Source organism: Pseudoalteromonas sp. DL-6, assembly GCF_004328665.1.
Taxonomy (GTDB): Bacteria; Pseudomonadota; Gammaproteobacteria; order Enterobacterales; family Alteromonadaceae; genus Pseudoalteromonas.
In genome coordinates this window covers 519,042-576,712 of the sequence record NZ_CP019771.1, presented here as the reverse complement: position 1 = coordinate 576,712, position 57,671 = coordinate 519,042, and the positions used below count along the sequence as shown (strand labels likewise).

Here is a 57,671-nt window from a genome sequence, read left to right as displayed (position 1 = left end):
AGCACCCATGATTTCACGGTTTTTAAGAACAGCGTTTTCGCCTTCAAGAACGGTAACCATTACTGGGCCAGATGTCATGAAAGATACTAAAGCGCCAAAGAAAGGACGTTCGCTGTGTTCAGCGTAGAAACCTTCAGCTTTCTCTTGTGAAAGGTGAACCATTTTAGCTGCAACGATTTTAAGACCCGCAGTTTCGAAACGGTTGTAGATTGCGCCGATGTGGTTTTTAGCAACTGCATCAGGTTTTACGATTGAAAAAGTACGCTCTAAAGCCATCTTTGTGCTCCAATAATTTAAATAAAAGGTTGAATATTAACGGGCGCGAATTATACGCGTTTTAGTCGAAAAAACCTAATTTATTCTACTTTGCTAGTTTTTTTAATTTGCTAACCCAGGTTTATGAACTAAAAACAATGTTATTACGTTGATTATATGTTTATAAACTTAAGCTATACTTTTGCTTGAGTGGTGTGACTATATACTTGTAATACACTTATCCATAGGCTCAATATGCATACAGATACATGCAAACACTAAGGTAACAATATGTTTTTTAACCAATCTTTAAAAAATCAAATAGCTGATTTACAAAGTAAGCTTTCTGTAAGGGAGCAGGTTAAACAAAGTTTAGACAGTGAAATGCTGGTATTAGAGCTTGATAAGCAAGGTGCTATTTTAAGACAAAATAAAAACTTTGAACGAGAGTTTAACTACTCGAATAACCAAATAATTAATAAAAATATTTTAGACTTTATTGCTGAAAATGCTAGAAATAACGCGGATTTCCATGCTTTTAAAAAAGCGATAAGCAAAGCCCAGCATTATGCGGGCGCTATTCAAGTATCCCACCAAAACGGCCAACGAGATTGGTTACGCTGCATTTTACATCCGATAAAAAATGAGCAAGGGCAGTTAGAGTATTTAACCCTGCACTGTACTGTGCTGACACAAATAATTGAAAGCTCAAGAGAGAATGAAGATTTAATAAAAGCATTACACCGCTCTACAGCGGTGATTGAATTTGACACCCAAGGTATGGTGCTGCGTGTTAACGACAACTTCTTAAAAAGTATGGGTTATTCAAAGCAAGAAGTAATTGGTAAGCACCATGGAATGTTTTGTGATGAGCAAGAAGCCAGCAGTAAAGAATATCAAGCATTTTGGCAACGATTGCGTAATGGTGAGTTTATTGCGAGCAGATTTAAGCGAATTGATAAACACGGTCATTCAGTATGGTTAGAAGCGTCGTATAATCCGATTTTTAATGAAGCTAATGAGCTTTACAAAGTAGTTAAATTTGCCACAGTGATCACAGACCAAGTAGAAAGAGAGCTGGCTATAGAGCAAGCGGCGAGTATTGCCCATGGAACCTCTATCGAAACCGATAATAACGCGGATAAAGGCGCAGAGGTGGTACAAAAAACAGTTCAAGTTATGAATGAGTTGTCGGTGCAAATGGAGCAAGCGGGTAAAGAAATTTCAGCATTAGATAAACAATCGCAACTTATTGCCAGTATAGTGCAAAGTATCAGCAGCATTGCTGATCAAACTAATCTGCTAGCACTCAATGCAGCCATTGAAGCTGCAAGAGCAGGTGAGCAAGGCCGTGGTTTTGCTGTAGTTGCTGATGAGGTGCGTTTACTTGCTTCAAGAACCAGTAAAGCAACCGAAGAGATTGTGGATGTTGTACAGCAAAACCAAAATTTAACCCAATCAACGGTGGCTGTGATAGAGCAAGGCAAACACAAAGCTCAGCAAGGATTAGAGCTTTCTAATGAGTCGGGTCATGTGATGAATGATATTAAAAAAGGCGCACAACAAGTTGTTGATGCGGTTAGCCAATTTTCTAATCAATTAAGTAGTAAAAAATAACTTAAATTTGCTGCTCTTCATTTTTAGCACAGAAGAGAAATTTTGATGATCTTGATCAAAGTTTCTTTTATTACCCCTCATTATACTTGCGCGCTTTATTTCCCTTAATTATTCATGCAACCGGCTTGAACCCGGTTCGATGTATGGAGCGCACATGTCAGCTGTTACTTCCTCAACCCCGTTTATTCCAGAACTACTTTGCCCTGCTGGTAGCTTAAAAAATATGCGTTATGCCTTTGCTTATGGTGCCGACGCTGTGTATGCCGGCCAACCTCGTTACAGTTTAAGGGTTCGCAATAACGAATTTGATTTAGATACATTACAAATAGGGATTAACGAAGCACATGCGCTGAATAAAAAGTTTTATGTAGTGTCGAATATTGCCCCACACAATGCGAAAGTAAAGTCGTATTTACGTGATATAGAGCCAGTAATTGCTATGAAGCCGGATGCATTGATCATGTCCGATCCGGGTTTAATAATGCTAGTACGTGAAAAGTGGCCCGATATGCCAATTCATTTGTCGGTTCAAGCCAATGCAGTAAACTACGCAAGCGTATTGTTTTGGGCAAAGCAGGGGATTGAACGGGTAATTTTATCTCGTGAGTTATCGCTTGAAGAAATAAGTGAAATACGCTCTTTATGCCCAGAAACAGAACTAGAAGTATTTGTCCATGGTGCTCTGTGTATGGCCTATTCAGGGCGCTGTTTACTCTCAGGCTATATTAATAAGCGCGATCCTAACCAAGGCACGTGCACTAATGCGTGTCGTTGGGAATACGATGTTAAACCTGGCACTGAGAACGAAACCGGTGAAATGGTACATAAAATTGACCCTAAAACGGTCATACCCACTTTAGGTGAAGGCGCACCAAGCAACGATGTTTTTATGCTAGAAGAGCAAGGTCGCCCGGGTGAATATATGCCTGCATTTGAAGACGAGCATGGTACTTATATCATGAACTCAAAAGACTTACGCGCCGTGCAATATGTAGAACAGTTAACAAAAATGGGTGTGCATAGCCTTAAAATAGAAGGGCGCACTAAGTCATTTTATTATGTAGCCCGTACCGCACAGGTATACCGTAAAGCGATTGACGATGCCGTTGCAGGTAAACCATTTGATGCAGACTTATTCAAAACCCTTGAGAACCTAGCACACCGTGGTTACACCGAAGGTTTTTTAAAACGCCATGCTCATCAAGATTATCAAAATTACGAATACGGCCATTCAGTTTCTACCAAGCAGCAATTTGTAGGTGAGGTATTAGGGCGTAATGCTAATGGTTTGGTTGAAATAGATGTAAAAAATAAGTTTTGTGTCGGCCATTCATTAGAGCTAATGACGCCGAAAGGCAATATTAGCTTTACCCTTGAGAGCATGGAAAACAAAAAAGGCGAAAGCATTACCGATGCCAAAGGTTCAGGCCACATTGTAAAAATTCCCGTACCTGACAGCATCGATTTAGAGCACGCCATACTGATGCGCAATTTGGATGAAAACCAAGATACCCGCAATCCGTTTAAAAAAGCCGTGGTTAGTGGTTAAATCATGGCTTTACTCATAAACAGCAAATGCATTAACTGTGATATGTGTGACCCAGAGTGCCCAAATGAAGCAATTTATATGGGCGCTAAAATCTATCAAATAGACCCTGAAAAATGCACCGAATGTGTAGGCCACTACGACAAGCCGACCTGCGTCAGTGTATGCCCCATTGACTGCATAAAGCCCGATCCTAATCATCGAGAAAGTGTGGACGAATTAGCTGAAAAGTATGTGAGATTGATGGGGGAGTTACTTAATAAGTAGATTACCCATATTTTTTTAGAAAGCTAAATACATTGTAACAAATTAGTTTTTGTTGATTGTTGCTATAGTTCCCAACGTATCAGTAATTAAAAAGGCTGTAGCGTAATTGAATTAAATTAACAATGTAAAGAGCTTCTTTGTTATCTGTCTTTTATTTTCAGCGAAATGTTCATGGCTTAATAGTTAAAGAGTAAAAGTCTTAAATATTCAGTTTTATAAAGTATTATAGGTTTATAAAACTGAATATAAGGGATGGCTTTATGAATACGTTATACATTACTGGGGCGGGTGTGAGTGCTGCTAGCGGTATTCCTACTTTTCGTGGTGAGGATGGCTTTTGGACCATTGGTAGTAAAAATTATACGCCGATGGAAATGGCCACTCGCGCAATGTATGAAAATAACCCGAGTGAGTTTTTAGCTTGGTATTATCATCGCTTTGCAACTTACCGTAATCATGGCCCTAATGAAGTGCATCATTGGCTTAGTGATAAAAACCTAATAACTCAAAATATTGATGGGCTAGATGGTAAGGCGGGTAATAAAAATTACATTGCAATTCATGGTCGGCTTGATCAAATGACGCAGTTTCATCATCAGGGCGATGATGTCACACCACAAGCTACGCTATGGAATAATGTTGATGAGAGCAACTTACATCGCTCTCTACTTGAGTTATTCAATATTGAAAACCATCAGCCTAAGCTTAATTATTCTTTAAAGCCCTTTGTGCTGTTATTTGATGAATATTACACCGAGCTATACCGCATTACTGAGGCGCAGCAGCGAATGATGAATGCCGATCAAATGGTATTTATGGGTACCTCATTTAGTGTAAACATTACCCAAATGGCACTAGAGATTGCACGTAACTTCGCTATTCCTATTGAAGTTGTTGACCCCGAGCCTGCTCATATACTGCACTCAAATGTAAGTTACCAAAAAATGACAGCATTGGAGTACATACAGCAGAAGGGTTAAACGTACTTATGTACTATGTTAAACAGATTACGTATTACTGATATACAGCATCAATTATTTGTTATTAATAATCTGTAAAGTTTAGGCTATGTTATTGTTGGCGTTTAATTCATGCTGGTACTCGTTATTTTAGGTACTTAAATACATTATAAGAAGTCGGTAGCAATGTTAAGTATTTCTCTTGGGCCTTTAGTTATTTCCATTTCTCAGTTAATTATTTTTTTAGGGTTAGGCATTTTTTGGGGGCTTACCTATTTATTAACGCGCCAACATCCATTACAAAAAGCGATTTTAGATACGGTTTTTAAAGCAGTTGTAGTGGGCTTTTTAGTCTCGCGTTTAGCGTTTGTGTTTACTATGTGGGATGCTTATCAAGGTAATTGGTGGCAGCTTTTTAATATTAGCGACGGTGGTTTTATTGGTTATTATGGTTGGCTCAGCGGTATAGTGGTTTTAGCGTTTTATGCACGTGGTAAAAAAGCGGTAATGAAAAACTACGCTATTGCTGGGTTTGTTGGTTTTTGTTCAATGATTATTCCTAATTTTGCGCTGTCTATCTACCAAACGGGTGTGCAGTTACCGCAGTCTGTTGTGCATAATATTCAAGGGCAGCAAGTTAACTTACAAAACTTCAAAGGTAAGCCAGTGGTGATTAACTTTTGGGCGTCGTGGTGTCCGCCGTGTCGAAAAGAAATGCCGGTGTTACAAGCGGCTCAAAAAAATAATCCAAACATTACAGTGGCGTTTGTCAATCAAGGTGAGGACTTACACACGGTAAAAGCGTTCCTTGATGAACAGCAACTCGATCTTAATCATGTATTTTTTGATCAAAGCAGTAATGTGAGTCGCGAATCAGGTGCTGCAGGCTTACCAACCACCTTGTTTTATAATAGCCAAGGAGAGTTAGTTACCAGCCATATGGGTGAGCTTTCTCATGCGAGTTTAGGCTATTATATTCAGGCTATTAGCGCTAAAAAATAACGGCGTATTGCTGTTTCATCGCGTCATTCCTTTTTTATGCCCCTTTATAAGCAGCTAAATAGCCATTTTGCTGCTTAACTCCCTACTTTTATTAGAGTAGGTTACTTATTGATACAGCATTCATTTATTCGTCAGTTTACATTAACAAGCTATTAAGTTTGGTTGTGTAGAATACAGCTACTTTTTTCGTATCAGCTTTCCTTGGTACGTTCATCTTTAAGTATTAACTGTATTTTAAATGGAACTGTTAAAACTATGACCGCTCATCGGATAGCTCAAACCTCTGCTCACTCACTTCCACGTTTTGTTAAATCAACGCTGTGCATCTCAATTTTATCTGTGTTTAATCACGCATATGCGGATGAAGCTGAAAATAAAGCAATAGAAAGCAAGGATATGGAAGTAATAGAGGTGCGTGGTATTCGTTCCAGTATGGCGGCTAATTTAGATATAAAGCGTTTGTCGAGCTCTGTGGTTGATGCGATTACAGCGGAAGATATTGGTAAGTTCCCTGATAAAAATGTCGCAGACTCATTACAACGCGTACCTGGCGTGGTGATTGATCGTGACGGAGGCGAGGGCTCATCGGTAAGTATTAGGGGGTTATCATCTGAACTCACCTTTTCTCAGCTAAATGGTAATTTTATTGCGTCATCACCTGGCGAGCCATCTCGTTCGTTTGATTATGCATTACTGCCCTCAGCCATGATTGAAAGCGTGGAAGTGTATAAATCGCCAGAAGCACGTTTAGATGAAGGTGGTGTGGGCGGCACGGTATTAATGCATAGTCGTAAACCGCTAAGTATGGATGCAAACTCAGGGGTGATTAATATTGAAAGCACTTATGCCGATGTGACTGAAGAATCAGAGCCGCAAGTAACGGCACTTTACTCTTGGAAGAACGAGGCTGATACCTTTGGCATGTTGTTTGGTTATACCTCACAAAAACGCACTAACCGCACTCTTTCAGGTGGCACCGATGCAAATGTGTGGCGCTTTATTGGTGAAAAACCGGTCGATATAAATGGCGCGCCGGTTGATAACAATAATCAGTGGGGCTCAGTAACCGATGCTCAGGGCAATAATTATAACAATGTTTGGTTTCCTCAAGTGGTTCGTGGCTCAATTGTAAACGAATTACGTGAGCGAGAAGGGGTACAATTTAGTACGCAGTGGCGCCCAACTAGCCGCGTTGAAATTGGTTTTAACTACTTTGGTTTTTCACTTGATAAAAATAGAACTGAGTCGGTGATTGATATACCTGAGTGGTCTTTAAATCCTGATTTTTTAACCGATGTAAGCTTAGATGAATCGGGTACTATTGTTAATGGGATGCAATTTGATGCAGCTGCAAGTGGTATAGAAAATGATATGCAATTGCCGTGGATGCGAGGCAGCTATGTACGTGAAGAGTCAACCTCTGATACTTTTGATCTCAACCTAACCTACGAAGGCGATTATTTTAAAGCCCGTTTTGTGGCAGGCAATACACGCTCTGAAGGTGGGCCGAAAGAGAGTTGGGAGGCAGCCTATAAAAGCTCAAACGCCGGTGAAAATGAAAGCCGTATAGAAAATGCTGCGCAAACAGCGGGTTGGCAAATTAATGAAAACGACATTAGTTTAAATATAGACCCAAATACGCTAGCAAACCTACTTAATGGCGTGGGAGGCGGTCGCGATCCGGGCTCGTCAAATTCAAGTTTTGTACGCAGTGAACTCGAAGAAGATTACTACCAAGCTGACTTTGATATTTATACTGATTGGGGCATTTTAAGAACAATTAAAACTGGAGTAAAGTACCGAGAAGCCACACTGCATCGTGAAACCGGTAATACCTTCTTTTTAGATCCTAATTTTGATATTGCCGCAGCAGAAGCCAGTGAGGGGGGGATCACTCGTTTTGACAGTTATCAGTGGAACAACGGCATGCCACTAGCACAAGATGTGTTTATCAACGAAGCTAACATTGCTGGTGGTTTTAATATAAACCAAATGCCAGGCATTGATTGGGATAAATACCGTGATATTGTGACCAGTAATTATGTGCCGTATACACGCAAAGAAGATAACTTCATTTATGATATAGAAGAACAAATAGCGGCGTTTTATCTGCAAGGTGATTTTGAATTTGAGAGCGTGCGCGGTAATTTAGGCGTACGGGTTGTACGCACGAAAACCATGACATCATCAACCGACCTATATACTTATTTATTGGATCATACCAATGATGACACCGGCGAGCCGGTAACGGGAGATGATAGATTTGTTGAAGATTATCAACTCATTACTCAAGAGAATACCGATACCCAAATTTTACCTAGCTTTAATATTGCATGGGATGCCAGCGACGATATTGTTGTGCGCGGCGCGATTGCTAAAGTAATGTCTCGCCCTGATTATGCCGATTTAGGCGCACAACAACGCATTACGTTTGTCTCAGATGAGTGGGCGGAAGATAGAGCTGAATTTAATGAAATTCCGGGTTTTAGTGGTAGCGGCGGTAATAAAAACTTAAAGCCGTTTGAGTCGGTGCAAGCTGATTTATCTATTGAATATTATTACAGCGAAGGCTCTGCCATTGGTTTAGCACTATTTCATAAAACTGTTGATAACTTCGTCGTGCCTTTGGTGATTGATTCACAGCAAAACTTTGCTGGTAAAGAGGGCATAGTTGATACGGGAAATATTATTGTGTCGCCATATAGCACCGTAGGCAATGGCACCGATGCTGTATCTAAAGGGGCAGAAGTATTTATACAGCATGCCTTTGATAGTGGCTTTGGCTTTTATGCAAATTACACCTATAACAAAACCAATAAGGCCGATGTAGAAGTAGATGGTAAAGAGTTTGGTAAATCGCCTTTAATTGGCAGTGCTAAATATCAATACAACACTTCGATATATTATGAAGGCGACGCCTTTAATGTGCGGGCTTCTTATAATAAACGTGGTGAAACTGTGTTGGGTTTAAATAGTGGTTTAAACGTTTACCAAGACCCATATGAGCAAGTTGATGTAAATGCATCAATTACTTTATTAGAGGACTTGAGCCTGACAGCCGCGGTGATTAATTTAACTAAATCTGAGTCGGTAAAGCGCCTAGGTAATGACACAGAGTCTCGGCTATTAAACTCAAGCTATTCAGGCAGACGTTATTATGCGGGGATAAACTATCGTTTTTAAGCTGAGTTTGTTGAGTTTGGGTAAACAAGTTGTTTTGTTGCTGTTTTAGCTTTTTCTTATAAGTTATTGCTTTATAATGAAGGTTATAAAAAATTATATAAAGACTAATAACAGGATTGAAATGAGTGATTTAACGGCAATAGCTAACTTATCTATTTTATTAGTTGAGCCTTCTGAAGTGCAACAAAAGCTAATAAAAAAATCACTGGCTCAGTGTGGGGTTACACAAATTGAAACGGCCAGTACTCAAGAAAGCGCGCTGGCTGCTTTATCAAATTTCCACCCAGATTTAGTGATCAGTAGTATGTATTTTAGTGACGGTACTGCAGATTCTTTATTGCAGGCAATACGCAGTAACAGCAACACTGAGCAGCAGGCGTTTATGCTGGTGTCGAGCGAGCGTAATAAGCGCCATTTAGAGCAACTTAGGCAGTCGGGTGTATTAGCTATTTTACCAAAACCGTTTAGTGCCGACGAGATCACCCGTGCGCTAAAAGCGACTTTGGATATTATTAGCGAGCAAGAGGTGGAGCTAGAGCACTTTGATGTCACTTTACTTCGCGTATTGGTGGTTGATGACAGTCGTTTTGCGCGAAAACATATAATACGAGTGCTAGCGGGGATGGGTATTCCTGAACCTGTAGAGGCAGAAGACGGTAAACAAGCGATTGAAATACTTAATAATCAATCATTTGATTTAATTGTTACAGATTACAATATGCCAGAAATGGATGGTAAAGAACTAACCGAAACGGTAAGGCAGTCGAATGCGTACTCACATATTCCAATACTTATGGTGAGTTCAGAGGCCAACGATACCCATTTAGCAAACATTGCTCAAGCGGGTGTGGATGCTATTTGTGATAAACCATTTGAGCCTGCAACGGTGCGCGATTTACTCTTTAAAATCATGAGTTAAGTTGTAACTGTAAAAGCACTTTTTAACTAAAGTGCTTTTAAGTCGCTTTTGAGTAACGCAATGAAAAAGTAAGTAACTTGGTGCCAGGTAAAGGCTTACTTAAATAAAATCCCTGAGCAATATCGCAGTTTAGTTCGTTAAGTAAATCTAGCTGCTCTTTGGTTTCTACCCCCTCTGCAACTACTTTTATTTCTAGGCTGTGTGACATAGCTATGGCCGCTTTTACTAAATTACAGTCGGCCTTGTTATCTGTTATGCCACTAATAAAGCTGCGGTCAATTTTTAGCACATCAAAGGGGTACTCTCGTAAGTAACTTAATGATGAATAGCCGGTGCCAAAGTCGTCCATTGACAGTTTTATGCCCAGTTCATCAATTTGCAATAAGGCCTCACGAATTGAAGTTTGTCCATCCATTAATACCCCTTCGGTGATTTCTAATTCTAAACATTCGTTACTAATGGTGTTTTCATTAAGAGCATGAATAATTATATTCACCAGCTCTGGATCTCTAAACTGACGCGGCGATAAGTTAACAGCCATGGTGTATTGCTGGTTGTTGACAGTTTGCCATTCATTTAAGAAACGTAAAGCTTGATTAATAACAAACACACCAATGGGTGCAATTAAGCCAGTTTGTTCAGCAATAGGAATAAATTCATCAGGGGTAATTTCCCCTAACACAATATTATGCCAACGTAGCAAAGCTTCAGCGCCAATGATGGTGTTTGTTTTTACATCTACTTGAGGCTGGTAATAAAGCTCAAATTCGTTTCGCTCCAGTGCACCATGCATTTGCTCTTCTATTTCAAAACGGCGGCGCATTGCAACGTTCATTTGCGGGGTGAAAAAAGAAGAGGTATTGCGACCCAAAGCTTTAGCTTGATACATAGCCGTATCCGCATTTCGTAATAATACCGACGCAGAGGTGCCATCTTTAGGGGAAATTGCAATACCAATACTTAATGTGAGTATTAAGTCTCTGCCTTCGAGTTTAAAGGGCTTTCTAAATGCTTTAAGTAACCGATCAGCAATTACTAAGGCATCGCTTTCATCATCTAAACTGGATATTAAAACAATAAATTCATCCCCACCCAAACGCCCAACCGTGTCATTTTTTTTCAGTGCTTGTTGTAATCTATGTGCAGCTTCAATTAACAATTTGTCGCCGACTTCGTGGCCTAAAGAGTCATTTACCTTTTTAAAATCATCAAGGTCTAAAAAGAATACAGCGGCTTTTACATGATTTTTTTGTACTTCCATTAATATCTGCGATAATCGATCAAGCGATAAAAAGCGATTAGGTAGAGCCGTTAAGCTATCAAAATGTGCCTGACGGCGAATTAGTTCAGCGGAGCGGTGTGGCTCACTAATATCACGAATTATCACCATCATTTGGCTTTTCTTAGCTAATAAACGTACCCTCGCCTCATAATAATTTATGCCCTCAGGCATGTTTAATTCGTATTCAAAGCTGACCATCTTTCCTTGCGTTGTTGCTTTTTCAATATGAAGTTGAAACTTATGAGCTACTTTTTCAGGTAGTACATCAATCATTTTCTTACCAATGAACTGCTCAGGTGAGACATATAGATCGTTGTTATTGTTTGCGTGATAGTCAGCAATGGTGCCATCTTGCTCTAGTACAAAAAATAGGTCAGGAATGGCTTCAAAGATAGTCTTCAACATACTGGCATTAAATGTGGCTTCAGCTTGCGCTTTATGCACCTCAGACAGGTCAACATCAATACAATACATTTGTTTTGTTTCGTATTGATTGGTAAACATAACATGGCTTGAAAATACAGCTACATCATTACCCGCTTTATGTTTAAGAGTGAGTTCTGAGGCGGGAATTTCAATATTATGCTTAATCCAATTACTATGCGCCTCAACAACGGGCTCTCGCATTGGTGCGGGTATAATTAAATCTTCGAGTTTTTTACCAATGGCTTCTTGCTGTGAATACCCATAAAGCAATTCACTGCCTTTGTTCCAATAAATAACACGTCGTTGCTCATCGTAACCTTGTACTGAAATAGAATCGACAGCATCAAAAAGCTGGTGCAACGGGTCATTAGTAACATATTGATGAGTCGGCATATTATTAGTTTTATTGGGAGCCATTAAATGGGTTCCAGTTATTGAATTACTTTATTTATATAGTAGACATAAAGTTATGATTTAGCATGGTAAGTGGCGATTCAATAAGTGATTTTTTATTGATTGAATAGATAATGATTTGAATAAAGCACAGGTAAGCACTTTTAAAGCAAAGGCCAATAAATATTGGCCTTTATATTTTATTATTAGTTGGTGGGCATTAAATAGATTTCGCGCACGCTATTACGCTGATTAGCTTCAATGGCAAATAATACCGCATCGGCCACGTCTTGAGGGTCGAGCTTATCTGGTTTTGCTTCATCAAAAAATGGTGTATTCACCATGCCTGGGGCTATGGTTGTACAACGGCCATGCCAAGGTTTCATTTCCTCTGCAAGGTTTTGACCAAAGCCATGGGCAAACCATTTAGTGGCACCATAAATAGAGCCATCAATGGGTCTTCGCCCTGCTGCTGAGCTGGTTAAAATAAAATGCCCTTGGTTTTCACGTAAGTGAGGCAAAGTGAGTTTTGCGGTCCACAACAATGCTTTGATGTTAAGGTCAACCATGGCTGACCACTCATCGGGGTCGCCATTTTCGGTGCCAGGTGATGATACGCCCATGCCCGCGTTAGCGAATGCAACGTCTAATCGGCCAAATTTTTCAATGCCTTTACTTACTACACTCTCAAGCTCGCTAAACTGAGTGGCATCGGCTGAAACGCTAAATGCATTTTCATGGCCTAATTCGTCAACTAGTTTATTGAGTTTATCTTCACTGCGCGCAGTTAATATTACTTTGTGACCATTTTTAACTAATGTTTTAGCGGTCGCCTCGCCAATACCACTAGAGGCACCGGTAATTAAAATTACTTTATGTGTCATAGTTCCTCCAAACAAAAAGCCCGCAAGTGCGGGCTAAAATTTATAATAGTTGATTGCTTATTGGGCAATGTCAAATGTCACTTCAGTATCTTCACCGGTTACAACCGTTACTGGTTGAACCTGATAAAGAGTAAATTCTTCATCCTGAAGTTCAGCATCATCAATATGTGCGTTACAGGTATAACCTAGCTGGTAATCGCCAGGCGTAATAAATGCTAATTCAAATTCATATTGGCTAGTTTCATTGTTTAGTACAACATTTGCAGTAGCCAATGGTGCGTCTACAGGGGTTTCACCCTCAGTGACTTCGTAATTATCAAGTGGTTGCTCTACATCACTGTTATACAAGTAAACAGCATGGCCAAATGAACCATCTTCAGCGGCAACCTCAATGTTATCGGTTTCACAATTTGCATAAAGTGATTCGCTTACTGTACCTTCAATATCTTGTGACTCAGCAAGGTTTTCAAGACGAACTCCACGTGGTTTTAATACTATTTCGTTACCGCTTTGTGGCGCAACTAACGATTTTTTAAGATCAAACTCAAGTACAAAAGTGTTGTCCGTTTGATTCAGAGTAAAACCATCAAGTTGAATTTCACCGATCCCGTCATTGCCTTTTCGTTTTACGATTAACGGTGCAGTGCTGTCATCTTCATAAACAACATGCGAGGTTTCGGTTAGGTTGTTTATATCACCATTGATTACATCAGCACGTATCCACGAGTATTCACCTGCAGGTACGTCTTCGCCTTCTAGTAAGGAAAAAATATCATCGCCAGTGTAATCCAATAAGTTAACCATTTCAGCTTTGGTTGAATCGCTGGCTTCACGGGTTTCGAAGCTAAAATCTTCGCCACCTTGTGAACGCAAGGTAATAGAGTCAAAAACCACATTAACCGCTTTTAGACCAGTGACTGGTGCATCTGAAACCCCTAAACTAAACGTTGATTTTTGCGGATCGGTAGGCGTGATAGGAGAGTCATCGTTTGACGAGCCACAAGCCGTTAATGCTAATAAGACGGCGCTACTAAGTAATGTTGATTTTAAGTTCATGTTAGGTTTCCAAATACTTTAAAGTATCACTCAGTATAGATACAAAAACTTAACCTAAATTGAATTAAAGTTATTAATTACAGGAAGAAGATTTAAATACTGTGTATCTTCCCCCTATAAAAATAAAGCTTAGGCTTCTAATTGGAAGGGATAAACTGACCCCAAGCTCAGTAATTGTGATAACTCATCAAGGGCTTGGTAGCTTTCGGTAAGTAAAGCAGGGTCTGCAAAGTCGTTGGCACCAAGCTTATCGCGGTAATGGCGCGTAGCCCAATCACATAATTGGGTGTACTTTTGCTCATTTAAAATAATCTCTGGATTTACCGCTGCTAATTCTTGGCTATTAAGCGCCACACGTAAACGCAAACAAGCAGGTCCGCCGCCATTTTGCATACTTTGGCGCAAATCAAAAAATTGCACTTGATTTATGGGGTTATCGGCAATAATTAGCTCTTCAATATACGCTTTTACAGCAGGATTACGCTGGCATTCTTGTGGGGCAACGAGCAACATTGCATCGTCACTAAGGCTAACCAGTTGGCTATTAAATAAATAACTACTGACAGCATCTTGAATACTCACTTTGCTGGTTGGCACTTCAATAATATAAAGCTGTTTGTTACCTACATAGGCTTCGCGGATATCGTCTAATGCTTGCGTTTGATTTAAAAACGCCTGCTGATGGCATAATAAAACATTGGCGTTACCCACCGCGATTACATCATTATGGAATACCCCTTGGTCAATCACATCAGGGTTTTGTTGTAATAGTATTTGGCTGGTATCTTTTATATTGTGCAATCGACAAATGGCTTCAGACGCTTCCAAAGTTTGCCTTGCAGGGAACTTAATGGGTTTAACAAGCTGACTGTTAAAAGCACTTGCACCAAATACAAATAATTCTAAGCCGGTTTCACCATGGCTGTCGCACAGGCGAGTATGGTTTGCTGCGCCTTCATCACCAAAAAAACCTTGCTCAGGCAAATGTGAATGGTGTGCAAAATATTGTTCGTTATTAAACATCGCTTTGAGCAAACGTGTAGTGGTGTTTGGCTCTAAAGAGCGATGAAATTTATTGTTTAGATTAGCCGCAGTAAAGTGTACCTTGCCGTCGTTAGTATCAGGTGAAGGCGATACGGTGGCTGCATTAGCGGTCCACATGGCAGAGGCAGAGTAACAGGCGCGCAATAAAATAGGATCGGCTTTAAAGGCTTTATTAATGACTTGTGCATCGTTGCCAGTAAACCCTAAACGCCGCAATACATTTAAATCTGGACGAGCATGAGGCGCAAATACCCCTTGGGTTAAGCCTTTATCGTGCATGGCTTTCATTTTAGCCAAGCCCTGCAACACAGCTTCTTGCGGATTTGAAAAGCTCGCCGCGTTATTTAACGAGGCAACATTGCCATACGACAAACCTGCGTAGTTGTGAGTAGGGCCGACTAAGCCGTCAAAATTAACTTCTAAAGCATGCATACACGTTCCACTATCCGGTTAAATAGTCTTTTACAATACAACGCTATGACTCAGCTTGCAAAGTCTGTTCAAAAATAGTTCAACGAGAGTACATTCGCTCTTTTTCGCTGGTGGTATGCGTATTTGTTGGTTCGTTTACTTGCCAAACGCTAATATCCAAACGCCACAAAAAATACAAAGTATTATAAAAATTAAACATAGCTTGTTCCTTGGTGTTGCTAACGTCAATAAGGGAGTAGGAAGAAGTATGCCAATTGTTATTTGAATATTTTATGAATATAAATCAATAAGTTAATTTTTTATAACTAAACTATAAAAAAGCTTAAGCACCACATTGGATAAATTTACGCTAGGTTTGCACTAACTTGGGACTGTCTTTAGCATCGACACTTTCATCTTCAGTCTGGGTGCTTAAGTCGCTAACGATTAAATCGAGTAACTGCATTAATTGCTGTGCTTGGTTAGTGTCGATACTGTCAAATTTACAGAAAATTGTTTTTGGAATATCAGCAGCTTTAAGTTTTAAAGATTGACCCGTGTGAGTCAATTGCACCAAACGCTTACGCTTATCGTGTTCGTCCTTTATAACGTTAAGTAGTGACTTGCTGGTCATCTTTTTTAATATTTGAGTAAGCGCGCCACCATCAATTGCGGTTTTATCTATTAGCTCAGCGATGGTTACTTCATCTTGTTCCCACAGCGCCATCATAACAACATACTGAGGATAGGTAAGGTTAAGCTCAGCTAGAGGTTCTCGATAGGCACGGGCTATGCTGTTGGACGCCATGTATAAACGATGGCATAGCTGATTTTTTAATTTTAACTGTTCAAACGACATCGTTTTATCCTTCATTTCAATACAGAGTATTTTAGTTTGCATACAAAGTATTTGCAATCAGAATTTAGTTGTTCTATTATTTTGCACACAAAGTAAGTAATGTGAAAATTTTAAATCTTAGGAGTTCACTATGAATGTTTTACAAAATGTAGCTTATACAGCAAAAGCAACGGCAACAGGCGGACGTGAAGGGGTAGCTAAATCGGATGATGGTCGTTTAGATGTTAACTTATCAACGCCTAAAGGGTTAGGTGGTGATGATGGGCAAGGCACTAACCCAGAGCAATTATTTGCAGCAGGTTATGCCGCCTGTTTTATTGGTGCACTTAAATTTGTAGCCGGTAGCGAAAAAGTTGCTTTACCAAGCGATACTTACATTAACTCTGAAGTGTCTATTGGTGCTATTGAAGGCGGTTTTGGTATTGCTGTAAAGCTTGCTGTATCACTAGGTGATATGGACAAAGCAGCGGCGCAAGAGCTTGTAAATAAAGCACATCAAGTATGCCCATACTCAAACGCAACACGCGGTAATATTGAGGTAGAACTTTCAGTTATTTAATTTACCTCTTTATATTGTTTATAAAAACACGCCATGAGTGATCATCGCGTGTTTTTTATTCGCTACTATGTTTATAAATGAATTGAAAATAGATAAATCCAGTTACATTCGAAATTTCATATATTCACTATTCCATATATTTGCTTTTTGTTTTATTGTATGTGCATAAACCAAACGAGGACGCTATGGAACAACTCAACCCACTACAGTTTTATAAATGCTTAGCTGACGATACGCGCTTAAAAGCCATGCTGCTAATTAGCCATGAGCAAGAATTATGTGTATGCGAGCTTGTGGCAGCCCTTGAGCTTAGCCAGCCTAAAGTATCTCGTCACTTAGCCCAGCTTAGGCAATGTGGCTTATTGAGCGATCGTAAGCAAAATCAATGGGTGTATTACAGTATTAATAAAGCCCTACCAGAGTGGGCTGAAAATGTACTAGCACAAACCCGTAGCGCTAATATTGAATTTTATAACGATGATTTAAATCGACTCAATGCAATGGGTAACCGCCCTGAGCGTGCAGCAAACTGCTGTTAATTAACTTTTAAAGGTATTTATTATGACAATTAAAGTAGGGATTAATGGTTTTGGCCGTATGGGGCGCTTAACATTGCGTGCAGCACTCGATTGGCCTGAAATTGAATTTATTAAAATTAATGATGTTGCTGGCGATGCTAAAACGCATGCACATTTACTCGAATTTGATTCAGTACATGGGCGTTTGGCACACAATGTAACAGCATCAGCGCACAGCTTTAGTGTAGGTAAACACACCATTGCTGTAACTAACAATAAAAACATTGATGATACTGATTGGTCAGATTGCGATGTAGTCATTGAAGCCAGCGGTGTGATGAAAACCACAGAATTATTAAATCAATACCTAGCTCAAGGTGTAAAACGTGTGGTAGTGACTGCACCGGTGAAAGAAGACGGTATTTTAAATGTAGTGATGGGCGTAAATGATGATTTATATAATCCTGATGAGCATAAAATTGTTACAGCGGCATCATGTACAACAAACTGTTTAGCGCCAATTGTTAAAGTACTACAAGAAAAAGTGGGTATTAAACACGGCTCTATGACTACTATTCACGATATAACTAACACCCAAACTATTATTGACGCCCCACATAAAGACTTACGTCGAGCTCGCTCATGTGGTACCAGTTTAATTCCCACCACAACAGGCAGTGCTACGGCTATTACACATATTTTCCCTGAGCTTAAAGGAAAACTTAATGGCCATGCTGTTCGTGTACCACTTACTAATGCATCAATTACCGACTGTGTATTTGAGCTTGAGCACGGTGTTACGCAAGATGAAGTAAATGAGTGGTTTTATCAGGCTGCAGAGGGCACATTAAAAGGGATTTTAGGTTATGAAGAGAAGCCACTTGTGTCTATTGATTATAAAACCGATCCGCGTAGTTGTACTATCGACGCGCTTTCTACCATGGTGATTAATAATACCCAGCTTAAATTATATGCTTGGTACGATAATGAGTGGGGATATGCAAACCGTACCGCCGAACTTATGCTAAAAGTAGCAAAAAGTAATGTAGTTAATTAGCCCAAGGTATTAACCATGTTTGCTCAACTTAGTGATTTACCTCAAGCGATAAAACAATATTTAATTATTACCGGTAATTATTGGGCGTTTACTTTAACCGATGGGGCGCTGCGAATGCTGGTGGTGCTGTATTTCCATCAGCTAGGATATGATGCACTTGCCATCGCTATGCTGTTTTTGTTTTATGAAGTGTTTGGGGTGATCACTAACTTAGTAGGGGGGTGGCTTGGCGCGCATTTAGGCCTAAATAAAACCATGAATATTGGCTTAGGCATACAGCTTGTTGCTTTAGCTATGTTATGTGTACCTAGTGATTGGCTGGGCGTTTTTTACGTTATGGCTGCACAAGCACTCAGTGGTATTGCCAAAGATTTGAATAAAATGAGTGCTAAAAGCGCAATTAAGTATTTAGTGTCTGATGACGAAACAGGGCAAAGTAAACTATATAAATGGATTGCGTTACTAACCGGTTCAAAGAATGCACTCAAAGGCATAGGCTTTTTTTTAGGAGGGTTACTATTAACTTTAGTGGGTTTTAAAGGCGCATTATTTGCACTGATTGCTCTGTTAGGTATTGCTTGGCTGGTTAGCCTAATTTACTTAAAAGGTGATATGGGTAAAGCCAAAAATAAGCCTAAATTTAAGGAGTTATTTTCAAAATCCAAAGCAATTAATTTACTCAGTGCTGCGCGATTATGTTTATTTGCGGCACGTGATGTATGGTTTGTAGTTGCGCTGCCTGTTTATTTGGCCGCCCAGTTTAACTGGGATCATTGGTGGGTAAGTGGTTTTATGGCGCTGTGGGTTATTGCCTATGGAGCTGTGCAGTCACAAGCCCCTAAAATAACCGGTAATTCGGCTAATAAAATCGATGTGCTTAATAAGGCATACTACTGGGCCATTGCTTTAACGGGGGTGACTTTTATATTAGCAGTGCTCATGCAGCTTAATATTGCTATTCATATCAGTTTGATCGCCGGTTTGTTAATTTTTGGTGCTGCTTTTGCGGTTAACTCCTCTTTGCATAGTTACCTTATAGTGAGTCTTGCTAAAAGCGATGCTGTATCATTAGATGTGGGTTTTTATTATATGGCTAATGCAACCGGTCGACTGGTTGGGACAGTATTCTCGGGATTAATGTATAAACTATATGGGTTACAGGCTTGCTTGTGGGTAAGTGTTAGCTTGCTTCTGATTGTTGTGCTAGTGACCAGGCGACTAAATAAGCAAAGTTAAACGATGGTTGGTTATGAGATAAAGTTATCCATATTATTTTAAAAAAATTAATAATATGTTGTTTAATTTGGTCTAAACTAAAAAATAAATAAGTAAAGCAAGGTAGTTATAAATGCGGGAAATAGCGTTAGCAAAAAAGTTATTGTGGATAAGCGTCGGAAGTATACTTTTAACGGTAATACTATTTTCAGGCATACTTTGGTCTAAACTCTCGTCGAGTAATGCCAACACCTCTGCTGAGGCTGAAACCTTAATTGTAAATGAGGTTGATGGGCGCTTAACAGCAAATGCAGCGGCCTATGGTGAAAAAATTGCAGCCTTTATTAATGAAGCTTACCGAATACCTTTTTCACTTGGTAGCATTTTAGAAGATGCCGATAAAGCATCAATAGAGCGTGATTCTGTTGTTTCTTTAAATCGCTCGTTATTAGAAAGTAACGATGTTATTTCTTCTATATATTCGCAGTTTGAAAAAAATGGCTTTGACGGTAAAGATAGCGAATTTACTCAAGGTTATGACCACTCTGTTGCCGGTGCGGGAACATTAGAAATATACTTTACCAAAAACAGCAACGGCCTCGTTGAGCAACAGGTTGTGGAAGACGCGGCAGAAAAATACGCGGATAAAATAAACGAATTTGGTTTACGTGAGGCCGAATGGTATTTGTGTGCGAAAGATAAATTAAAACCATGCATCATGGAACCCTACTTGTATGAGATAACACCGGGTTATTCAGAAATGATGACGTCACTTGTTGTACCTGTTATTAAATCTGGTAAGTTTGTAGGCGTAACAGGGGCCGATATTACCTTACCTGTGTTTCAAAAATTAACAGAAGAGCTTTCAAAAGCGCTTTATGGTGGCAAAGCAAAGGTAACGTTACTTAGTCATTTGGGTTTAATTGTTGGTACGAGTCATTACAAAGAAAAATTAGGCCGCCCGCTAAAAGAAGCGGTTAGTGATAAAAGTTATGAGAGTTACAAAGCACTAAAAGGCACTAAGGGAATAGACAAGCAAGGCGCAGAGATAATGGTGTCTTACCCGATTGAAATTAAGCTTGCTGATGTGAAATGGATGTTGCTAATTGAAGTACCCGCTGAACTTGCTTTTGAGGGGCCTATTCAATTAACTGCGGGCATGTCTGAGGCAGCAAAAGAACTGGGCGTGATTATTTTGATCACGGGTGCAGTGATTGCTGTATTAGCATTTGTAGTAATGAAGCTTGTTGTAGGTAGTGTTGTTGCGCCGCTTAAACAAATTCAGGAGCGGGTTGACAATTTAGCAAGCTCGGAAGGTGATTTAACACAAACTCTGCATGTTGATACTCACGCTGAGCTTATAGCTCTGGCTGGAGGATTTAATAAGTTTTTATCAAAACTTCGTGAATTGATCAGTGAGCTGAAAGCGGTCTCAGATCAAACTAAGCACCAAGGTGAAGTTACCTCTAATATTGCGGTAGAAACTAAGCATAATGTGCAAGCACAGTTTAAAGAAATTGAAAGTGTGGTTACTGCAATGAATGAAATGAGCGCGACAGCACTTGAAGTGGCAAAAGCTTCAGAGCAGTCAGCGCAACAAGCAGATGAAATTAATACCTTAGTGGTAAGTAGTGAATCGAGTTTATCATCGGCGATGACGCAAGTTAAAACCATGTCTGAGGAAATTAAAGAAGCTAATCAGGCGGTTGAAAAAGTAGCATCGCGTAGTAATGATATTACCCAAATACTTGATGTGATCCGAACAATCTCTGAACAAACTAACTTGCTGGCTTTAAATGCAGCTATTGAGGCTGCACGAGCAGGAGATCACGGACGTGGTTTTGCTGTTGTAGCTGATGAAGTTAGGGCTTTAGCATCTAAAACGCGTTCATCTACCGATGACATTAGCAGTTTAATCGATAGCTTACTTTCAGAAGTGGGTAATGCATCAACTGTTATTGAAAAAGGCGTAGTACGCGCCGAAAATGCAGTAGATGAAACCTCAACAGCGTTTGATGCACTGCATAGTGTGGTTGTTAAAGTAGATGAAATAACCAATCAAATCACCCATATTGCAACGGCTGCTGAAGAGCAAAGCTTAGTCACCGAAGAAATAAATCGCAACTTGACGATAATTTCTGATGCTGCTTCACAGCTTTCTGATTTATCTGCTCAAGCAGGCGATAGCAGCGAAGAGTTGAACAAACTGGTTGCACAGCAAGACTCTGAGCTTAATAAATTAAAAACTTAAATGTCGAATTTTGGTTTTAGATTAAAAAGGCAGCTAACTTTATTAGCTGCCTTTTTATTTGTAATTAGTTTTAAGCTAAAGACTCTTCATCAGTGAAAACATGTTTTCGATCATTGGTTTGGCTAATTTCTCTACATTTGGTCGATTAAAATAGCTACGTAATCCTGTAAATTGTACTTGGAAAAAGCGAGCATACTCTACGGGTGAAATATTCCCACTTAACTCTTTATCAGCTATGGCGAGTGCAAATAGTTCAGTAAGGTAATGTTCAAAGTTTATCATCAGCTCTGCACTGATTTGGTAAAGGTAACTGTCTTTCTCAATAAATTCATTATTGGCCTTTACTAACATGCAGATGGCACTTGGAGTATGACTTTTTGAGGAAATAACAACATACTCTACAAAGTCTTGAAGTGCCCCCAGAATACTGGTGCATGATGCTAAACGTTCATCTATTAGGCTTTGCATCTGCTTGGCATAATTTTTTATCGCTTCACAATATAAACCTTCCTTTGAGCCAAATGCCGCATAAATGCTGCCTGGGCGCATATTAATAGCATCTTGCAAATCGCGAGTGGATGTAGCATGAAAGCCCTTCTCCCAGAATAATTGACTAGCGGCACGAATAACTTGCTCGCGTTCAAATTTTACTTTATTGGCCATAATAGTTTCTATTAAATTGAGCGACTGTTCAATTTTAACTTGAGCACTCGCTCAAAATCAAATAGTATGTGTTTCGAAGTTAGTTAATTACATTAATTTATTGGAGCAGAACATGGCAGAATTTACGTTATATACTCAAGACAACGCACCTGAAGACTCAAAATCGCTTATGGCTGATTCAGTAGCAGCATTTGGTATGGTGCCAAACCTTCATGCAGTAATGGCAGAAGCACCTACGCTACTTAAAGGCTACCAAGTACTGCACGACTTATTTCAAAAAACATCGTTTAACGCAGAAGAGCTAACAGTGGTATGGCAGTCAATTAATGTTGAGCACGAATGCCATTACTGTGTACCAGCACACAGCGCAATTGCCGCTTCAATGAAAGTTGATCAAGGTATTGTTGATGCACTCGTTAATGAAACACCACTTGCAGATGTAAAACTTGAAACGCTGCGTGAAACTACGCTTGCAATGACACGCAATCGCGGCGTAATTAGCAATGAGCAAATTGAGAAATTTTTTGCAGTAGGTTACGGTAAACAGCAACTGCTAGAAATAATTGTTGGTTTATCGCAAAAAGTAATGAGCAATTACACCAATCACCTAGCTGATACACCAGTTGACGAACCATTTAAAAAATTCGCAAAATAATAGCGGTTTATAAATAACAAAGGCAGCTTAGGCTGCCTTTTGAGTTTTAAGTCCAAAGATTATTTAAATCTAACGGTTTTTGTACTGCGAGTATAAATACGCTGCTCCGGTTTAGTCCATTCCCCTTTTTTTAAATAAGAGGTAGAAACAACAAACTGTTGATCTTTAAATTCACTGGTTGATTTAACTTTAGTGATCCCTTCTTTGCTACCAGTAACATCTTCATAGGCAACAAACTGAGTCGGGCTGAGTACCTTTATTGTTCCTTTGGTGTAAAAGCCTGCGGTAGTAAAGTAATAAAACACCAAAGACTGCTTTTTAATATCGTAAAAAATCATTGATTCCCCTCCATACTCACCCTCATTGATAGAGTGTGAAGTACGAATAGCTTTACCATTGAGTACGCGCTGCCATTTACTCACATCTTGAATGCCTGGCTTACCTTTTTCGGTATTAAAATCAGCTTGCCACGACCCTAAGTAAGGCGCGAATATCTCAAGTTCTGGCGCTAGTGAGTCTGTTTTGTTGTTTGCTTGAATACTAAATATAGATAGTGATAACAGCAGCATCACAGCCTTTAAATATGTCATAATTTAACCCGAGTGTTTATTTTTATTATTCTTATTATAGGCGATTATTTTTTGATAAAAAGTACCTTAATTATATTTTCGAGCGTGTTTATAGTCGCATTATGGCTTGCTTACTTAAATCATAAAATTGAGATGTTTATACCAATATATATTTCATTTCTCAGTGGTATCACATTTTTATATTATGCGTGGGATAAACGAAAAGCAGTGCAGTCAAACCGTAAACAAGTAAATCGTATACCTGAACGGCATTTACATCTATTGGCTCTATTTGGAGGATGGCCTGGAGCACTTATCGCTCAGCAAACCTTACGACATAAGTCACAAAAACGTGTATTTATAATGGTATTGTGGCTGTGTATTGCGGTGAATCTAAGCTTGGGTAGTTATGCATGGTCTGTTTATTATTAATGTTTAAATGCCTTTATTTATTAAAGGCATTTCACTTTCTTAAACAGTCTATTGCGCTGATTGGCTTAACTGTTTTTCATCGAGCTCTATAGTTAAAATGGTTTTTTTATCAACCGTTATCCATTTTCTATAAGTAACATAACCAGCTTTACTTACCTCGATATCATACTTACCGGAATCTAATTCAATAGCGTCTTGATATACTGGCACTATATTCATTATCCGTACTCTAGAATCAGCTGGGTTAGTAATAACCGTCAGTGATATTGGTGCATTTTCTTCGCTCATTTGAGGCGTAGGCTCAATAACGACATCTTCACTTTTGCTGATTTTAGATGTTGCTGAACAGCCTGAGAGTATCAGAGCTGCAGCTAGTAAGCTTAAATTTTTCATAGGTACTCCATTAATTATAAAAACTCTAAATATGTAAAATCTTGGCGGAGTGTATGATGGTATGTATGCACTCGTCGTCCTTGACTTTGTTATCTGTATTTTGATTTTAGTCTAATAGCTATGTAATCGTTATTCAATTACCACTGTGCTATTTTTGAGCAATAAATATATACTCTTTTTAAAGCATATTATCTAAAGACTGAGTAATCGCTTCACTTTTTTCAACTAAGCGCTCAGCAGCTTTATACATTCTTTTTTTCATTAAATCGTTAGCTGTGCTGATGTAACGTCTCGACAATTCTTTTCTCAACGAGACTAAAAGTGAGAAGTCATTCGGTAATGCTGTTGATTCAGACTTAATAAACTCTTCAAACTCCATTAACGCTTTATGATCTTCTATTGTTTCTAATTGAGCCGAGAAACGTTGAAACTTAGGGCCATAAAACACCACTGCATCGGCACGCGGAAAGTCGGCTTGTTCGCCTAAATTAACCTTTTGCTGATATGCAGTTAATGCATTAATCGCAGATTCTCGCTGCATTAAATTTGCTAGTAACTCATCCGCTTTTTTGTTGTTTGTAAAAACGATTTTACCCACGTTTAAGAGAACTTTTTGAGTGATTACATCGTCACTTTCTATAGCGGTATTTAACGCAACAGTAAAATTATCAAGATGAAGATCTGTTGGCTGATAACGGTAAGTTTTATCAACTTCTTTTAAGTCTGAAACTAAGAGAGCAATACTATTGGGCTGCTCTTCGTTATAACGCGACTGTTCAAGTAATAAATCGATTCTGGCTGTAATATCAAAAATAATTGATTGGCGTTCTCTAAGTACACTTTCTAATTGCATCGACAGTTTTTCTGAATCAGGGTAATAATCTAATGCATCAGAGTAGACGGCTATGATTTTATCAAAATCTTTAAATTTACGACCTGCAATATTATTAAACTGATTAGCTTCATCATTAAAGCTCTCTAATATGCTTTGCTGGTTTGATCTTAGTAACCCTTGTTTAAGCACTTCATATTGTGGTGGAATTTGTTCAAGTTTATTTAAAATAGTTGGTCCTTGCCAAGACATCCACGCTTCTACTTGTTGGTTAATTGCTTTGGCATTATCGAGTTGTGCCTGTAATTGTTTTGTATTATCAGAGCTTGAGTAATAATTTTGCGTAATTAAACCAATAATGGCGATACTAGCGACGCTTGCAAAAATGGCAGGCTTTAAATTTGTTGTGAGGCTTTTTAAAATTGGTTCTAATGATTCAAGCCTTTGACTTGCATTTAAAATTAATGCTTTATTTAAATTGTTCCACAAAAGAATAGGGCAGTTACTTGGTTTTTTCACCGTTGTACTTTTAGGTATTTTGTCTGCAGCAACACGGTTAAAGGGGTGTTTACTGCTGAGAAGTTCATAGGCAATACAGGCAAAAGAAAAAACATCGTCTTTCACCGATGCTTCACCACCTTTTAATTGCTCAGGACTTGCGTATGTTGGGGTATAGCCACCAATTGTTGCCAACTCACTGTCATTTTTTACAGCGTATTGATCGTCTAAGCTTTTATGTTTGGCAATACCAAAGTCAAGTACTTTAAGATTGCCGTTAGAGTCAAAAATAATATTTGAAGGTTTAAGGTCGTTATGAATGACGCCACGGGAGTGGGCATATATAAGCGCGTTGGTTAACTGCTCCAAAATAACTTTTGCTTTTTTAAATGCTAAACCAGAGGGCTTGTTTCGTTTAATTATTTGTTCTAGTGTTTCCCCTTCAATTAACTCCATAGTGACATAATATAAATCGCCGTCAGAGTCTGCTGAGTACACTTTTACAATACTTGGGTGTGAAAGCTGCTGTGTTTTTGCTGTTTCATCCTTTAGTAATGAAATAGCTTCTTCAGAGCTTGAGAATTCTTCTTGAAGTACTTTAATTGCTACTGTGGCTTCTGAGCGACTGCTGTTTTCTAAAAAGGTATCGCGCGCACGGTAGATGTAACACATCCCACCTTGGCCGATCAGCTCTTCAATAAAGTAGCGGCCAGATATTTTTTTGCCAAGTAGGTTTTGTTTACGAATGCTCGACGCTTTTTTGTTGTTTGAGTCTAGGGAAGCAATCTGAGTTTTATCGTTGTTATCATTAGTACTACTCATAAAAAAATCCTTTTATTGTGTTAAGTTAAATAATTACAAAGGTAAATATTCTCTGCTTATCTATCAATTTTCCCTCTGATATAAGGATGTATTTTACAAAAATATACAATTATAGCAATGCCTGAATGACATATTGTTGTAGGTAAACTTGCCTTATTGTTAATTGAAAAAGTCTGTTTAAAGCTAGAAGGTGTCTCTAAAACAGGCTATTTTTAGCCTAGTTATAAAGCATTAAAATAAAATAGTTCAACGCTATATAATGCGTTTATCAAACGTCCTGTTTTAGATACAAAATCAATAGCGCGATATTTTTCTGTGTTCATTTCAATGTTGACAATAGTTTCGCTTCTACTTTATCCTGTTCACAATAATGATATAAGGGACTGACTTATCAAATGGAACTGATACTAAACATCACTAGTTATCACAGACTCTCGCCTGAAATTGAAGCTACCAAAACTGTAAAAGATTCATTAACTTTTGGTCGTTCTGAAGCGTGTGATTGGCACCTTCCCGATCCCGAAAAAATAATCTCAAGTAAACACGGCACAATAGAAAAAGAAGGTGACTCTTTTTACGTGTACGATAATTCAACCAATGGTTTATTTATTAATTTTGCTGTAGCACCGCTTGGCCAAGGTAACAAACAACGTTTGTCAGACAGTGACGTATTAACCATTGGCGATTTTCAAGTCAATGTGGTGCTAGCATCTGATCAGCAAGCCGATGTGAGTAACTCTGCTCCAAGCAACTTTCAATCAGTAGATTCTTTTGCTGCGCAAAATACTCAACCGGCTGAGCAGGAGATACCTTTATTCGATGACTCAATTATGAATGAGTCGATGCCTGAGATATCAGTGACTGCGCAACAAACAACAGATAACCATATTCCTGAAGACTGGGATGAATTAACGCGCCTTATGAATACCGATGAGTTTGATATTGGCAATAACGCTAACAATTCATCAGTACCTGTTGATACCCCTGCGCCTATTCAAGAACCCCCCCGTTCAAATAGCCACGCTAATGAGCACAAGCCGGACATACAGTCTGCACCAGTAAAAAACGTGGTTCAAAGTGACAAGATTTTATCTGATGCGTTTTTAAAGGGACTTGGTGTTAAAGACGAGCTTAAAGGTTCACTGAATGATGAAAAACTGTGGTTTGAAATGGGTCAAGGGCTAAATTTATTGCTCACTGAGCTTATGGAATCTTTACGTCAACGCGCGATTGTAAAAAACAAATTAAGATTGAATCATACGATGTTTCAGGCTGAGCAAAACAATCCATTAAAATTTTCTGCCAACATTGATGACGTTATTCAGAACTTGTTCATAAAAAATAGTGCAAGCTTTCTGTCTTCGAATGAATCTATCAAAGAAAGCTTTATAGACACACGTAAGCATGAGCATGCATTACTCGCTGGTGCAGATGGCGTATTAAAAGGGATGTTGTCGCAGGTTTCTCCCATGCAAATTAATCAGCAGGCAAATGATAATTCTAATGTGTTAAAAATTATCCCTGGTCAAATAGAGTCTAAATGCTGGAAGTTATATCAAAGTTTATATGATGATATTTCTCAGGAAGTGAGCACTAAAGGTGCCATGGCATTGTCTGACGATTTCTTAAAAGCATATAACGATCGAATCAAAGAAACGCACTAGAAAGGAAAGTAAATAATGTACAAAGTTAAGCTCTACTTATTGAGTTTTAGTTTACTATTTTTGGTACTGGGATGTACGACGATGAATAAAATCGTACCCCCTTCTACCGATCTGATCATTAATGTATCTAAAAGTGTTAATCCAGATACATCAGAACGTCCTTCTCCAGTGGTAATGAAAATTTTTGAGCTTAGCTCAAGAACTATTTTTGACACGCAGGACTTTTTTAGCTTGTATGACACACCTGAAAAGATACTCGGACCTGACTTATTAAAAAAAGATGAGTTAGAACTTCAGCCTGATTCAGTACAGCAATATAAAATGAGCCTTAATCGTAATACGCGTTACGTTGGGGTTGTTGTTGCTTATAGAAATATAGATCAAGCAAGATGGAGAGCCGTTATAGAAGTTGACCCTACCGGTTATGACGATATTAATGTAAATGTAGAAGCAATTGCGACATACATGAGAGAGCAATAAAAAAGGATTTTTAAAAATGGGTGATAACACTCGTGTTGCTTGGACTGAAGGGATGTTTTTAAGACCTCAGCACTTTCAACAAGCAGATAAGTATATTTCCAATGTTATCAAGCAAGTATGCAGTGGCAATCTTGCTGATCCATGGGGGTTAATCGATATAAGTATTGATAATGAATTGCTTAACAGCGGGCAGTTTGCTGTGGACTCATTATCAGCAATCACTCCAGATTTATTACCAATAGATATGCCTCAATCAACGTCATTACCAGAACCGCTAGTGGTTAATAAAGATGTTTTTGATGAAGTTGTTTATCTTGCCATCCCTGCGCTAAAAAATAGCGGGATTAATATATCTTCAGCCGACGATAATACAGTGACTCGCTATAAACTCAATGACCTGTCAGTGAGTGATGATTTATTAGGAGCGCAGTCTCAAGAAATTATTCAAGTTGCGAAAGTGTATAGCAAATTGATGCTGTCTTCTGATGATCACTCAGGCTATATCGTACTGCCTTTGGCGAGAATTATAGATGTGAGTAGTGAAGGGCAAATAAAGTTAGATGCCAAGTATATTCCTCCATCTTTAAAAGTAGGGCAATGCAAACCTTTATCAGGGTTAGTTAGAGAAATTGGTTCAATGATAAAGCAACGCGCTGAAAGCATAGCCGCTAGACTCAGTCAAGGCTATGCAGGAAGCACCTCAGTTGCTGACTTTATCATGCTGCAAACACTAAATAAGTATGATGCGATATTTAATAACTTGCTTAGCGTCAATAGTTTACACCCTAATGTATTTTATAGTCGTTTAATTGAGCTGGCGGGCGAGTTATCAACTTTCAGCACGGCCAATAAAAGAGTGCCTAAATTACCTAATTATGACCATACTAATTTAGGGCAGGTATTTAATGAAGTAGTTAACTTTTTATACCAGTCGTTAAGCCATGTTATTGAGCAAACAGCAACTGAAATTAAACTTGAGCAAAGCAAATTTGGTATTTCTTTTGGCGCGCTAAAAGACAAGTCTATTCTCAACTCAGCTCAATTTGTTTTAGCAATTAAAGCCAGTGTGCCCCATGAAGAATTAAGAAAAATTCTACCTTCGCAAATTAAAATTGGCAGTGTAGAAACTATTCGAGATTTGGTAAACAACCAAATTCCAGGTATTACGATTAGTAATTTACCAACAGCACCAAGACAAATTCCTTATCATGCTGGTTTTCATTATTTTGAATTAAATAGGCATGGTGAGCATTGGGATAAATTACGTTCCAGTGGGGGAATTGCTATTCACCTCTCAGGAAGCTACCCAGAGCTGCAATTAAGCCTCTGGGCGATAAGAACTTAACTTTTTAAAAGGAAGAGTTTCAATGGACGAAACCATTATCAAACCACGCCCAGGTAGACTAGGCCGAAACACGCCAAGTAGTAATCCGGCGCAAAATGACGCTGATAAAACAGTGATGTCAGTCGAGCCACCTTCTTCAAAACCGCTGGGTAGTAGCAAAGTATCGATATTTAAAAATCCTTTGTTAGAAGCGGCAACCGATTGTTTTTCTCTTGTAATTTCAATTAATCAATCGCTTGAAATGAGCAACCTCGCAGCGCTTAAGCATCGTTGTGTTGAGGCTATCAAACGATTTGAAGTGGAAGTTCGCAATCAGCACTTATCAAAAGAAGTGATCAATAATTCGCGCTATTGTTTGTGCGCCATTCTTGATGAGTCTGTATTGAACTCAAAATGGAGCTCAATGGAATGGGCTGATGAAAGTCTGCTTTCTACCTTTCATAAAGAAACATTCGGCGGTGAATATTTTTACACGCTACTTGATTCAGGACTAGCTCAACCTGAGAGAAATCAACAATTTTTAGAGTTGCAATATCATTGCTTGAACTTAGGATTTAAGGGTAAATACCGCCTAGGTGCCGGTGGTGATACAAAAATTGAAGATTACCGTTCACAACTTTATCATTTATTAAACCAGCTTAATGGGCCAATCAACAACAACCTGTCTCCAAACTGGAAGCAGAGAGTGGCGGCTGGTGTTGAACTGAGAAATCAAGTCCCACTGTGGGTCATATTTTCTGTATTGGGACTAATATTATTGATGATTTATTTATCGATAAATATGAAGCTGAATAATGATGTTTTTGCGGTTAATGAAAAACTAGCTGGTATTCACCCCTTAGCAGTCAACCAAACGGTTGATAAAAAAGATCAGCAGTTACGTGTGCTTGAACAGTTGCTGCAAACAGAGATTAAAATGGGGATTGTCGCCGTTGCTAAAAACTCTGACGGGATCCGCATTACAATTAATAGTGAAAACTTGTTTAAGCAAGGAGACGCACAACTTCTCCCTTCATTCCAGCCTATTTTAGAAAAGTTAGCGTTAAGCCTAGAAGGAACTAAAGGGCGAGTCCTCATAACAGGTCACACAGATGACTTACCAATTAGCACTGATAAGTACCCTTCTAATTGGCATCTATCTTTAGCTAGAGCAACACAGGTTGCTAATTTAATGGCTAAAAGCACCAACTTGAGCGGTCGTCTATGGCCAGAAGGAAAGGGCGCAGCAGAGCCTATCGCCAGCAATTCAGATTCAGCTTCTCGGTCGTTAAACCGCAGAATTGAAATCGATCTATTATTTTAATGAGGCTGTAATGAGTTTCTCACAAAAATTTAAAAAAATAACCTACGCACTAACGTCTCGAACCGCTATGCTAATTATCGGTTTTTTAGCCTTGTCATTATTAATTTGGTTTGGTGGCCCTTTAATTGCGGTTGCAGATTATGTACCGCTTGCCGGTGTTGCAGCAAGACTATTAACTATTTTATTGATACTACTTGTTTTTTCTGTGACCAAAATTTATCGCCTTATGCAGCAAAGCAAACGTGATGAAAAAATGGCAGATGAGCTAATAGATAACAACGATGCAAATAGTAGTGAAGTTAATGAAGAAATAACCACCTTAAAAACCAGAATGAATGAAGCCATAGATTTACTCAAAGACGTAAAACTATTTAAAGGTAAAAATATATACCAGTTACCTTGGTATATCATGATTGGTCCACCTGGCGCAGGTAAAACAACGGTTATTCATAATTCAGGCCTAGATTACCCATTAAAGGATAAGCTTGGAGTTGATTTAGTGCATGGTGTTGGTGGTACGCGCAATTGTGATTGGTGGTTTACCAATAAAGCGGTATTAATCGACACCGCTGGTCGTTACACAACGCAAAGTAGCCACGCTAAACATGACTCTAGAGCATGGGAAGGCTTTCTTGGTTTACTAAGAAAGCATCGGCCATTACGCCCTATAAATGGGGTAATGATCAGTATGGGTATTTCTGAACTTATGAGTCAGACAAAAACTGAGCGAAATCTTCATGCGCGTGCTATAAAACAACGCCTTCAAGAATTACAAAACCAGCTTGGTATGACATTTCCTGTCTATGTTATTTTTTCTAAAGTAGATTTAATTGAAGGATTCAGGGAGTTCTTTGGCGAACTTACAGAAGAAGAATGTGAACAAGTTTGGGGGATCACCTTTGAGCTTGATTTAGATAAAGATACTCAAGTCGATGCATTCAACAAAGAATTCCATGCTTTAATTTCTAAACTTACAGAGATGTTGAACCGCCGACTAATCAACGAGCGTAATGAAGCTATTCGAGCTAAAATCTTTGAATTCCCCAGACAGCTACGTGTGCTACAAGGGGTAGCTGATGACTTCTTAAAAGAGATTTTTACTCCTAACGCTTATGAAGAGTTACCTATGTTCAGAGGCGTGTATTTAACCAGCGCAACTCAAGAGGGTACCCCTTCAAGCTTTTTAAATGATGCTAGTGCAGGTAAAACCGATTATATAAACCAATCTAAAAGTTTTTTTATTAAAAACGTTTTAGAGAGTGTTATTTTTCCTGAGCAAAACTTAGCAAGCACTAACAAACATCATGATAAGCAAAATAAGTGGCTTCGTGTTGCTAGTGTATCACTTGCGTGCATTGCTTTACTTGGTTTTTCAATTTCTTGGTATTTTAGCTTTGCATGGAATAGCAACTTAATTGATGCCACAGATGAAGCAATTACTACATACCAAGAATTAGACTCATCGTCTTTTGACAGAAATAATTTACTGGTACTAAATGACCGATTAAATGCATTAAGAAACCTACCAGCAACTAATGCTCAATTTATTGATCCTGAGGATGCATCTTCAGTTGGCTTTAATAAACTTACTGAAATTAAAGCGTCTTCTGCTAATGCCTATAAACGTTCTTTACAAACCTATTTAGAACCTTTTATTGCCAACACGTTAATAAAAGAAATGGAAGCTCATCCTGAGCATCTGAGTTATTTATATGAAACGCTGAAATGTTATTTAATGCTATTTAATCCTGAGTATTTCGAAAGTGAAGATATTACGGTCTGGTTTAGTGCTTATTTAGATAGAAATTTACCCGGTGATTTGAACATGCAGACGCGTACTGAGCTGATGAATCATATTGCTGCATTGTTAAAAGAGGGCGTTACACAAACTGAAATAGACAATCAGGCGGTTAGAGTAGCTCGTGCAGAACTTACTAAACTACCAATTGCAGAAAGAGCATACCAACGACTTCAAGCTGATTTTCTTGATAGCAGTATTCCGCCTTTCAGATTAACCGATATTATTAGCTTTGAAAGTGCGCAAAAATTTACTTTTCGTAATAATGGAGATTTAACGCGCAGTATTCCAGGGTTATACACTTTTAACGGCTTCCATGGCATTTTTAATATTGAAAAAGGAAAAATGCTTGGCAACTTAATGGCCAGTAGCTGGGTGTATGGTCAAGAAGCCTCTGGCACGTATGATATTTCTAAAGCAGAGATAGAAAAGAAGCTAGAGCAACGTTATTTTCAAGATTATATCTATTATTGGCAGTCGTTTTTAGATGACTTGAGCCTTAATCAATACAGCTCACCTGCTGAGGGTGTGAATATTACTGATGTATTAGCAGGTTCAGAAGCGCCAATAAAAAATATCATCAATGCAGTTAAAAAGAATGTTCAACTAACTAAGCTACCTGTCTCAGAAAACCAAAAGGTAGCAGGGGATATTGCGGCTAATGCCGCTAAAGTTGCGATGCAAACGAAAGCAAATCGAATTAAACGCTTTTTACCTGACGAAGCGCCTAAGTTTGAAGTCGAGCTACCGGGCTATCAAGTTGAAGAGGCGTTTGAAGACATTATCGATATAGATATTCAGCAGCTTGATAATATTCAGAAAAACTTAAGAGAGTTGAATATTTATCTGACAAAACTTGATAGAGGCGATCAGCTAAAATACTCAATTAAAGATCAAATTAGTGGTAAGAGTAAACCCAGCTTTATTCGTCAATTAGAATACCAAAGTAGTGATTTGCCTTATCCGTTCAATAGTTGGTTACTAGATATAAGTAGAGATACTAGCAACATAACCAAAAATAGTGCCAACAGACATTTAAATGAAATTTGGAAAAGTAAAGTGTTGCGCGAGTATAACGCAGCAATTGTAGGGCGTTACCCATTTGCTCCGCAGGCAGAAAAAGAAGTTAGTATTAAAGACTTTACTCGCTTCTTTGGCCCTAATGGCACCATAGATAACTTTTTTAATAGCTATGTAGCTCCGAGTGTGGATATGAGCTCTAGCCCGTGGAAATTTGAAAAAGATATTGGTATTAGCAATAACACTTTAAAAATGTTTGAGCACGCTTTCAAAATTCAAACCGCATTTTTTGAACGTGGTAGTAATACCCCAAGAATTGAGTTTGGCTTACGTACTTTTAATTTAGATAAAACGGTATCTAGTTTTATGATTGAAATTGATGGTCAGTCAATGATTTACCGTCATGGTCCTCTTAAGGTTACAAACTTTGTATGGCCTGGCGCTAGTGGTCAAAGTAAAACCCGCGTTGTGTTTACACCGCCAAACGGTGGACGTTCAATTAACACAACTTATCAAGGAGAGTGGTCACTTTATCGAATGCTGGATGAGCTCAGTGAAAAGCGCAGCAAAACACGTCAAGATCTAGAGTTACATTTCTCTTTGATGGGTAACAACGCAAAAGTAGAATTACTGCCTAGCTCAATCAGGCATCCGTTTTGGAACAGCAGTGTAGAGAAGTTTTCATGTCCGACCCGATTGTAGATATTGGTTATCTTGGCAAGGTGCCTTGTTTAGGCGACTTTGTTCAAGATAATGTAACTAAAGAGTTTTCAGAGCATTGGGAGCAATGGCTGCAAGCTGCCATTGCTGTAAGTAAAGAGCAACTTGGTGATGTTTGGCAAGAAAGCTACCTAACTGGCCCTGTTTGGCACTTTGCTTTAAGCCCTAATATTGTGGGTGATACCGGCATTATGGGTACGTTATTGCCCAGTATGGATGCAGTAGGAAGGCACTATCCACTCACTGTGACTCGTGCAACTCATACTGCTCCTGTTGATGTGCTTCATTCTGGTGTTTTTTCATTAGAGTACGAAGATGCTGTTCTTAAAGTACTTGATGGTTCAGTGGATTTGTTCTCTTGGCGAAAAGAACTAGCCAGTACATTAAGTGAAGTTGCTGCAAATAAAAAGCAAGTAAGTTATGCAAATTCTGCTGATAAAAACAAACACGCGATTGCTTTAGAGTTTTCAGGGACTGAGTTAAGCGACCATATTTTACAAGATGCCATGCATGCGATTTTACATAAAAAATATGGAGATTATAGTGTTTGGTGGACACATGGTTCTTGCAACATAAAGCCGATGGTACTGATCACGTCAGCATTACCGCCAGTTAATCAAGTAGCCGCTATGCTAGATGGACGTTGGAAGCATTGGGAATGGAATTACACACAGGTAAAAAATAGTGATTAGCAATTTAAGTACAAGTTATGCCATTACTCATAGAGGTGCAGTGAGGCAGCTTAATGAAGATGCGCACGTAGAAATTAACAGCCATAACTTATGGGTTGTGGCTGATGGTATGGGCGGGCATGAAGCGGGTGAAGTTGCTAGTCAATTAGTGGTTGATGTGATTAGAACTACCGTTGAAAAGCTCAGGTTAGAAGACTTAACCGTAAACCATATTGTTAAAGCCATAGAAGATGCAAATAAGCAATTAAATCAATATAGCGCTGAATACTTAAGTAATAAAACAGCAGGTAGTACAGTAACGGCTTTGTTTGTTAAAAATGAGCGCTATTACATATTATGGGCTGGCGATAGCAGAGCCTACTTATTACGTAATGGCAAACTAACTCAAGTTTCTCGAGATCATAGTCAAGTTAATGACTTAATTGACGAGGGAATGATTTCTGTTGAAGAAGCTAAAAGCCACCCATTATCTAATGTCATTACCCGTGCTGTGGGCGTAATGGATGAAGTGAAAGTTGATGTAATTGAGGGTGATATAAACAAAGGCGATATCTTTTTACTATGTTCTGATGGCCTCACCGGTGAATTATCAGATGAAGACATATGTTTGTCATTAGAGCCCAGTAGCATTATTGATTCAGGAATGGCTTTAATGCACTCCTCATTGGTTAGAGGGGCAAGAGATAATGTGACCTGTATTTTGGTTAAATATGATGATGTGGATGGTGACCAACAGATAGAATCTTGCCGTTTTGCTGATGAAGCGACAATACCGCTGTTCATAAAATAGCCTTTTCGACTTGTTTTCACGTAATTGACAAAAAAAACTGTAAACAAATTAGGAACAATAAAGCTGTTATTTCAACTGTTTACAAAACAACAATAGCCAGCTTATCTGTATGATAGCGTCGATGCTTGTAATTTAATTTAAAGAATGTAATATTATTCCCGCTCTAAGATTTAGAGAATATGGATAATGTTTAGGACAATGGAATGTTTTTATTTGAAGAGTATATTTCCCCTATTTCAGATACTGAGTTTGCAGGTATTGATCCGCGCTCAGATGTCTCTCCAACGTCTACTTACTACGCCTTAAAAGATTTAAGAAACCAACTTCGTGCGGCTGAAAGAAATGCGCTAGTCGATGAAGAGGGAATTGCGTCGCTTTCTCGAGATTGGCTTCCGCTACTTGAGCAATGCAGTGAGGCAATTAAAACCGAAAGTAAGGATATTGAATACCTAGCGTGGCTAATTGAAGGCTTATGTCGCGTTCATGGATTCAAAGGAATTGCGTTTGGCTTTAGCATTGCTAAGCACTTGCTGGAACATCATTTTGAGTCACTTTATCCAACACTTGATGATGGTGATGAAATTTCAGACAAAGTATCTGCATTAGTTGGCTTAAATGGTAGTGCCGGTGAAGGTACGTTAATTATTCCAATTAAAAGTATATACATGACAGACAGTGTCAGTATGGATCCTTTTTCTTTTTGGGAATATCAGCAAGGTTATGACATTTCACGTTTAAGTGATGAAAAACGCGAAAAGAAGATAACTCAAGGTGCCGTTGATTTTGAACAGCTTGAAAAAAGCGCAGCCGAGACCAGTACCGAATTTTTTGTATCTTTAAAAAATGATATTGAAGATGCGATAGAAAAATTTGCCGCTTTGAGTGAAGTTATGGATGAGGTGACGGGCGAGCCACAACCTACTTCTAATATCAAACAGGCTTTAGAAGTGAGCTTAGCTGCGGTAAAACATGTTGCAGCAGATAAACTTGAAGCAGCACAAATTGCACTAGATAAAGCAAACGCTGAGCCTGAAGAGGAACTCGTTGAGGATGCGATTGAAACAGATTCAGCGCAACCTAAAAAGCGTGGCAGTGATGAGATTGATTCGAGAGAAAACGCAATAAAAAAACTTCAAGAAATTGCGACCTTTTTCAGAAAGACTGAACCTCATTCACCAATGTCTTATACGATAGAACAAGTTATTCGATGGAGCGAATTATCGCTACCTGAGTTATTAAATGAGTTAATTACAGATAGTGATGCTAGGACTGGGTACTTTAAGTTGTCTGGCATTAAGATCAGCGAAACTGAAACATAGTAAAAGGAGTTCTCAATGAGTATCCATGATAAGTTAAAACGAGTTCGTAAACCTAGAGTACATATCACTTATGATGTGGAAACTGAGGGCGCGGCAGTAAAAAAAGAATTACCCTTTGTAGTGGGTGTAATGGGCGATTTTTCTGGTGATAATACAGAAGCGCTTAAGCCACTAAAAGATAGACGTTTTATTCAAATTGATCGTGATAACTTTAATGATGTATTAAAACGTATGAGTCCTTCTCTGCGTTTAAAAGTAGACAACACATTAACAGATGATGGTTCTCAGTTTGAAGTTAACTTGAACTTTAAGTCGATTGACGATTTTGAGCCTGCAGCGGTTGTAAATCAAGTCGAGCCACTACGTAAGTTGATGGAAACACGCAACAAACTGCGTGACTTAATGACCAAGATTGACCGCTCAGAAGAGCTTGAAAACGTACTTGAAGAAGTATTAAGCAATACAGCAAGCTTAGACTCGATGGCTAAAGAACTTAACTTAGAGGAGACTGATAAATGAGCACTGAACAATTAGCAACAGAATCAGAATCGGTATCAGAAGTAAGTTCTTCACTATTAGAGCAAGCAATTGGTGCGACCAAACAAACAGAGTCGAGCCGTGCTGAAGAATTACTAAAAACATTAACCGAAGAAGCATTAAAAGGCACAGTTCAATGGAATAAAAACATGACTGTGACGTTTAATGAAGCTATTCAGTTAATCGATCAAAAAATCTCAAAACAGCTAAGCGTAGTGATGCACTCAGATGAGTTTCAAAAACTTGAAGGCTCATGGCGCGGTTTACATCACTTAGTGATGAACTCTGAAACAAGTTCTACATTAAAAATTCGTGTTTTAAACATGAAGAAAAAAGAGCTACATAAAGACTTAAGTAAAGCCGTTGAGTTTGATCAAAGCCAAACCTTCAAGAAAATTTACGAGTCTGAATTTGGTACTCCAGGTGGTGAACCATATGGCACTATCGTAGGTGACTTTGAATTTACTAATCACCCTGAAGATGTTGAAACATTAAGCTTAATGTCTAATGTGGCTGCAGCTGGATTCTGTCCATTTATTGCTGCGTCTTCACCGTCTTTATTTGGTTTTGATAATTGGGAAGAACTTACTAAACCACGCGATTTAGAAAAAGTATTTGAATCACTAGAATACACTAAATGGCGCTCATTTAGAGACAGCGATGATTCACGCTTTGTGTCATTAACAATGCCGCGTTTCCTTTCGCGTTTACCATATGGTGCCGCTTCAAAACCTGTTGAAGAGTTCAACTATGAAGAGTTTGAAGTTGAAGCACAAGATGGCCGTTCAGTAAGTACTGATAATAGTGATTACTGCTGGAGTAATGCTGCATACGCTATGGCAACCAACATGACCGCTGCGTTTTCTCAATACGGTTTCTGTACTGCTATTCGAGGTGCTGAGGGTGGTGGTAAAGTGGAAGGTTTACCGACGCACATATTTACGAGTGATGATGGTGATCCAGATCTAAAATGTCCAACAGAAATTGGCATTACAGATCGTCGTGAGGCAGAGTTAAGTCAGTTAGGCTTCTTACCTTTATGTCACTATAAAAATACTGATTATGCTGTTTTCTTTGGTGGTCAAAGCTGTCAAAAACCAAAAATTTACTCAACGCCTGATGCCACGGCTAACGCTGCTATTTCAGCGCGTTTACCATACTTAATGGCAACTTCTCGCTTTGCTCATTACCTAAAAGTAATGGCACGTGACAAGATTGGTAGCTTTATGGAAGCCGAAGACGTTGAATCATGGTTAAACCGTTGGATCCTGTCATATGTAAATGCGACAGAGGGCGGTGGTCAAGACATTAGAGCACGTTACCCTCTTGCAGATGCAAAAGTATCTGTAAAAGAGATCCCAGGTCAACCTGGTGCCTACAACGCTGTTGCTTGGTTGAAGCCTTGGTTACAAATGGAAGAACTAACGTCTTCTTTACGTCTTGTAGCTAAAATCCCAGAGATCGGTTAATAATACCGCTCTCTCGCATTAAGGATGATGCAATAGAATGAATCACGAAGAGTTTTCATTTATAAATCAAGACTTCACTTTTCAACAAAAGTCACAGTCTCGAATTAGTGATAATGACGCTTTGCTTGATAGGTTTTTAAATGAAAAAAACCTAGATAAAGCGTTATTGTTATGGCTTGAAGGCTCTTCTGATTCTCCCCTTTCTTGGAATAAGGAGTCTTTAAGTCCTTATTTACAACGTGTAATTATTGAACTCGATCAGCTTATTTCATCGCAACTCAATCACATAATTCATGCAGATAGCTTTCAACGTTTAGAAGCTAGTTGGCGTAATCTATGGTGGTTATTATTACAAACAGAGCAACAAGACAAAGAAAAAAAAGTAAAAGTTAAATTGCTCAATTGTGATTGGTCAACGCTCTCAAAAGACGTGAACAAAGCGATTGATTTTGATCAAAGTATGTTTTTTCAGTTACTTTATCAAAACGAGTTTGACAGTGCCGGAGGCGAGCCTTTTGGTATTGTAATTGGTGATTACGAAATTAGTAATGGTTGCTCAGCAGGCACTATTTACAACGATATTGATACCATAAAAGAGGTATCAAGAACGGCAGCGGCTGCATTTTCTCCTTTTATCTGTTCGGCATCGGCTAATTTATTTGGCGCTGATAGCTTTTCAGATTTAGGTTATTACTCTGATTTATTTAATCAGTTTGAACAACCAGAATATATAAAATGGCAAAGTTTTAGAAAAATGGAAGAAGCGCGCTTCATGGGGTTTACCTTGCCTCATGTGTTAGTTAGGCCGCCTTATGTTAATGATGGCAAACGCCATCAAGATTTTTACTTCAAAGAACAAATAAAAAATCCAGAAACAGATATGTTGTGGGGCAGTGCAGCGTATCAGTTTGTATCAACAATAATTAGAGCTTACTGCGACAGCGGTTGGTTTGGTCACATTCGTGGTATAGAGCCAGGCAAAGTCTCTAAGGGATTAGTAACAGGGCTTGCTCGTGATAGCTTTGCAAACGATACCTATCAAAAAGAGGCAAAGCCGCCACTTGATTTATTAGTAACCAGTAAGTTTGAAAAGCAATTTTCTGAGCTCGGTTTTATCCCAGCTTCTTCGGTTACAAATACGGAGCATATTGTTTTTTACAGTAATGCATCGGTTCAAAAAACAAAAAATTACGACTCAAGTGCTGCCAATATCAATGCGCGCTTATCGTCTATGTTGCAATACATTTTGTGTGTATCGCGCTTTGCGCACTATTTAAAATTATTAGCCCGCGATCGTGTGGGGTCTTATAGCACAGCACAGGCCTGTGAAAGAGACTTACAGGCCTGGATAAATAACTACACTACTGCGTCAGACTCCGCGTCTGAGCATATTAGAAGCAAATATCCACTGAGTAATGCAAAAATAAAAGTAAGTGAAAATAAAGCAAACCCGGGGCATTACTTTTCGGTTTTGCAGTTACAGCCCCACTTTCAGTTAGACCAAATGGTCTCGAGTATTAAGTTAATAACAGAGCTCAGTCCTCATCATAAAATAAAGGAATAATCATGAAAAAAATACACAGTTTAATTCGCGAGGGAAAACTTGCTGATGCTTTATTATGCTGCGCTACCGAGTTGCAAGATGAGCCTTTAAATTTTGACATTAGAAGTATTTATTCTGAATTACTTTGCATTAATGGCGAGCTTGAAAAAGCAGACAAACAACTCGACTTTATGGTGCAAAAGAACCCAGAGTTTGCTGTAGGTGCAGTTAACCTTAGACATTTAATTCGTGCCCAGCAATCGCGCGTAGATTTTTATCAAGGTAAGGGGATTCCTAAACTTTTTCATGAAGCCAATGAGCTAGATACCTTGTTTTTAAAAATGCATGTTGCTTTGCTTGAAGGTGAAAGATCTGAAGCTGCCAGTCTTGCACAACAAATGGAAGCGCTTCGCTTGGAGAGTGTTGAAGACGAGCAATCAGCAATTCGAGATTTAGATGATAGCTTAAGTCCTTATTTAGAAGTGCTAGGCACGAATGGCGAGTTTTACCTGGCTAACTTTAATGAAATTGAAACATTAAAAGTAGAACCTGTAACGTCATTATTAGAGGGTATTTGGTTACGCGTTGAAATTACTATTAAAGACGGCCCATCGGGTACCGCTCACTTGCCACTAGTTTACGCAAACTCAAATACAGATCTAGAAAAGCTAGGCCAAGTATCTGATTGGGAAGAACTTCAAGACGAATTTATTATAGGTAAAGGAATGAAAATGTTGTTTGTCAACGATGAAGCTATCACTGTTCCAAACCTTAAAATAAACGTCCTAGAAACAGCTGAGTAAGCATAGTAAATAATTATGATAGAGCATAAGCAGCAGCTTCAAGCATCCATTTTAGATAGGCTCATTGACGATGAGCCAGACTTTCAGGATGCCCCATCTCGTACTGAGGGGATCAGCATTAGTGAGCTGAGAAAAAATGTGCGCAGAGACATAGAAGCGCTGCTAAATGCGCGAATTCAATGGCACACGTGGCCAGCACAATATGCAGAGTTAGCAACATCCTGCTTATCGTATGGTTTACCTGACTTTTCGAGTATGTCGGTGAGCTCTCACGAAGGGCGGGCACTGCTATGTGAAACCGTTAGAAATACAATTTTGAAATTTGAGCCTCGGTTCATTGAAGTTGAGGTATTTACTGACGATGAAGTACCCGTAAATAGAGTATTAAACTTGCGAATAAACGCTTTACTATATGCAGATCCAGAGCCAGAGTTTATTAGCTTTGACTCTGAAGTTGAGCCTGTGAACTTAGGGATGAAGATTATAGAGGCTTCTTTATGAACGATGAGTTATTAAAATATTACAATCGTGAATTGGCGTTTGTTCGTCATATGGGTAAAGACTTCTCTGAAAAATACCCTAAAGTTGCAGGGCGATTAAAGCTAAGCGATGATCATATTGAAGACCCTCATGTATCTAGATTAATTGAATCGTTCGCATTTTTAACGGCTAATATTAGGCAAAAGTTAGATGATAGCTTTCCTGAGCTTACTGATGCTTTATTAGGGCAAATGTTACCTGACTATCAAGCGCCTATTCCTTCAATGTCGGTGGTTAAATTAGAGGCTGAAAACCTCTCAACCACGGGAGTAGTCATTCCAAGAGCGAGTGAAGTTGAAACCAATGTTGAGTCAATGAAGCAATGTAAGTTTCAAACCTGTTATGAAACTTACTTATGGCCTGTTGAAATTACCAGTGCGCAATTTGATAACAGTCCTTTTGTGGCACCAAAACCACGTTGGCATGAGAAAGCAAAGTCAATTTTCAAACTTGAGCTAACCGGTGAATACCCGGGTGTATCACTGGCTGAAACTGGGCTGGAAAAATTACGATTATTTATAAATGGCCAATGGCATCATACGCTTAAAGTGTATGAATTATTGTTTAAGCACGCTATTGGCATTGCTTTTGATAATGGTGATGAGGGTATAAAGTACCTTTCTAAAACTCAACTTAAAGCGGTTGGCTTTGATGCAAATGAAGCGGTTGTACCGTATTCGCAGCGATCAAGTGCCGGCTATCGCTTACTCGTCGAAAACTTTACCTTTCCTGAAAAGTTTCGTTTTTTTGAACTTGAAAATATTCACTCATCGTTGCCTAAAAATTCTAATAAATGCACAGTGTATATTTATCTTGATGCTGAATCTTCAGAGCTTGAAAAGCAAGTAGACAAAGACATGTTCTTGATGGGGTGTACGCCCATAATTAATATGTTTGAACAAGAATTAGAACCTATTCGCCCTGAGCTGAGCGAATACGAATACCAATTAACGCCGCGTTATATGGACTCTGAGATTTCAGAAGTAATTGGTATTTCAGAAGTAATTGCCTTTGACCATAAGGGAAATAAACAAATAGTTTGTCCGTTTTATGGACAAACGCATCCACGATACCAAGGCCACGATGATTTGTTTTGGCATATCCGCAGAGAAACTGCCTCATGGGCAGGGGGTTATGTTGAGTCAGGCACCGAATCGTTTCTATCATTGGTAGATGCACGATTTGAAAATAGCGCTATGGATTATGCTGAAGGGAACACGGTCCTAACCGTACGTGCTAATTGCAGTAATCGAAACCTCCCTGCGAGCATGCCTTTTGGAGACGATGAGCTAGGCTTATTAATGCCAGAGCGCGGCGATGTAATTAAAAAAATTAGATGTTTAATTCCATTTACTCATGCAGTTAGACCGATATTAGCCGATGCAACACGTTGGCAATTAGTTAATCATTTAACGCTCGACGCGTTTAGTGGAGATGATGCATGTAATAAGCTTAAAGAAGTGCTACGCCTTTATGACTTTAGAGCATCTCCGCAAACAAAAGGCCTTATTGATAATATTTACCGTGTGGTTGTAGAACCCGCAACAGCTCGTGTTGTGCAAAAAGGGCGAGTAAGCTTTGCAACGGGAAGTGAAATTGAAATTACCTTCGCCAATGATGACTTTTCAGGAAGTGGCATGTTTTTCTTTGCCTCTATCCTCGATCATTTCTTTGCGCAATTTGCAGCAATTAATAGCTTTACTCGCGTTAGTTTAAGGCTAAAAGAACAAGAGCAAGTGTATTACCAATGGCCTGCGCGAGTTGGGGAAAGCCCGTTAGTATGATCCAACATATTATTTCTCAAGCGTCACAAGTTGACTTTTATAAAGCAGTTTTCATTATAGAAAACCAGCTGAAAAAGCATGGCTTGGAGTATCGCTACGTAGGGTATGACAGTAGTCCAAAGCAAGAGTTAATTAAGTTTACCGCAACTCAAAAATTTGGTTACCCAGGTAACGCTATCACAAAATTAGAACAAGCAAGCTTTGAAGATGGCTTACATAAAGTCAACATGCAGATCTCTTTTATGGGACTAACGGGTTGCTCGGGCGCTTTGCCTCAATTTTATAGCGAACTAGTGATGCAGCGTCTTCGCTATAAAGATACAACCATGCGCGACTTTTACGACATGTTTAATCACCGTTTGGTGTCTTTATATTATCGAGCGTGGAAAAAATATAAACCGTCTTTAAATCATGTAAATAAAGATAAAAACAAAGACCCATACACGCAAATATTAGGGCTTTTAAGCGGCGGTTATGATGAACATCAGTTGCACTTTTCAGGCCTTTATAGCCGAAAAATTCGCAATGCTTTTGACTTAAAAAGTGTACTGAGCTCATATCTTGGCTGTGATGTTGTCATTAAACAAATGATAGGTAAGTGGCACGATTTGAAGCCACAAGAGCAAACATGTTTAGCAAGTGAACGCCTTTATGAGGGACAACATGCCCGCTTAGGTGTTGATACGGTAATTGGTAAAAAGATATGGGATATTTCTTCTAATATCGAGATCCATATCAGTACCCGCGATTTTGATAAAGCAAAATCCTTGTTACCTAAAGGCAAGTTATTTGAATTAGCTAAAAAAATTGTCAAAGACTATGCCGGCAATGCTATTTCATTTCGACTTGTTATTGAGTCAGATTTTCAACAACTTGATGCGGTGCAGCTGTCAAAAAGTGAATGCCAACTAGGCGCAAATAGCTTTTTAATGGCGAGTAAAAACACCCCTAAATTTAACCCTACTAAGTTATCGTTTAAAGGATAATTAAAATTAAAAGGAACAGTGTATGTCAACGATGACATTAAACAAATTAGTTGAGAAACTAAGCCCAGATTGTAGAAAGAGCTTAGAAGCAGCGGTCGCAATTTGTAATAGCCGCAGCCATTTTACGGTTGAATTAGAGCATTGGCTGTTAGCTATGATTGAGCAGCAACTAGACGATGTTAGACTCATATTCAGTGCTTTCGATATTGATATTGATCAGGTAAAGCAAGATTTAAATCAATCATTAGAGTCATTTAAAACGGGTAGTGATTCGTCGCCTAGTCTGTCGGTACATGTTACTACTTTACTTAGACAGTCATGGTTAAGCACCAGTATAGAATTTACTGATGAGCAAATTCGCAGTGCTTACGTTATTTATACGCTTACAAAAGACGATACCTTGTCTAGTTTAGTAACGCGTTGTAGCAAGCTTTTCAATAATATAGAACCTGGACAACTACTACATGCATGGCCTGAAATTGTTGCCCAATCGCAAGAACGTAATACCACCACTGCAAGTGCTACAACACCTGCAAATGGTTCATCTAAAACACCAAGCTTAGATCAATTTACCGTCGATTTAACCGCTCAAGCAAAAGCAGGAAAAATAGACCCAATTTTAGGTCGTGATTTCGAAATACGTCAGATGGTAGATATTTTAACTAGACGTCGTCAAAACAATCCAATATTAACCGGTGAAGCGGGTGTAGGTAAAACCGCTGTGGTTGAAGGACTTGCCCTAAGAATCGCTCAAAAAGATGTACCTGCAGTATTACAAAACGTTAAGTTGCACAGCCTAGATTTGGCTTTGCTGCAAGCGGGTGCGGGCATGAAAGGTGAATTTGAAAATCGTTTGAAGTCGCTAATTAATGAAGTTAAAAACGCTGTTGATCCTGTGATTCTTTTCATAGATGAAGCTCACACTATGATTGGTAGTGGCGGACAAGCGGGTCAAAATGATGCTGCCAACTTACTTAAGCCTGCTCTAGCAAGAGGGGAATTACGTACTATTGCAGCAACAACGTGGGCTGAATATAAAAAGTTTTTTGAAAAGGATGCTGCACTAACACGTCGCTTCCAAGTGGTTAAAGTTGAAGAACCAACACCAGAAAAAGCGGTTGCTATGCTACGTGGTTTAGTCCCGGTGATGGAAAAACATCATAAAGTGTTTATTTCAGAGCAAGCACTTGAAAGTGCAGTGCATCTATCACACAGATACATTACTGCCAGACAACTACCCGATAAAGCCGTTGCATTGTTAGATACGGCATGTGCTCGTGTTGCTATGAGTCAAGCATCGACACCTAATGCGATTGAGCAGTTAATTAATAGGCTTAGTGAAATTGAAGCGCAAGTTTTAATGTTAAATCGTGAGCAAAAAACCGGTTTAGATCACAGCGAACAATTATTAGCACTTAAATCTGAACTAGTTGATATTGAACAACAACTTGAACCATTAAATGAGCAGTTCAATGTTGAGAAGGATATAGTTGCCGAGTTAAACCAAGCGCTAGAATCGATTAACACCAACGATGCAGACTCTTCTGCTGAAGTACTTGAGCAGCTAAAAGAAAGTAAGCTTAAGTTAGCCTCGTATGAGCATAATATGGTGCATTGGCAAGTTGATGAAGAGTTGATTGCACAGGTTATTTCTGATTGGACCGGTATTCCTGTTGGTAAAATGCATGAAGACGAAATTCATGGCATTTTAAATTTAGCAGCGCAAATGAAACAGCGCGTTGTTGGCCAAGATCATGCGCTTGAACTTATGGCTAAAGTGGTACAAACCTCCCGTGCTCAACTTGCAGATGAGAGCCGTCCTAATGGTATATTTATGCTGGCAGGCCCAAGCGGTGTTGGTAAAACAGAGACAGCGCTTTCACTAGCACAAGAAGTGTATGGCAGCGAAGATAACGTAACAGTAATTAACATGTCTGAGTTTAAAGAAGAGCATAAAGTGTCATTACTACTTGGCTCACCTCCAGGCTATGTTGGTTATGGCGAAGGCGGTATTTTAACCGAAGCAGTAAGAAGAAAACCATACAGTGTGGTGCTACTTGATGAAATGGAAAAAGCCCATCCAGGCGTACAAGATATTTTCTATCAAGTATTCGATAAAGGTACGATTAAGGACGGCGAAGGTCGCGATATCGACTTTAAAAATACCATCATTATTATGACCTCAAATGTGGGTACTGATACCACAATGAGTTTATTTGAAGATGAAGAAAGTAAGCCGAGTATTAAAGGTTTATTAAAAGCATTACAAGATGATTTATTAGGCGCATTTAAACCCGCATTTTTAGGGCGCATTAATGTTATTCCTTATATTCCGTTAAGTGATGAAATTCTGACCCAAATTGCAGCGCTGCAAATTAATAAAATAATTAAGCGTGTTAAAAAGCATTATGATGCGCAGTTAACTTATCAAGATGACGTGATTGAATACATTATTGCTAATTGTCAAAATGCCGGATCGGGTGCAAGAAATATTCACACTATATTACAGAATAAAGTACTACCACTATTGTCTGAAATTTTGCTTTCGAGCATGGTTGAAGGTGAAAAAGTAACATCTATCTCATTGTTAATTAAGGATAATGAGTTTGATGTCGAATTAACTAAAGTTAATTTAAAATAACCTGTTTTTAAGGTTGTTTCTTTAGTTTTAGCGCTTTATAATTCGTGTGTCTTATATAGAAACATGGAATTTTTGAGACATTGTCTTCATCTAGGGAAAGGAATTCTGAAGACCTTTTCATTGCTGTTTTAGAGATAATGATTTCAAGGAATTTTGGGTAACCAAAGTAAACGAATCCACATAATGGATAATATTGTTTAATAAAAAGGAGCATTATCAAATGCAAGCAAATACATATTTAAAATACGGTTCAATCAAAGGCGAAACTACTGCCGAGTCTTTCAAAGATTTAATTACAGTTTTATCTTTAGATTGGAACGTTAGCCGTGAAATTAGCTCAGCGACTGGTACAGCGATGGATCGTGAATCTAGCTCTACTCGTCTAGGCGACGTGACTATTACTAAACTTCAAGATAAAGCATCTCCGGATCTTTTCAAAGAAGCAACTATTGGTAAAGGTCTACCTGCTGTTTTTCATATCACTAAACAAGGTGATAAAGTTGAAGAAATCATGAAAATCGAACTTACAGATGCCATGATCTCTAGCTACTCAGTATCTGTTCAAAACGACCGTCCAATTGAAACAATCACTATCAGCTACACTGAAATGATGATGACTGTTACACCAACTGACGATCAAAACAACATCACTGCACCACTAGTATATGGTTACAGCGGTGTTAAAGGTCAACAAATGTAATATTTGTTACCCGATTGTAGCTCTGGGCTTGTGCTCAGAGCTTTTTTTGATCTTCAGGATGGGAAAAGCAAGGAATGCAAAAAGCAACACAAGATAAAAACGTAATTCAAATTAGTACCCCTGTTGGTAAAGACGCCCTTTATTTAACACGCTTCGTTGCACAAGAAGCCATGTCAGATTTATTTGTTATGTCGGCCAATATGTACACCATAGGCCAACAAATCGCACATGAAGATCTGGTTGGCAAGCCGGTATCGATAAAGGTAAAAAATGCCGAGGGTGGGGGTGAACGTTATTATCACGGTATTGTGAGCCAGCTGGTTTCTAACGGCAGCCGCACTGCGGACGTTGACGAGCAAAAAAATTACATTGATTATCAAGCTACCATTGTGCCTTTTGCCGCTTCTATGCGTAATCGCAAGAATAGCCGCATTTTCCAAAAGAAAACAATAAAAGATATATTTGCTGATTTGTTTGGCCAACACAATGTGGCTTTTTCAGATAAAACCAGTAAAACCTACCCCAAATACGAATACTGTGTGCAATACCAAGAGTCAGATTTTGACTTTATCCAACGCTTATTACAAAGCGAGGGGATTTTTTACTTCTTTGAGCATACAAAAAGTAACCATACATTAGTTTTAGCAGATGATATTACCGCATATGAAATGTGTGGTGAGGCTAAAGTTGTTCATTCAACTGGCCATTTAAGTGAGTCTCATGTTTCGCGTTGGCAGGGCGGATTAAGCTTAGCGCCAGGTAGTTTCAAACGTTTGGGCTACGATTTTAAACAGCCATCACGTTACCCTGATGCAGAGCAAGCAAACGCAGAATTACCGACCCAATCGGTATCAGAAATTTTTGAATATACAGCTGAAGCAGAGTGTCATCCTCGCGCGGCTAATTTGGCATCAGTTCAACTAGAGTCACTGCAAAGAGACATGAAGCTCTCAAGCGGGCGCAGTGACTGCCGCTCATTCTCTGTTGGTAAACTGTTTAGTTTCAAAAAACATGAAGACCCACGCCTTGAAGGTAAAACCTTTGCTATCACCTCGATGATGACGTCGATTGTGGTACCAAACCAATCAGGCGCTGCACAAGCATCAAGTGAAGAAGTGTATTCTAACCACTTTGAATGTGTGCCAAAAGACATTCCCTACAGAGCGCAAGTGAGCAAAAAGAAACCGGTTATCAACGGCGTACAAACAGCCATAGTAACGGGTGATAGCGCCGATGAAATTATGATTGACCAATATGGCCGCGTTAAGGTGCAATTTGATTGGGATCGTGAAGGTAAAAAAGACTCTAAAAGTTCATGTTGGATCCGAGTTGCACAAAACTGGGCTGGCAAAAAGTGGGGCGCCTTTTTCTTTCCCCGCGTTGGTCAAGAAGTACTCGTCGACTTTATTAATGGCGACCCAGATCAACCTATAATAAGCGGTGCTGTTTATAACGCAGACCTAATGCCTCCGTACGCATTACCTGGTGAAAAAACGCAAAGTGGTATTAAGACTCGCTCAACTAAAGAAGGTGGAGCAGATAACTTTAATGAGCTGCGATTTGAGGATAAAAAAGGCAGCGAGCTTGTGTATATGCAAGCCGAAAAAGATAAACAGCTTTACGTTAAAAACGATCAAAACGAAAAAATAGATAACGACCGTAATGTTGAAATTCTTAATAACGACAATCTCAAAGTCACAGCTAACCGTGTTGCTGAAATGGGTGAAAATGACACCTTAAAAGTCGGTAAAACACTTAATATTGAAGCGGGTGACGAAATAGTGATTAAAACAGGCTCGGCGCAAATTAAAATGAGCAGTAGTGGCAATATTACTATTGAAGGTACAAACATTGATATTAAAGGCAGTAATGTAAAAGTAGATGGCAGTGCCATTACTTTATCTGCTGGTGTAATTAAGTTAAATTAATGATGGAAATAGTCAATAACTTTCAATCAGGGTTTAGAAACGGCATTGCAAATAACGGGCACGTTGTTTACTGCCGTTATGGTTTACCGCATTTAGTGTGTTTACCAATCAATAGGCCAGATGATCCATTATTAAGCCCTGCTTTAAGTCATTTAAAAGCTATGAATGGCTATTATGCACAGCAGTTTTTTATTCATTTAAGTGATGCACTTAATAGTGAAAATGTAATTTCAAATTTATATCAATATGCAACTCAAAGCACAGTGGCACTTGCTGATCACAGTAAAGATGAGCTAATTGAAGAAATTTCGCTATTAGTGACGACTAACAAGCTACTAGTTATTCCACTGTATGAATAGTATTTCATAAACAAGCAAAGATACGACAAGGAGTCAAAATGGGTAAACCCGCTGCTACAATTGGTCATATGCATGTATGCCCTAAAGTGACCGCTAAAGTGCCACATGTGGGTGGACCTATAGTTGCCGGCTCTGGCAATGTGTTAATAGGTGGCATGCCCGCGGCGCGCAAAGGCGACATGATAGTGTGTATTGGCCCGCCAGATAGCATAAAAACAGGCTCGGGAAGCGTTAAAATTAATGGTAAACCCGCTGCCAGAATGGGCGATGATAGTGGCCACGGCGGAAAAATCGTTGTTGGCAACCCAACTGTTTTAATTGGTGGCTAACTTTGCTAGCGACCTATTTAAGTGATCATCAAGCACAATTACTACAAATTAGTAACGCTCAATTGTGCCCGTTTACGTGTGTAGGTCATGTTCGTTATTTAAGAAAAACCCTATTAGAAAGCTGCTGGGTAAACGCAAAAAACAATAATCAAAAAAATAATTTTGAATTGCCCACCACTGAGCAACTAGTCGAAATAATAACTAACACTAAAAACGATGAATTAGTTGCCCAAGCATGTATTGAAGTTATGGCTAACTTGCCACAAAATAAAAATATTATATTTATAAATGAATTGCTTAATCAGCCAGCGCTAAGTGCTTTTTTTAAAATCATTATAAATAAAGTGGTTATTCAACAGCATAGCTTTAACTTAATTCGGCTATTAAATTTAAACACCTTGTTTTTTGCTTACAGTGCTGATGATGAAATTCCCCCGCAAACCCTGGTCACTATAAATCAAATTACTAGCCTTGCGCAGCACCACGAGCCACAGATATTAACGGCTATTTTTGATGCATTAAGTGAGCAAGCCCATCTATCACCCTTAATGTCGTTATTTTTGTTGTCATTAAATTTTGAGCAAGTAAATAGCTTAAGCAATCATGCCAGTAATACCTTATCGGTTGATCATACATTGCATATTTTATTACAAAGCGGTTTTGTAAAACTGATTGTTTTAGCCAATTCTTTATTACAACAAGTAGAGCAACCCGCGTTAATTATTGCGCTAATAAGACGCATGTTAGGTGATAAACTCGATCAGCTAGTGGAGTACGATATCCAGCGACTCGCTTGGCAAGGTGATGAAAGCGCGCTATTAGAGTTTCAGCAGCAGTTAAAACATAACTGGTCTAAATATGAAACCGCCATGTCGAGTTTACGATTGATTGCAGGACACCCTCTTGATGAAGTGCCTAATGCCATTTATTTATCAGCCATGGATAGCTATAGCCAAGGGGTGTTTAACTTATATCGCTATTATCAACACCTCGCTGCCAATAAAGCTCAGGACGAGGTGGCATCATGAGTGCATTTTCAATAGAGATGGTATGCTTTTCTGCCCCAAATATTAGCAGCGTAGATGCATTATTATTTGACGATAACAGTGCTGTTTTTAATGAACTGCAATGGCAGTCTTGGGATGCCTGTGTTTACGATTGCATAATTAAATCTAAAGAATTAATGGCAGAAGTCACAGACAGCACATTGCCGATGATCTGGTTACTACCAGCGTTATCATTTCAAGATGAGCTAAAACAGTTATTAACTCAGAGCTTACAACAGTTATACCCCGATCATAGCAACGAGCTGATTTTTCATGGATCAACAGGTGCACACTCTGCTATAGCTTTGGCCGGTGAAAAAAAATGGCAAAAATTTAATGTAATTGCTTTAGATGCAACCTTTAAAGCAAATAAACAGCAGCAGTTTGTTTATCAAGGTGTAGGTGGCGCGTTGGCTCTAGTTGAAATGGTGCCTTGCGGGTGGTCGCAGGTAAGCCATGAAATTGCAGCATCTATTGATTTTAGCAAACATAATCAGCTAGCAGGTATGCTTACGCGTTTAGCTGAACAAACAGAGAATAAGATAGATCTAATTTTTGCACCAGGAAATGGGATAGATGATGATAGTTGGTTAAACAATTTACAGCTACTTACTAGCTTAATTGATGAGCACACATATTACGAACTACCCAATTATAAATTAGGGAAAATAGGCGCACTAGAAGGGTTGGTTAATTTGTACCAATTAACCACAAGCCCTGCAATTGTTGAGCATTTTAGTAATGCATTAATGCTTTCACAGGAGCAAGCTAAGCATCAAGGTGCAGCATCATACTTATGGATAAGTGAGGAAGTACACAGCTAATGCAAAGTAATACCGTTGTTTTACAGGGAATAAGTTACCCAATTTGCCTCGTCGCAGGTAAAGGTTCTGCGCCGTCGGGCTTTGTTGCTGTAGCAGCTAACACGCCGGAAAGTGCCAAAAATCAAATTGCGCAAGTAGGTAGTGCACTTTCAAGCGACGCAGCTAAACGTTTAGACGTTATTAACTTGCTTAACCTTGCAGGAGTAAGCTGTTCGCGCGGTGCGTCAGCCCGTGAAACCGCAAGTGTATTAACCCAAGCTTTGGTTGCAGGTACTATTAGTTGTTATCATCAAAAAGCTAAGTCGGCCATTCAGGTAAGCGATAACACCAATAGCGGCGCAGCAGGTAAAAAGGCAAATAGTAAGAGCAGTTCAACAGCCTCAGGCAAAAGTGCCTCTCAAGCGCCGGCTAAAAACAGTGGCGGTGCAAGTAATAATACCCCAAGTGAAGAACCTATCACCAAACAAGAGTGCCGCTCTGATCCAGTTTCTATGCTTTCGGGTGAAGAAATCTTGCCGCTTATTGATTTCACCCTAGCTGGCAGCAAACAATTAATTTGGCGACGCCTATACCGCTCATCGCATGCGGATGTATGCAGTGTGATGGGTAATGGTTGGCGACATGATTTTATGGTGCAGTTAACTGAGCACTATTTACCGCCACCTAAAGTGGGCCCAAAACAAAAGGGCAGCTACTGGTTAGAATACCAAGATGAGCATGGCGCTAAACACCGCTTTGAAAAAGTAAAACCGGGGCAATCGAGCTATCAGTTAAGCAGTAATTTGGCGTTGCATTACCAAACTAATGGTAAGCAAGTATTGGTAACCCCAGATGATCAACACCTTACGTTTAAAGCCGGCGAGAACTCATGGTTGCTCGAAAAAGTTATTAATGAAAAAGGCCAAAGTATTGGTTTTTATTACGATGCGAAAGAGCGCTTGCATCGCGTTGAGGTAAATAAAGCGCGTGGCTGTATTTTAAAATATAACCCGCAAGGGTTGCTGGCAAACATTTCGGCTTACCGTACAGGTGATAACAACAAGCCAGTATTACTTACGCCGTTACTTGCGCAATATGATTATGATGAAAACAAAAACCTCGTTCGCGCGACCAATCAGCAAGGTGAAACAGAGCATTATGGCTATAACGCCGCTAACTTATTAACTAAGCGTACTCGTGCCAGTGGTTTTAGCCATCACTTTGAATGGGACAGTTACTCATCGAGTGCTAAATGTATAAAACAATGGGGCGATAACAACACCTATACGTATCAGTTTGAATATAATTTAGACGCTGGTGAAACAACCTGTATAGACTCGCGTGGGCATAAAGAACACTTTGTACATAACGCGCAAGGTAAGTTAGTTAAGCACACCGACCCTAATGGTAATGTGTGGCAATACGGTTATAACGCACAAGGTCAAAAAGTTACTGAAATAAAGCCAGATAGCAGTGAAATAAAATACAGTTATACCCCTTATGGCCAGTTAGAATCAATAACCCAGCCAGATGGCAGTGTCACTAAATTTGCTTACAACCAATTGGGTCAGCGTGTATTAACAACCTTGCCTGATGGTCAAACAATAACACGTAAATACAGCGTAGCGGGTTTACTGCAAAGTGAAACCTTTGGCGACGGTCGCACCGTACTTTACAGCTATGACAAATTTGGCCAGCTAACCCAACACATAAATAAAGATGGTCAAGTCACTAAGTTTGTATGGAACGAGCAAGGCGAGCTTTTAGCCAAGCACCATAATGATGAGCTTATTCGTTATAGTTACGACAGTTTAGGCCGTGTAAATGCCACCATTAATAACGCTGGTTTGCTGACTCAATATAAATACAATGAGCATGGCCAGCTTGCGCAAACTATTGCCTTTGACGAAAAAGACCCTGAAAACAAACAGCATCAACACTTTAGTTACGATGATGCAGGGCGGTTAATTAGCTCGCAAAACAGTAAGGGTGATACCACCGAGCAGCACTTTGAAGGGCTAAGCCAGCCACATTGTGTTATTCAGCCCGATGGCAGTGCTCTGCATTTAACTTACGATAAAGAGCGCAACCTAACCGCTATCGAACGTAGCGACGGCCATGTATACCGCATAAGTTATGACGCTAACGAAAACCCAACGCAAGTTACTGGGTTTGACGGTACGCTACAGCAATATAAATACGATGCTTGCAACCGCTTAACCTCTGTTACACAGAGCGATAAACGCCATGTAAAAATAGAGCGAGATAAATTAGGCCGCGTAACTGCGCAGCATGCAAGTTTGGCAACCGATACTCACATCGTTAATAACGCCAATTACTACAGCTATAACCTGCAAGGTAAAATTACCCGTGCGCATAATGCACAATCAACCTTAAAGCAGCAGTTTGATAAAGGCGGGCGGTTACTGCGTGCTGAGCAAGTACATAATCAGCAACAAGCACATACCTTAAAATACAGTTACGACGACTATGGCAGAAGGCAATCATTGACCTTGCCAGATTTAAGTACGCTTAAATATAGCTACAATAAATTTGGTCAGCTAAGTGCTATTCACTTACAGCAAGCCAATAGCAATGCTGTTGAACTTGCAGCGCTTAGCTACGATAGCCAAGGCAATATCCAAACGCAAAAGTTTGGTAATGACGTAACCCTTATCCAACAATTTGACGTATTTAACCGCTTAACACAGCAGCAGTTAACCCATCCTGCGCAAGCACTATTTGATACCTGTGCATACAATTACGACAGCGTAAACCAACTTATTACGCGTAAAGAGCAAGGCGTTAATAGCCACAATATTAATTTTGAGTACAACAGCCTTGGCCAGTTAATTCAGCAAAATCTAGCGAGTTCTGAAGTTGATACAATCACTCAATACCAGTGGGACAGTTTTGGTAACCCAGTTAGCCAATCAAGAATTCAAAATAACCAATTAGCCGAGCAGCAAACTCCTCAGCACAATGATGATAGCGACGCCAGCAATAAGGTTGAAAGTAACCAGTCAGCTAACACAAATAACGTGCTTCACAGTGAGTATAGTGACTCAAAGTCAGCAACACTTTCCAGTGACCTAAGCAAAGACGATGGGGTTATTAAAGGCTCTACAGACGCTGACCGGTTAACTCACTTTGGCGACAGCGACTTTCATTATGATGAATTTGGTAACCAAATACGCGAAACCGGCAAAGGTATAAAAACCCGCCGCGAGTACAATGCATTTAATCAGCTAAGTTGCTTTAACAACAACGGCACGCTTACTCAATACGATTACGACCCACTGGGGCGTCGTATCGCTAAGCACACCGAGCAGGGCAAAATTGACTACATTTGGGATAACGACCAGTTAATCGGCGAATACCAACACGGTGAATACACTTGGTACATTAACTTGCCAAATCAATTTCACCCAGTCGCGCTTATTAAACAAGGTGAGGTGTACTACTACCACCTAGACCAACTGAATACCCCACGCTTTGTGACAAATAACAAAGCAGAAGTCGTGTGGGAAAACCAAGCCGATGTGTATGGTTATGAAGAACCCAAAACAGAGTCTGAGTTTAATAAAGAAAACAGCTTCACTCAGCCAATCCGTTTTCAAGGTCAGTATTTAGATGAAGAGAGTGGCCTACATTATAACCGCTACCGCTACTACAGCCCCAAACAGCAACGCTTTATAAACCAAGACCCGATTGGATTAGTGGGTGGCATAAACCATTATCAATATGCACCAAATCCGGTAAATTGGGTGGACCCATTTGGGTTGATGTGTAAAGAGGGTGAAAAGAGCTTAAAAGATGCACTTGCTGTAAGTGTTGCTTCAGGAACTATTAGTAATGAACTATCTGATAAATTATTGCAATCTGCTTACGATGGCAACTTAACGCCGAAAGTTATTAAAGCACATTTAAGGTCATTAACAATACCTCCTACACCAATTAGATGGGTACCTCCTAGTGTTTTAGATAATAAGTTAGGCGAGGGGGGCTATAAAGAGGCATTAGCTATAGATGATGAAGAAGTTCTACTCATTCCAAAACGTAATTCGACAAGTATGAACCCAGCCACAATTGAGGATATCAAACAAGAAGCTAAAGATTTGGAGACTATAAAGGCACTTGGCCTGCCAGTTATTACTATTCCAGAATTTGGCACAACTATCTCTAGCGATGGGAAGATTGTACAGGGTGGAATTCAAGAGCGAATGTTATTCAATGGCCGAGATATTGAAAAAAACATTATGAAGGGGACTAATTCTCAAGGGCTAACGACTGAGAGCCTTAAGGCTGTGTTATCTCAAGATTCATTAGACGAACTGGAGCGCATATATAATATCTTTGAAGAAAAAGAGCTTCACATAAAAGACTTGCAGTTTATGTATGGTGCTGACGGTTTACCGCAAATAGCAGATCCCCAGGAAGTTGCTCTAGGTTCTTCTGATAGTGATTTTTCACTAGACTCAATAGTGAGAGAATATAAATTGATA

Annotated in this window: 47 protein-coding genes (2 of these 47 cut by a window edge); 37 read left to right on the top strand and 10 right to left on the bottom strand. The window is 39.2% G+C overall.

Going from position 1 to position 57,671, the window contains the following annotated elements; genetic code table 11:
* Positions 1–276 carry the 5' portion of a nucleoside-diphosphate kinase gene (gene ndk / locus B1F84_RS17570; protein ID WP_008111339.1) on the bottom strand. It extends 156 nt beyond the left edge of the window, so 276 of the gene's 432 nt are visible here — the first part of the coding sequence; its start codon is at positions 274–276; its stop codon lies beyond the left edge, outside the window.
* Between the two features lie 270 nt (positions 277–546).
* Here ndk and B1F84_RS17565 point away from each other — a divergent pair, with 270 nt between their 5' ends.
* The 7 genes from B1F84_RS17565 to B1F84_RS17535 all read left to right on the top strand — a co-directional run bounded on the left by B1F84_RS17565 (position 547) and on the right by B1F84_RS17535 (position 9,748).
* Positions 547–1,872 carry a methyl-accepting chemotaxis protein gene (locus B1F84_RS17565; protein ID WP_131692256.1) on the top strand — a complete coding sequence of 442 codons (1,326 nt, stop codon included), beginning with the start codon at positions 547–549 and terminating at the stop codon, positions 1,870–1,872.
* Between the two features lie 154 nt (positions 1,873–2,026).
* Positions 2,027–3,421: a tRNA 5-hydroxyuridine modification protein YegQ gene (gene yegQ / locus B1F84_RS17560; protein ID WP_131692255.1), complete on the top strand. Its 1,395-nt coding sequence runs from the start codon at positions 2,027–2,029 to the stop codon at positions 3,419–3,421.
* Between the two features lie 3 nt (positions 3,422–3,424).
* Positions 3,425–3,685 (top strand): YfhL family 4Fe-4S dicluster ferredoxin, encoded by a 261-nt coding sequence (locus B1F84_RS17555; RefSeq protein WP_131692254.1) that lies wholly within the window; start codon positions 3,425–3,427, stop codon positions 3,683–3,685.
* A gap of 260 nt (positions 3,686–3,945) precedes the next feature.
* Positions 3,946–4,665 (top strand): Sir2 family NAD-dependent protein deacetylase, encoded by a 720-nt coding sequence (locus tag B1F84_RS17550; protein ID WP_131692253.1) that lies wholly within the window; start codon positions 3,946–3,948, stop codon positions 4,663–4,665.
* Positions 4,666–4,830: 165 nt separating this feature from the next.
* The gene (locus B1F84_RS17545; RefSeq protein ID WP_131692252.1) at positions 4,831–5,646 is read left to right on the top strand and encodes a TlpA disulfide reductase family protein; all 816 of its coding nucleotides are present in this window, start codon (positions 4,831–4,833) and stop codon (positions 5,644–5,646) included.
* A 255-nt stretch (positions 5,647–5,901) separates the two neighbouring features.
* Positions 5,902–8,829 carry a TonB-dependent receptor gene (locus B1F84_RS17540; RefSeq protein ID WP_131692251.1) on the top strand — a complete coding sequence of 976 codons (2,928 nt, stop codon included), beginning with the start codon at positions 5,902–5,904 and terminating at the stop codon, positions 8,827–8,829.
* 121 nt (positions 8,830–8,950) lie between these two features.
* Positions 8,951–9,748 (top strand): response regulator, encoded by a 798-nt coding sequence (locus tag B1F84_RS17535; RefSeq protein WP_008108963.1) that lies wholly within the window; start codon positions 8,951–8,953, stop codon positions 9,746–9,748.
* Positions 9,749–9,785: 37 nt separating this feature from the next.
* Here B1F84_RS17535 and B1F84_RS17530 read toward each other — a convergent pair whose 3' ends face one another.
* The 5 genes from B1F84_RS17530 to B1F84_RS17510 all read right to left on the bottom strand — a co-directional run bounded on the left by B1F84_RS17530 (position 9,786) and on the right by B1F84_RS17510 (position 16,103).
* Positions 9,786–11,873, bottom strand: coding sequence for an EAL domain-containing protein (locus B1F84_RS17530; protein ID WP_131692250.1), 2,088 nt, complete (start codon positions 11,871–11,873; stop codon positions 9,786–9,788).
* A gap of 182 nt (positions 11,874–12,055) precedes the next feature.
* Positions 12,056–12,733: an SDR family oxidoreductase gene (locus tag B1F84_RS17525; RefSeq protein WP_008108957.1), complete on the bottom strand. Its 678-nt coding sequence runs from the start codon at positions 12,731–12,733 to the stop codon at positions 12,056–12,058.
* 57 nt (positions 12,734–12,790) lie between these two features.
* The gene (locus tag B1F84_RS17520) at positions 12,791–13,789 is read right to left on the bottom strand and encodes a DUF4382 domain-containing protein (RefSeq protein ID WP_131692249.1); all 999 of its coding nucleotides are present in this window, start codon (positions 13,787–13,789) and stop codon (positions 12,791–12,793) included.
* A gap of 129 nt (positions 13,790–13,918) precedes the next feature.
* A complete protein-coding gene (astB, locus tag B1F84_RS17515) occupies positions 13,919–15,265 on the bottom strand; it encodes an N-succinylarginine dihydrolase (protein ID WP_131692248.1) in 1,347 nt (448 codons plus the stop codon).
* A gap of 349 nt (positions 15,266–15,614) precedes the next feature.
* The gene (locus B1F84_RS17510) at positions 15,615–16,103 is read right to left on the bottom strand and encodes a MarR family transcriptional regulator (protein ID WP_008468659.1); all 489 of its coding nucleotides are present in this window, start codon (positions 16,101–16,103) and stop codon (positions 15,615–15,617) included.
* A 130-nt stretch (positions 16,104–16,233) separates the two neighbouring features.
* On the opposite strand from B1F84_RS17510, the gene B1F84_RS17505 reads away from it, so the two are divergent.
* The 5 genes from B1F84_RS17505 (at position 16,234) to B1F84_RS17485 (ending at position 21,703) form a co-directional block, all read left to right on the top strand.
* Complete coding sequence (locus B1F84_RS17505) at positions 16,234–16,662, top strand: organic hydroperoxide resistance protein (protein ID WP_008108945.1); 429 nt, start codon at positions 16,234–16,236, stop codon at positions 16,660–16,662.
* Positions 16,663–16,847: 185 nt separating this feature from the next.
* Positions 16,848–17,201 carry a metalloregulator ArsR/SmtB family transcription factor gene (locus tag B1F84_RS17500; protein WP_008108943.1) on the top strand — a complete coding sequence of 118 codons (354 nt, stop codon included), beginning with the start codon at positions 16,848–16,850 and terminating at the stop codon, positions 17,199–17,201.
* 22 nt (positions 17,202–17,223) lie between these two features.
* Entirely contained in the window at positions 17,224–18,237 is a 1,014-nt protein-coding gene (locus B1F84_RS17495) for an ArsJ-associated glyceraldehyde-3-phosphate dehydrogenase (protein ID WP_131692247.1), read from the top strand.
* Positions 18,238–18,252: 15 nt separating this feature from the next.
* Positions 18,253–19,473, top strand: a complete 1,221-nt coding sequence (gene arsJ, locus B1F84_RS17490; protein ID WP_131692246.1) for an organoarsenical effux MFS transporter ArsJ — start codon at positions 18,253–18,255, stop codon at positions 19,471–19,473.
* A 112-nt stretch (positions 19,474–19,585) separates the two neighbouring features.
* The gene (locus B1F84_RS17485; RefSeq protein ID WP_131692245.1) at positions 19,586–21,703 is read left to right on the top strand and encodes a methyl-accepting chemotaxis protein; all 2,118 of its coding nucleotides are present in this window, start codon (positions 19,586–19,588) and stop codon (positions 21,701–21,703) included.
* Positions 21,704–21,778: 75 nt separating this feature from the next.
* Here the strand turns inward: B1F84_RS17485 and B1F84_RS17480 are convergent, their stop codons facing one another.
* Complete coding sequence (locus tag B1F84_RS17480) at positions 21,779–22,366, bottom strand: TetR/AcrR family transcriptional regulator (protein ID WP_131692244.1); 588 nt, start codon at positions 22,364–22,366, stop codon at positions 21,779–21,781.
* A 112-nt stretch (positions 22,367–22,478) separates the two neighbouring features.
* Between B1F84_RS17480 and B1F84_RS17475 the strand changes: the two genes are divergently transcribed.
* Positions 22,479–23,021, top strand: a complete 543-nt coding sequence (locus B1F84_RS17475; protein ID WP_131692243.1) for a carboxymuconolactone decarboxylase family protein — start codon at positions 22,479–22,481, stop codon at positions 23,019–23,021.
* 59 nt (positions 23,022–23,080) lie between these two features.
* On the opposite strand, the gene B1F84_RS17470 is transcribed toward B1F84_RS17475, so the two are convergent.
* On the bottom strand, positions 23,081–23,611 hold the full coding sequence (locus tag B1F84_RS17470) for a hypothetical protein (protein WP_165489695.1): 531 nt from the start codon (positions 23,609–23,611) through the stop codon (positions 23,081–23,083).
* A 51-nt stretch (positions 23,612–23,662) separates the two neighbouring features.
* Between B1F84_RS17470 and B1F84_RS17465 the strand changes: the two genes are divergently transcribed.
* The gene (locus tag B1F84_RS17465; protein WP_131692242.1) at positions 23,663–24,022 is read left to right on the top strand and encodes a DUF1294 domain-containing protein; all 360 of its coding nucleotides are present in this window, start codon (positions 23,663–23,665) and stop codon (positions 24,020–24,022) included.
* A 48-nt stretch (positions 24,023–24,070) separates the two neighbouring features.
* Here B1F84_RS17465 and B1F84_RS17460 read toward each other — a convergent pair whose 3' ends face one another.
* Positions 24,071–24,415 carry a PEGA domain-containing protein gene (locus B1F84_RS17460; protein WP_131692241.1) on the bottom strand — a complete coding sequence of 115 codons (345 nt, stop codon included), beginning with the start codon at positions 24,413–24,415 and terminating at the stop codon, positions 24,071–24,073.
* Positions 24,416–24,593: 178 nt separating this feature from the next.
* Entirely contained in the window at positions 24,594–26,567 is a 1,974-nt protein-coding gene (locus tag B1F84_RS17455; RefSeq protein WP_131692240.1) for a serine/threonine-protein kinase, read from the bottom strand.
* 395 nt (positions 26,568–26,962) lie between these two features.
* On the opposite strand from B1F84_RS17455, the gene tagH reads away from it, so the two are divergent.
* The 23 genes from tagH to B1F84_RS17340 form a co-directional block, all read left to right on the top strand.
* A complete protein-coding gene (gene tagH, locus B1F84_RS17450) occupies positions 26,963–28,231 on the top strand; it encodes a type VI secretion system-associated FHA domain protein TagH (RefSeq protein ID WP_131692239.1) in 1,269 nt (422 codons plus the stop codon).
* Positions 28,232–28,246: 15 nt separating this feature from the next.
* Positions 28,247–28,711, top strand: coding sequence for a type VI secretion system lipoprotein TssJ (gene tssJ / locus B1F84_RS17445; protein WP_076918766.1), 465 nt, complete (start codon positions 28,247–28,249; stop codon positions 28,709–28,711).
* 16 nt (positions 28,712–28,727) lie between these two features.
* A complete protein-coding gene (gene tssK, locus B1F84_RS17440) occupies positions 28,728–30,056 on the top strand; it encodes a type VI secretion system baseplate subunit TssK (protein WP_131692238.1) in 1,329 nt (442 codons plus the stop codon).
* Between the two features lie 22 nt (positions 30,057–30,078).
* The gene (tssL, locus tag B1F84_RS17435) at positions 30,079–31,359 is read left to right on the top strand and encodes a type VI secretion system protein TssL, long form (RefSeq protein WP_076918764.1); all 1,281 of its coding nucleotides are present in this window, start codon (positions 30,079–30,081) and stop codon (positions 31,357–31,359) included.
* Between the two features lie 10 nt (positions 31,360–31,369).
* Complete coding sequence (tssM, locus tag B1F84_RS17430; protein ID WP_131692237.1) at positions 31,370–34,879, top strand: type VI secretion system membrane subunit TssM; 3,510 nt, start codon at positions 31,370–31,372, stop codon at positions 34,877–34,879.
* Positions 34,861–35,589, top strand: a complete 729-nt coding sequence (tagF, locus tag B1F84_RS17425) for a type VI secretion system-associated protein TagF (protein WP_076918762.1) — start codon at positions 34,861–34,863, stop codon at positions 35,587–35,589. Before tssM ends, tagF begins: the two co-directional genes overlap by 19 nt.
* On the top strand, positions 35,582–36,379 hold the full coding sequence (locus B1F84_RS17420) for a protein phosphatase 2C domain-containing protein (protein WP_076918761.1): 798 nt from the start codon (positions 35,582–35,584) through the stop codon (positions 36,377–36,379). Before tagF ends, B1F84_RS17420 begins: the two co-directional genes overlap by 8 nt.
* A 203-nt stretch (positions 36,380–36,582) precedes the next feature.
* Positions 36,583–37,698 carry a type VI secretion system protein TssA gene (gene tssA / locus B1F84_RS17415; protein WP_131692236.1) on the top strand — a complete coding sequence of 372 codons (1,116 nt, stop codon included), beginning with the start codon at positions 36,583–36,585 and terminating at the stop codon, positions 37,696–37,698.
* A gap of 15 nt (positions 37,699–37,713) precedes the next feature.
* On the top strand, positions 37,714–38,217 hold the full coding sequence (gene tssB / locus B1F84_RS17410; protein ID WP_010389380.1) for a type VI secretion system contractile sheath small subunit: 504 nt from the start codon (positions 37,714–37,716) through the stop codon (positions 38,215–38,217).
* Positions 38,214–39,704 (top strand): type VI secretion system contractile sheath large subunit, encoded by a 1,491-nt coding sequence (tssC, locus tag B1F84_RS17405; RefSeq protein WP_076918759.1) that lies wholly within the window; start codon positions 38,214–38,216, stop codon positions 39,702–39,704. The genes tssB and tssC (B1F84_RS17405) overlap by 4 nt, the downstream gene beginning before the upstream one ends.
* A 37-nt stretch (positions 39,705–39,741) precedes the next feature.
* Entirely contained in the window at positions 39,742–41,268 is a 1,527-nt protein-coding gene (gene tssC, locus B1F84_RS17400) for a type VI secretion system contractile sheath large subunit (protein ID WP_131692235.1), read from the top strand.
* Positions 41,269–41,270: 2 nt separating this feature from the next.
* Positions 41,271–42,050 (top strand): type VI secretion system accessory protein TagJ, encoded by a 780-nt coding sequence (locus B1F84_RS17395; RefSeq protein ID WP_131692234.1) that lies wholly within the window; start codon positions 41,271–41,273, stop codon positions 42,048–42,050.
* A gap of 15 nt (positions 42,051–42,065) precedes the next feature.
* A complete protein-coding gene (tssE, locus tag B1F84_RS17390; RefSeq protein ID WP_010389371.1) occupies positions 42,066–42,551 on the top strand; it encodes a type VI secretion system baseplate subunit TssE in 486 nt (161 codons plus the stop codon).
* Positions 42,548–44,374: a type VI secretion system baseplate subunit TssF gene (gene tssF / locus B1F84_RS17385; protein ID WP_131692233.1), complete on the top strand. Its 1,827-nt coding sequence runs from the start codon at positions 42,548–42,550 to the stop codon at positions 44,372–44,374. Before tssE ends, tssF begins: the two co-directional genes overlap by 4 nt.
* On the top strand, positions 44,371–45,360 hold the full coding sequence (tssG, locus tag B1F84_RS17380; protein ID WP_010389368.1) for a type VI secretion system baseplate subunit TssG: 990 nt from the start codon (positions 44,371–44,373) through the stop codon (positions 45,358–45,360). Before tssF ends, tssG begins: the two co-directional genes overlap by 4 nt.
* Positions 45,361–45,382: 22 nt before the next feature.
* Positions 45,383–48,001: a type VI secretion system ATPase TssH gene (tssH, locus tag B1F84_RS17375; RefSeq protein ID WP_131692232.1), complete on the top strand. Its 2,619-nt coding sequence runs from the start codon at positions 45,383–45,385 to the stop codon at positions 47,999–48,001.
* A gap of 220 nt (positions 48,002–48,221) precedes the next feature.
* The gene (locus tag B1F84_RS17370) at positions 48,222–48,701 is read left to right on the top strand and encodes a type VI secretion system tube protein Hcp (protein WP_010389365.1); all 480 of its coding nucleotides are present in this window, start codon (positions 48,222–48,224) and stop codon (positions 48,699–48,701) included.
* Between the two features lie 74 nt (positions 48,702–48,775).
* Positions 48,776–50,629 carry a type VI secretion system tip protein TssI/VgrG gene (gene tssI / locus B1F84_RS17365; protein WP_131692231.1) on the top strand — a complete coding sequence of 618 codons (1,854 nt, stop codon included), beginning with the start codon at positions 48,776–48,778 and terminating at the stop codon, positions 50,627–50,629.
* A complete protein-coding gene (locus B1F84_RS17360) occupies positions 50,629–50,988 on the top strand; it encodes a hypothetical protein (RefSeq protein WP_131692230.1) in 360 nt (119 codons plus the stop codon). The genes tssI and B1F84_RS17360 overlap by 1 nt, the downstream gene beginning before the upstream one ends.
* 38 nt (positions 50,989–51,026) lie before the next feature.
* Positions 51,027–51,317, top strand: a complete 291-nt coding sequence (locus B1F84_RS17355) for a PAAR domain-containing protein (RefSeq protein WP_131692229.1) — start codon at positions 51,027–51,029, stop codon at positions 51,315–51,317.
* Positions 51,318–51,319: 2 nt separating this feature from the next.
* Positions 51,320–52,345 carry a hypothetical protein gene (locus tag B1F84_RS17350; protein ID WP_131692228.1) on the top strand — a complete coding sequence of 342 codons (1,026 nt, stop codon included), beginning with the start codon at positions 51,320–51,322 and terminating at the stop codon, positions 52,343–52,345.
* Positions 52,342–53,187, top strand: coding sequence for a hypothetical protein (locus tag B1F84_RS17345; RefSeq protein WP_131692227.1), 846 nt, complete (start codon positions 52,342–52,344; stop codon positions 53,185–53,187). The genes B1F84_RS17350 and B1F84_RS17345 overlap by 4 nt, the downstream gene beginning before the upstream one ends.
* On the top strand, positions 53,187–57,671 hold the 5' portion of the coding sequence (locus B1F84_RS17340) for an RHS repeat-associated core domain-containing protein (RefSeq protein WP_240702030.1). Its footprint extends 21 nt past the window's final position; only the first 4,485 of its 4,506 coding nucleotides appear in the window; it begins with the start codon at positions 53,187–53,189; the stop codon falls past the right edge of the window. Before B1F84_RS17345 ends, B1F84_RS17340 begins: the two co-directional genes overlap by 1 nt.

Bases quoted from the DNA above. Each gene is read 5' to 3' on its own strand.
- B1F84_RS17565 (WP_131692256.1), top strand. From the start codon at position 547: ATGTTTTTTAACCAATCTTTAAAAAATCAAATAGCTGATTTACAAAGT.
- yegQ (WP_131692255.1), top strand. From the start codon at position 2,027: ATGTCAGCTGTTACTTCCTCAACCCCGTTTATTCCAGAACTACTTTGC.
- B1F84_RS17555 (WP_131692254.1), top strand. From the start codon at position 3,425: ATGGCTTTACTCATAAACAGCAAATGCATTAACTGTGATATGTGTGAC.
- B1F84_RS17550 (WP_131692253.1), top strand. From the start codon at position 3,946: ATGAATACGTTATACATTACTGGGGCGGGTGTGAGTGCTGCTAGCGGT.
- B1F84_RS17545 (WP_131692252.1), top strand. From the start codon at position 4,831: ATGTTAAGTATTTCTCTTGGGCCTTTAGTTATTTCCATTTCTCAGTTA.
- B1F84_RS17540 (WP_131692251.1), top strand. From the start codon at position 5,902: ATGACCGCTCATCGGATAGCTCAAACCTCTGCTCACTCACTTCCACGT.
- B1F84_RS17535 (WP_008108963.1), top strand. From the start codon at position 8,951: ATGAGTGATTTAACGGCAATAGCTAACTTATCTATTTTATTAGTTGAG.
- B1F84_RS17530 (WP_131692250.1), bottom strand. From the start codon at position 11,873: ATGGCTCCCAATAAAACTAATAATATGCCGACTCATCAATATGTTACT.
- B1F84_RS17525 (WP_008108957.1), bottom strand. From the start codon at position 12,733: ATGACACATAAAGTAATTTTAATTACCGGTGCCTCTAGTGGTATTGGC.
- B1F84_RS17520 (WP_131692249.1), bottom strand. From the start codon at position 13,789: ATGAACTTAAAATCAACATTACTTAGTAGCGCCGTCTTATTAGCATTA.
- astB (WP_131692248.1), bottom strand. From the start codon at position 15,265: ATGCATGCTTTAGAAGTTAATTTTGACGGCTTAGTCGGCCCTACTCAC.
- B1F84_RS17510 (WP_008468659.1), bottom strand. From the start codon at position 16,103: ATGTCGTTTGAACAGTTAAAATTAAAAAATCAGCTATGCCATCGTTTA.
- B1F84_RS17505 (WP_008108945.1), top strand. From the start codon at position 16,234: ATGAATGTTTTACAAAATGTAGCTTATACAGCAAAAGCAACGGCAACA.
- B1F84_RS17500 (WP_008108943.1), top strand. From the start codon at position 16,848: ATGGAACAACTCAACCCACTACAGTTTTATAAATGCTTAGCTGACGAT.
- B1F84_RS17495 (WP_131692247.1), top strand. From the start codon at position 17,224: ATGACAATTAAAGTAGGGATTAATGGTTTTGGCCGTATGGGGCGCTTA.
- arsJ (WP_131692246.1), top strand. From the start codon at position 18,253: ATGTTTGCTCAACTTAGTGATTTACCTCAAGCGATAAAACAATATTTA.
- B1F84_RS17485 (WP_131692245.1), top strand. From the start codon at position 19,586: ATGCGGGAAATAGCGTTAGCAAAAAAGTTATTGTGGATAAGCGTCGGA.
- B1F84_RS17480 (WP_131692244.1), bottom strand. From the start codon at position 22,366: ATGGCCAATAAAGTAAAATTTGAACGCGAGCAAGTTATTCGTGCCGCT.
- B1F84_RS17475 (WP_131692243.1), top strand. From the start codon at position 22,479: ATGGCAGAATTTACGTTATATACTCAAGACAACGCACCTGAAGACTCA.
- B1F84_RS17470 (WP_165489695.1), bottom strand. From the start codon at position 23,611: ATGACATATTTAAAGGCTGTGATGCTGCTGTTATCACTATCTATATTT.
- B1F84_RS17460 (WP_131692241.1), bottom strand. From the start codon at position 24,415: ATGAAAAATTTAAGCTTACTAGCTGCAGCTCTGATACTCTCAGGCTGT.
- B1F84_RS17455 (WP_131692240.1), bottom strand. From the start codon at position 26,567: ATGAGTAGTACTAATGATAACAACGATAAAACTCAGATTGCTTCCCTA.
- tagH (WP_131692239.1), top strand. From the start codon at position 26,963: ATGGAACTGATACTAAACATCACTAGTTATCACAGACTCTCGCCTGAA.
- tssJ (WP_076918766.1), top strand. From the start codon at position 28,247: ATGTACAAAGTTAAGCTCTACTTATTGAGTTTTAGTTTACTATTTTTG.
- tssK (WP_131692238.1), top strand. From the start codon at position 28,728: ATGGGTGATAACACTCGTGTTGCTTGGACTGAAGGGATGTTTTTAAGA.
- tssL (WP_076918764.1), top strand. From the start codon at position 30,079: ATGGACGAAACCATTATCAAACCACGCCCAGGTAGACTAGGCCGAAAC.
- tssM (WP_131692237.1), top strand. From the start codon at position 31,370: ATGAGTTTCTCACAAAAATTTAAAAAAATAACCTACGCACTAACGTCT.
- tagF (WP_076918762.1), top strand. From the start codon at position 34,861: ATGTCCGACCCGATTGTAGATATTGGTTATCTTGGCAAGGTGCCTTGT.
- tssA (WP_131692236.1), top strand. From the start codon at position 36,583: ATGTTTTTATTTGAAGAGTATATTTCCCCTATTTCAGATACTGAGTTT.
- tssB (WP_010389380.1), top strand. From the start codon at position 37,714: ATGAGTATCCATGATAAGTTAAAACGAGTTCGTAAACCTAGAGTACAT.
- tssC (WP_076918759.1), top strand. From the start codon at position 38,214: ATGAGCACTGAACAATTAGCAACAGAATCAGAATCGGTATCAGAAGTA.
- tssC (WP_131692235.1), top strand. From the start codon at position 39,742: ATGAATCACGAAGAGTTTTCATTTATAAATCAAGACTTCACTTTTCAA.
- B1F84_RS17395 (WP_131692234.1), top strand. From the start codon at position 41,271: ATGAAAAAAATACACAGTTTAATTCGCGAGGGAAAACTTGCTGATGCT.
- tssE (WP_010389371.1), top strand. From the start codon at position 42,066: ATGATAGAGCATAAGCAGCAGCTTCAAGCATCCATTTTAGATAGGCTC.
- tssF (WP_131692233.1), top strand. From the start codon at position 42,548: ATGAACGATGAGTTATTAAAATATTACAATCGTGAATTGGCGTTTGTT.
- tssG (WP_010389368.1), top strand. From the start codon at position 44,371: ATGATCCAACATATTATTTCTCAAGCGTCACAAGTTGACTTTTATAAA.
- tssH (WP_131692232.1), top strand. From the start codon at position 45,383: ATGTCAACGATGACATTAAACAAATTAGTTGAGAAACTAAGCCCAGAT.
- B1F84_RS17370 (WP_010389365.1), top strand. From the start codon at position 48,222: ATGCAAGCAAATACATATTTAAAATACGGTTCAATCAAAGGCGAAACT.
- tssI (WP_131692231.1), top strand. From the start codon at position 48,776: ATGCAAAAAGCAACACAAGATAAAAACGTAATTCAAATTAGTACCCCT.
- B1F84_RS17360 (WP_131692230.1), top strand. From the start codon at position 50,629: ATGATGGAAATAGTCAATAACTTTCAATCAGGGTTTAGAAACGGCATT.
- B1F84_RS17355 (WP_131692229.1), top strand. From the start codon at position 51,027: ATGGGTAAACCCGCTGCTACAATTGGTCATATGCATGTATGCCCTAAA.
- B1F84_RS17345 (WP_131692227.1), top strand. From the start codon at position 52,342: ATGAGTGCATTTTCAATAGAGATGGTATGCTTTTCTGCCCCAAATATT.